Annotated in this window: 53 protein-coding genes and 1 tRNA gene (1 of these 54 running past the window's edge); 23 read left to right on the top strand and 31 right to left on the bottom strand. The window is 68.7% G+C overall.

Annotated elements, in window-relative coordinates:
• The 3 genes from bagB to EV652_RS37065 form a co-directional block, all read left to right on the top strand.
• Positions 1-898 carry the 3' portion of an ArsA family ATPase gene (bagB, locus tag EV652_RS37075; protein ID WP_132214361.1) on the top strand. Its footprint begins 224 nt before the window's first position, so the window shows 898 of its 1,122 coding nt (coding positions 225-1,122); the start codon falls outside the window, past its left edge; its stop codon occupies positions 896-898.
• A gap of 252 nt (positions 899-1,150) precedes the next feature.
• A complete protein-coding gene (gene lon / locus EV652_RS37070; RefSeq protein WP_132214359.1) occupies positions 1,151-3,502 on the top strand; it encodes an endopeptidase La in 2,352 nt (783 codons plus the stop codon).
• Positions 3,503-3,704: 202 nt separating this feature from the next.
• Positions 3,705-6,110, top strand: coding sequence for a penicillin-binding protein (locus EV652_RS37065; RefSeq protein ID WP_132214357.1), 2,406 nt, complete (start codon positions 3,705-3,707; stop codon positions 6,108-6,110).
• A 52-nt stretch (positions 6,111-6,162) separates the two neighbouring features.
• Here EV652_RS37065 and EV652_RS37060 read toward each other — a convergent pair whose 3' ends face one another.
• Positions 6,163-6,630: a GatB/YqeY domain-containing protein gene (locus EV652_RS37060; protein ID WP_132214355.1), complete on the bottom strand. Its 468-nt coding sequence runs from the start codon at positions 6,628-6,630 to the stop codon at positions 6,163-6,165.
• 26 nt (positions 6,631-6,656) lie between these two features.
• Here EV652_RS37060 and EV652_RS37055 point away from each other — a divergent pair, with 26 nt between their 5' ends.
• The 9 genes from EV652_RS37055 (at position 6,657) to EV652_RS37015 (ending at position 13,131) form a co-directional block, all read left to right on the top strand.
• Positions 6,657-7,616 carry a metallophosphoesterase gene (locus tag EV652_RS37055; RefSeq protein ID WP_132214353.1) on the top strand — a complete coding sequence of 320 codons (960 nt, stop codon included), beginning with the start codon at positions 6,657-6,659 and terminating at the stop codon, positions 7,614-7,616.
• A 9-nt stretch (positions 7,617-7,625) separates the two neighbouring features.
• Positions 7,626-7,702, top strand: a tRNA-Pro gene (locus EV652_RS37050).
• 61 nt (positions 7,703-7,763) lie between these two features.
• On the top strand, positions 7,764-8,393 hold the full coding sequence (gene lipB, locus EV652_RS37045; RefSeq protein ID WP_132214351.1) for a lipoyl(octanoyl) transferase LipB: 630 nt from the start codon (positions 7,764-7,766) through the stop codon (positions 8,391-8,393).
• Between the two features lie 18 nt (positions 8,394-8,411).
• Entirely contained in the window at positions 8,412-8,891 is a 480-nt protein-coding gene (locus EV652_RS37040) for a hypothetical protein (protein ID WP_242002228.1), read from the top strand.
• Positions 8,884-9,603 (top strand): carbohydrate-binding family 9-like protein, encoded by a 720-nt coding sequence (locus EV652_RS37035; protein WP_132214349.1) that lies wholly within the window; start codon positions 8,884-8,886, stop codon positions 9,601-9,603. Before EV652_RS37040 ends, EV652_RS37035 begins: the two co-directional genes overlap by 8 nt.
• A 44-nt stretch (positions 9,604-9,647) precedes the next feature.
• Complete coding sequence (locus EV652_RS37030) at positions 9,648-10,589, top strand: hypothetical protein (RefSeq protein WP_132214347.1); 942 nt, start codon at positions 9,648-9,650, stop codon at positions 10,587-10,589.
• Between the two features lie 134 nt (positions 10,590-10,723).
• Entirely contained in the window at positions 10,724-11,512 is a 789-nt protein-coding gene (locus EV652_RS37025; protein WP_132214345.1) for a CoA transferase subunit A, read from the top strand.
• A 1-nt stretch (position 11,513) separates the two neighbouring features.
• Positions 11,514-12,143, top strand: a complete 630-nt coding sequence (locus EV652_RS37020) for a CoA transferase subunit B (protein WP_132214343.1) — start codon at positions 11,514-11,516, stop codon at positions 12,141-12,143.
• Between the two features lie 94 nt (positions 12,144-12,237).
• Positions 12,238-13,131: a carbohydrate kinase family protein gene (locus EV652_RS37015; RefSeq protein ID WP_132214341.1), complete on the top strand. Its 894-nt coding sequence runs from the start codon at positions 12,238-12,240 to the stop codon at positions 13,129-13,131.
• Here the strand turns inward: EV652_RS37015 and EV652_RS37010 are convergent.
• Entirely contained in the window at positions 13,088-13,768 is a 681-nt protein-coding gene (locus EV652_RS37010) for an SDR family NAD(P)-dependent oxidoreductase (protein ID WP_132214339.1), read from the bottom strand. The genes EV652_RS37015 and EV652_RS37010 overlap by 44 nt on opposite strands.
• Before the next feature lie 34 nt (positions 13,769-13,802).
• A complete protein-coding gene (locus EV652_RS37005; protein ID WP_132214337.1) occupies positions 13,803-14,489 on the bottom strand; it encodes an NUDIX hydrolase in 687 nt (228 codons plus the stop codon).
• A gap of 81 nt (positions 14,490-14,570) precedes the next feature.
• Between EV652_RS37005 and EV652_RS37000 the strand changes: the two genes are divergently transcribed.
• A complete protein-coding gene (locus EV652_RS37000) occupies positions 14,571-15,572 on the top strand; it encodes an SPFH domain-containing protein (RefSeq protein WP_132214335.1) in 1,002 nt (333 codons plus the stop codon).
• Positions 15,569-16,444: an NAD(+)/NADH kinase gene (locus EV652_RS36995; protein WP_132214333.1), complete on the top strand. Its 876-nt coding sequence runs from the start codon at positions 15,569-15,571 to the stop codon at positions 16,442-16,444. Before EV652_RS37000 ends, EV652_RS36995 begins: the two co-directional genes overlap by 4 nt.
• A gap of 31 nt (positions 16,445-16,475) precedes the next feature.
• On the opposite strand, the gene map is transcribed toward EV652_RS36995, so the two are convergent.
• Positions 16,476-17,246: a type I methionyl aminopeptidase gene (gene map / locus EV652_RS36990; protein WP_132214331.1), complete on the bottom strand. Its 771-nt coding sequence runs from the start codon at positions 17,244-17,246 to the stop codon at positions 16,476-16,478.
• A 64-nt stretch (positions 17,247-17,310) separates the two neighbouring features.
• Between map and EV652_RS36985 the strand changes: the two genes are divergently transcribed.
• Complete coding sequence (locus EV652_RS36985; protein ID WP_132214329.1) at positions 17,311-17,613, top strand: helix-turn-helix domain-containing protein; 303 nt, start codon at positions 17,311-17,313, stop codon at positions 17,611-17,613.
• Positions 17,614-17,620: 7 nt separating this feature from the next.
• Here EV652_RS36985 and EV652_RS36980 read toward each other — a convergent pair whose 3' ends face one another.
• On the bottom strand, positions 17,621-18,367 hold the full coding sequence (locus tag EV652_RS36980; RefSeq protein ID WP_132214327.1) for an SDR family oxidoreductase: 747 nt from the start codon (positions 18,365-18,367) through the stop codon (positions 17,621-17,623).
• Between the two features lie 97 nt (positions 18,368-18,464).
• On the opposite strand from EV652_RS36980, the gene EV652_RS36975 reads away from it, so the two are divergent.
• Positions 18,465-19,322 carry a helix-turn-helix transcriptional regulator gene (locus EV652_RS36975; protein WP_132214325.1) on the top strand — a complete coding sequence of 286 codons (858 nt, stop codon included), beginning with the start codon at positions 18,465-18,467 and terminating at the stop codon, positions 19,320-19,322.
• Between the two features lie 10 nt (positions 19,323-19,332).
• On the opposite strand, the gene EV652_RS36970 is transcribed toward EV652_RS36975, so the two are convergent.
• A complete protein-coding gene (locus tag EV652_RS36970) occupies positions 19,333-20,124 on the bottom strand; it encodes a hypothetical protein (RefSeq protein ID WP_242002227.1) in 792 nt (263 codons plus the stop codon).
• Between the two features lie 437 nt (positions 20,125-20,561).
• Here EV652_RS36970 and EV652_RS36965 point away from each other — a divergent pair, with 437 nt between their 5' ends.
• Positions 20,562-22,502, top strand: coding sequence for a CocE/NonD family hydrolase (locus EV652_RS36965; protein WP_132214323.1), 1,941 nt, complete (start codon positions 20,562-20,564; stop codon positions 22,500-22,502).
• Between the two features lie 76 nt (positions 22,503-22,578).
• On the opposite strand, the gene EV652_RS36960 is transcribed toward EV652_RS36965, so the two are convergent.
• The 14 genes from EV652_RS36960 to EV652_RS36895 form a co-directional block, all read right to left on the bottom strand.
• Positions 22,579-23,736, bottom strand: a complete 1,158-nt coding sequence (locus EV652_RS36960) for a glycosyltransferase (protein ID WP_132214321.1) — start codon at positions 23,734-23,736, stop codon at positions 22,579-22,581.
• Between the two features lies 1 nt (position 23,737).
• Entirely contained in the window at positions 23,738-26,338 is a 2,601-nt protein-coding gene (locus EV652_RS36955; protein ID WP_132214319.1) for a glycosyltransferase family 4 protein, read from the bottom strand.
• Positions 26,335-27,636, bottom strand: a complete 1,302-nt coding sequence (locus tag EV652_RS36950) for a nucleotide sugar dehydrogenase (protein ID WP_132214317.1) — start codon at positions 27,634-27,636, stop codon at positions 26,335-26,337. Before EV652_RS36950 ends, EV652_RS36955 begins: the two co-directional genes overlap by 4 nt.
• Before the next feature lie 25 nt (positions 27,637-27,661).
• Positions 27,662-28,816, bottom strand: coding sequence for an acyltransferase family protein (locus EV652_RS36945; RefSeq protein ID WP_158441430.1), 1,155 nt, complete (start codon positions 28,814-28,816; stop codon positions 27,662-27,664).
• Between the two features lie 94 nt (positions 28,817-28,910).
• A complete protein-coding gene (gene wecB, locus EV652_RS36940) occupies positions 28,911-29,969 on the bottom strand; it encodes a non-hydrolyzing UDP-N-acetylglucosamine 2-epimerase (RefSeq protein ID WP_132214313.1) in 1,059 nt (352 codons plus the stop codon).
• A complete protein-coding gene (locus tag EV652_RS36935) occupies positions 29,966-30,973 on the bottom strand; it encodes a Gfo/Idh/MocA family protein (RefSeq protein ID WP_132214311.1) in 1,008 nt (335 codons plus the stop codon). The genes wecB and EV652_RS36935 overlap by 4 nt, the downstream gene beginning before the upstream one ends.
• A gap of 1 nt (position 30,974) precedes the next feature.
• Positions 30,975-32,066 carry a DegT/DnrJ/EryC1/StrS family aminotransferase gene (locus EV652_RS36930; RefSeq protein WP_158441448.1) on the bottom strand — a complete coding sequence of 364 codons (1,092 nt, stop codon included), beginning with the start codon at positions 32,064-32,066 and terminating at the stop codon, positions 30,975-30,977.
• A complete protein-coding gene (locus EV652_RS36925; RefSeq protein WP_132214307.1) occupies positions 32,063-32,674 on the bottom strand; it encodes an acyltransferase in 612 nt (203 codons plus the stop codon). Before EV652_RS36925 ends, EV652_RS36930 begins: the two co-directional genes overlap by 4 nt.
• Positions 32,671-33,858 (bottom strand): hypothetical protein, encoded by a 1,188-nt coding sequence (locus tag EV652_RS36920; RefSeq protein ID WP_132214305.1) that lies wholly within the window; start codon positions 33,856-33,858, stop codon positions 32,671-32,673. Before EV652_RS36920 ends, EV652_RS36925 begins: the two co-directional genes overlap by 4 nt.
• A 4-nt stretch (positions 33,859-33,862) precedes the next feature.
• The gene (locus tag EV652_RS36915; RefSeq protein WP_132214303.1) at positions 33,863-34,639 is read right to left on the bottom strand and encodes a hypothetical protein; all 777 of its coding nucleotides are present in this window, start codon (positions 34,637-34,639) and stop codon (positions 33,863-33,865) included.
• Entirely contained in the window at positions 34,636-35,955 is a 1,320-nt protein-coding gene (locus tag EV652_RS36910; protein WP_242002226.1) for a glycosyltransferase, read from the bottom strand. Before EV652_RS36910 ends, EV652_RS36915 begins: the two co-directional genes overlap by 4 nt.
• Positions 35,952-37,058: a glycosyltransferase family 4 protein gene (locus tag EV652_RS36905; protein WP_132214301.1), complete on the bottom strand. Its 1,107-nt coding sequence runs from the start codon at positions 37,056-37,058 to the stop codon at positions 35,952-35,954. The genes EV652_RS36910 and EV652_RS36905 overlap by 4 nt, the downstream gene beginning before the upstream one ends.
• A gap of 2 nt (positions 37,059-37,060) precedes the next feature.
• Positions 37,061-37,849 (bottom strand): ABC transporter ATP-binding protein, encoded by a 789-nt coding sequence (locus tag EV652_RS36900; RefSeq protein WP_242002225.1) that lies wholly within the window; start codon positions 37,847-37,849, stop codon positions 37,061-37,063.
• A 16-nt stretch (positions 37,850-37,865) separates the two neighbouring features.
• A complete protein-coding gene (locus EV652_RS36895; protein WP_132214299.1) occupies positions 37,866-38,732 on the bottom strand; it encodes an ABC transporter permease in 867 nt (288 codons plus the stop codon).
• A 1,285-nt stretch (positions 38,733-40,017) separates the two neighbouring features.
• Between EV652_RS36895 and EV652_RS36890 the strand changes: the two genes are divergently transcribed.
• Positions 40,018-41,007: a helix-turn-helix domain-containing protein gene (locus EV652_RS36890; RefSeq protein WP_132214297.1), complete on the top strand. Its 990-nt coding sequence runs from the start codon at positions 40,018-40,020 to the stop codon at positions 41,005-41,007.
• 57 nt (positions 41,008-41,064) lie between these two features.
• On the opposite strand, the gene EV652_RS36885 is transcribed toward EV652_RS36890, so the two are convergent.
• The gene (locus EV652_RS36885; protein WP_132214295.1) at positions 41,065-42,171 is read right to left on the bottom strand and encodes an aspartate-semialdehyde dehydrogenase; all 1,107 of its coding nucleotides are present in this window, start codon (positions 42,169-42,171) and stop codon (positions 41,065-41,067) included.
• Positions 42,168-43,436 (bottom strand): aspartate kinase, encoded by a 1,269-nt coding sequence (locus EV652_RS36880; RefSeq protein ID WP_132214293.1) that lies wholly within the window; start codon positions 43,434-43,436, stop codon positions 42,168-42,170. Before EV652_RS36880 ends, EV652_RS36885 begins: the two co-directional genes overlap by 4 nt.
• Before the next feature lie 241 nt (positions 43,437-43,677).
• Between EV652_RS36880 and EV652_RS36875 the strand changes: the two genes are divergently transcribed.
• From EV652_RS36875 to EV652_RS36865, 3 genes are all read left to right on the top strand, one after another.
• Positions 43,678-44,010, top strand: a complete 333-nt coding sequence (locus EV652_RS36875; protein ID WP_132214291.1) for an ArsR/SmtB family transcription factor — start codon at positions 43,678-43,680, stop codon at positions 44,008-44,010.
• A 69-nt stretch (positions 44,011-44,079) separates the two neighbouring features.
• Positions 44,080-44,619, top strand: a complete 540-nt coding sequence (locus EV652_RS36870; protein WP_132214289.1) for a dihydrofolate reductase family protein — start codon at positions 44,080-44,082, stop codon at positions 44,617-44,619.
• Between the two features lie 55 nt (positions 44,620-44,674).
• Positions 44,675-45,298: a dihydrofolate reductase family protein gene (locus tag EV652_RS36865; protein WP_132214287.1), complete on the top strand. Its 624-nt coding sequence runs from the start codon at positions 44,675-44,677 to the stop codon at positions 45,296-45,298.
• On the opposite strand, the gene EV652_RS36860 is transcribed toward EV652_RS36865, so the two are convergent.
• Positions 45,184-46,392 carry an MFS transporter gene (locus tag EV652_RS36860; protein ID WP_242002224.1) on the bottom strand — a complete coding sequence of 403 codons (1,209 nt, stop codon included), beginning with the start codon at positions 46,390-46,392 and terminating at the stop codon, positions 45,184-45,186. The two genes, EV652_RS36865 and EV652_RS36860, sit on opposite strands and share 115 nt — an antisense overlap.
• Before the next feature lie 80 nt (positions 46,393-46,472).
• Here EV652_RS36860 and dinB point away from each other — a divergent pair, with 80 nt between their 5' ends.
• On the top strand, positions 46,473-47,675 hold the full coding sequence (dinB, locus tag EV652_RS36855; protein ID WP_132214283.1) for a DNA polymerase IV: 1,203 nt from the start codon (positions 46,473-46,475) through the stop codon (positions 47,673-47,675).
• Here dinB and EV652_RS36850 read toward each other — a convergent pair.
• The 8 genes from EV652_RS36850 to EV652_RS45555 all read right to left on the bottom strand — a co-directional run bounded on the left by EV652_RS36850 (position 47,672) and on the right by EV652_RS45555 (position 56,474).
• Positions 47,672-49,141, bottom strand: coding sequence for a protein kinase domain-containing protein (locus EV652_RS36850; protein ID WP_132214281.1), 1,470 nt, complete (start codon positions 49,139-49,141; stop codon positions 47,672-47,674). The two genes, dinB and EV652_RS36850, sit on opposite strands and share 4 nt — an antisense overlap.
• 22 nt (positions 49,142-49,163) lie before the next feature.
• Positions 49,164-49,817, bottom strand: a complete 654-nt coding sequence (locus tag EV652_RS36845; RefSeq protein WP_132214279.1) for a hypothetical protein — start codon at positions 49,815-49,817, stop codon at positions 49,164-49,166.
• Between the two features lie 18 nt (positions 49,818-49,835).
• Positions 49,836-50,354 (bottom strand): hypothetical protein, encoded by a 519-nt coding sequence (locus EV652_RS36840; RefSeq protein WP_132214277.1) that lies wholly within the window; start codon positions 50,352-50,354, stop codon positions 49,836-49,838.
• Between the two features lie 90 nt (positions 50,355-50,444).
• Complete coding sequence (locus tag EV652_RS36835; RefSeq protein WP_132214275.1) at positions 50,445-51,089, bottom strand: DUF5063 domain-containing protein; 645 nt, start codon at positions 51,087-51,089, stop codon at positions 50,445-50,447.
• Positions 51,082-51,681 (bottom strand): recombination mediator RecR, encoded by a 600-nt coding sequence (gene recR, locus EV652_RS36830; RefSeq protein ID WP_132214273.1) that lies wholly within the window; start codon positions 51,679-51,681, stop codon positions 51,082-51,084. The genes EV652_RS36835 and recR overlap by 8 nt, the downstream gene beginning before the upstream one ends.
• Before the next feature lies 1 nt (position 51,682).
• Positions 51,683-52,249: a YbaB/EbfC family nucleoid-associated protein gene (locus tag EV652_RS36825; RefSeq protein ID WP_132214271.1), complete on the bottom strand. Its 567-nt coding sequence runs from the start codon at positions 52,247-52,249 to the stop codon at positions 51,683-51,685.
• A gap of 298 nt (positions 52,250-52,547) precedes the next feature.
• The gene (locus EV652_RS36820; RefSeq protein WP_132214269.1) at positions 52,548-53,162 is read right to left on the bottom strand and encodes a DUF2461 family protein; all 615 of its coding nucleotides are present in this window, start codon (positions 53,160-53,162) and stop codon (positions 52,548-52,550) included.
• Positions 53,163-53,231: 69 nt separating this feature from the next.
• Positions 53,232-56,474, bottom strand: a complete 3,243-nt coding sequence (locus EV652_RS45555) for a DNA polymerase III subunit gamma and tau (RefSeq protein WP_242002223.1) — start codon at positions 56,472-56,474, stop codon at positions 53,232-53,234.
• Positions 56,475-56,565: 91 nt separating this feature from the next.
• On the opposite strand from EV652_RS45555, the gene EV652_RS45550 reads away from it, so the two are divergent.
• Positions 56,566-57,192, top strand: a complete 627-nt coding sequence (locus EV652_RS45550) for a TetR/AcrR family transcriptional regulator (protein WP_132214267.1) — start codon at positions 56,566-56,568, stop codon at positions 57,190-57,192.
• The last annotated feature ends 119 nt before the right edge of the window (positions 57,193-57,311 follow it).

Here is a 57,311-nt window from a genome sequence, read left to right as displayed (position 1 = left end):
GGTGAGCGCGGCGAACGGCGGCCGACTGGACGCGATGATGCTGGACATGAAGCGGACCTTCGACGAGGTCGTGCTCGCCCATGCGACCCCGGAGAAGGCGGAGCAGATCCTGGCGAACCCGTTCTACATGGCGCTGTCGTCGTCGTTCGCGGGGACGCAGGAGTACATGGCGATGGAGAAGCTCGGCCAGCTGCACAGGCAGGCCGAGAGGACCGGCGACTGGGATCTGATCGTCGTGGACACACCACCGTCGCGGTCGGCGCTGGACTTCCTGGACGCACCGGAGCGGCTGGCGTCATTGCTCGAGGGCCGGTTCCTGCGGTTGCTGCTGGCGCCCGCGCGCGGGCCGTTCCGGTTGATGTCGGCCGGCGTGAACATGGCGATGTCGGTGCTGAACAAGGTGCTCGGCGCACAGGTGCTGACCGATGTACAGACGTTTGTGGCGGCGTTCGACACGTTGTTCGGCGGCTTCCGGCAGCGGGCCGAGCAGACGGTGGCGCTGCTGCGTGAGCCGCACACAGCCTTCCTGGTGGTGGCGGCTCCGCAGAACGACGCGCTGCGGGAGGCGTCGTACTTCGCCGAGCGGTTGCGCGAAGAGAGCATGCCGCTGGCGGGCGTCGTACTGAACCGGGTGACGAACACTTACGCGCCGGATCTGTCGGCCGAGCGCTCACTCGCCGCGGCGGAGCGGCTGCAGGAGGCGGAGAAGTCCCCGCTGGCGGCCGCCGTACTGCGGTTGCACGCGGACAAGATGCAGCAGGTCGTCGGGGACCACAAGCGGGCGGATCGGTTCCGGCGGGGACACCGCTCGATCCCGACGGTCGAGGTACCGGCGCTGGCCGACGACGTGCACGACCTGACCGGTCTACGCCAGATCGGCGACTTGCTGACAGCCTAGGTCGTGTCTGGCAATCCCACGCCGTCGCGAGCAGGTGCTCGGTGCGGTGCATCGGCGCGCTGGAGCGGAGGTCTCGATGCGGAGCATCGTGGCCTTCGCGCCAGTGCGGCGAGGTGCCGTGCCGAGTGCCGCGCAGTAGGCGTGGGATTGCCAGACACGACCTCGGTTTCACCCTCAGCGAACGCCGGGAATGACCACGTCAGACCCATGGTTGAGCCTGTCAGACTCAATCTTTCGTAAGGGTGTGACAGCGTGACCGATACGTTGAATCTTCCTGTTCTGCCGCTGGACGACATCGTCGTCCTGCCGGGAATGGTCGTGCCGGTCCGACTGGCCGACAGCGAGGCCAGGGCGGCCATCGACGCCGCCCAGGCCTCCGGCCAGGACCAGGTACTGCTGGTACCGCGGCTGGACGGGAAATATGCCAAGGCCGGGACGCTCGGTGAGATCGAGCAGATCGGCCGGCTGCCGGGCGGAGCCCAGGCGGCCGTCATCCGCGGTACGGCGCGGGTCCTCATCGGCGCCGGGACCACTGGTCCGGGTGCCGCGCTGTGGGTCGGCGCGACCGTACTGCACGAGATCACCGACGCCCGCTCGGCCGAGCTGGCGCGGGAGTACAAGACGCTGACGACGTCAGTCCTGCAGCGTCGTGGTGCCTATCAAGTGATCGACTCGGTGAAGCAGGTGGACGACCCGGCGGAGCTGTCCGATCTGGCCGGCTACGCGTCGTACCTGACCAGCGAGCAGAAGTCCTGGCTGGTCGAGAACGCGAACGTGTCCGAGCGGCTGGAGAAGCTGATCGGCTGGGTCCGCGACCACCTGGCCGAGCTCGAGGTCTCCGAGACGATCCAGAAGGACGTCCAGGAGGGCATGGAGAAGCAGCAGCGGGAGTTCCTGTTGCGCCAGCAGATGGCCGCGATCCGCAAGGAACTGGCCGAGCTGGATGGCAAGGCCGAGTCCGAGGAAGAGGACTACCGAGCCCGCGTCGAGGCGGCCGACCTGCCCGAGCACGTCCGCAAGGCCGCGCTCGCCGAGGTCGACAAGCTGGAGCGGACCGCAGAGCAGTCCCCTGAGGTCGGCTGGATCCGGACCTGGCTGGACACCGTCCTGGAGATGCCGTGGAACGAGCGGACCGAGGACAGCTACGACATCCGGGAGTCCCGGGCCGTGCTGGACGCGGACCACGCCGGCCTGGACGACGTGAAGGAGCGCATCACCGAGTACCTCGCCGTACGGCGTCGCCGCGCGGACCGTGGTCTCGGTGTGGTCGGTGGACGCCGCAGTGGCGCCGTACTGGCTCTGGTCGGTCCTCCTGGCGTGGGTAAGACCTCGCTGGGCGAGTCCGTGGCCCGTGCGATGGGCCGGAAGTTCGTCCGGGTCGCACTGGGCGGTGTCCGGGACGAGGCCGAGATCCGCGGCCACCGGCGTACGTACGTCGGTGCACTGCCGGGCCGGATCGTCCGGGCCATCACCGAGGCCGGGTCGATGAACCCGGTGGTGCTGCTGGACGAGATCGACAAGGTGGGTGCGGACTACCGGGGTGACCCGACCGCCGCCCTGCTGGAGGTGCTCGACCCGGCGCAGAACCACACCTTCCGGGACCACTACCTGGAGGTCGAGCTGGACCTGTCCGACGTGGTCTTCCTGGCCACGGCGAACGTGCTGGACTCCATCCCGGCGCCGCTGCTGGACCGGATGGAACTGGTGCAGCTGGACGGGTACACCGAGGACGAGAAGGTGATCATCGCCCGTGACCACCTGCTCCCGCGTCAGCTGGAGCGGGCGGGCCTGACGGCGGACGAGGTGACGGTCGACGACTCGGCACTGCGGTTGCTGGCCGGTGAGTACACGCGTGAGGCCGGCGTACGGCAGCTGGAGCGGTCGATAGCCCGCGTCCTGCGGAAGGTGACGGCAAAGCTTGCCCTGGGCGACGACCTGGGCTCGCTGACGATCGGCTCGGGCGACCTGAAGGGGTACCTGGGCTCACCGAAGTTCACACCGGAGTCCGGCGAGCGTACGGCGCTTCCGGGTGTGGCGACCGGGTTGGCGGTGACCGGTGCCGGTGGTGACGTGCTCTTCGTCGAGGCGTCGCTGGCCGACAAGGAGACCGGCCCGACCGGAGTCACGCTGACCGGACAGCTCGGTGACGTGATGAAGGAGTCGGCGCAGATCGCCCTGTCGTACCTGCGCTCGCACGGTGCGGAGCTGGGGCTGCCGGTCGGCGACCTGGCCGAGCGGAACGCGCACATCCACGTTCCGGCCGGTGCGGTCCCGAAGGACGGGCCGTCGGCGGGCGTCACCATGACGACCGCGCTGGCGTCGCTGCTGTCCGGACGGCCGGTCCGCTCGGAGGTCGCGATGACCGGTGAGGTGTCGCTGACCGGACGGGTCCTCCCGATCGGTGGGGTGAAGCAGAAACTGCTCGCCGCACACCGGGCCGGGTTGACCACGATCCTGATCCCGAAGCGGAACGAGCCGGACCTGGAGGACGTGCCGGAGTCCGTGCTGGCGGAGCTGACGGTCCAGCCGGTCAGCGACGTCCGCGAGGTCCTCGAGTTGGCGCTGGAGTCGGCCCAGGTCGACGTACACCAGTACGCCGCCTGACCGTCGGACCGGATGGGCCGGACCACCCCTTGATACGGGGGTGGTCCGGCCCTCCTCCTTTTGGACGAAATCTGCCGCGGCCGATCCCCAGGAAGGCAGCAAAACAAGGCCTCCTGACGCCTTGAATCACGCTCCGGTTGACGTGACGTGTCTCACATTTTCGAATTCGGACTGTCACCGAGATCCCGTACCCTCTATAACCATGCGCGTCAGGGAAAAGGACGACCGGGGAGTCGTCCAATCTGTAGTTCTGTTCCTAGGGGTGAGCGTGCTGTCGGGGGCGTTGGCCGCCGGTCTCGCCATCCCGTTCGCCGGTCTCGCCGGATTCACCACCGAGAAGACGTCAGAGACCCTGCAGGACCTGCCGCAGCAGTTCGACGAGGTGCCGCTCAAACAGAAGAGCACCATCCTGGCCGCCGACGGCAGCGTGATCGCCACCCTGGCCGAGCAGAACCGGGTGCCGGTCAAGCTCAGCCAGGTCGCGCCGATCATGCAGAAGGCGATGGTCGCGATCGAGGACGACCGGTTCTACGAGCACGGCGCGCTGGACCTCAAGGGCACCCTGCGCGCGCTGCTGCGCAACCAGTCCGAGGGCGCGGTGCAGCAGGGTGGTTCGAGCATCACCCAGCAGTACGTGAAGATGAGCCTGGTCGAGAAGGCGAACACACCCGACGAGGTCGCGGCCGCGACGGCCGAGACGTACCAGCGCAAGGTCGCCGAACTGCGGTACGCGATCGCGGTCGAGAAGGAGTTCTCGAAGAACGAGATCCTCGAGAAGTACCTCAACCTGGCCAACTTCGGTGACGGCGCCTGGGGTATCGAGGCCGCCTCCCTGCACTACTTCCAGGTGCACGCGTCCCAGCTGACCCTGCCGCAGGCCGCGCTGCTGGCCGGCCTGGTGAAGAACCCGACCGGCTACGACCCGACCAACGACATGAAGCGCGCCAAGGACCGCCGCGACGTGGTGATCCGCCGGATGCTCGAGCTCAAGGTCATCTCGCTCAGCCAGGCCAACTCCGCGCTCAAGTCCCCGGTGGTCGACCCGGCCAAGATCCGCCCGAACAAGCTCGGCTGCGCCAACTCGAAGTACCCGTTCTACTGCGAGTACGTCGTCGCCCAACTGAAGGAGAACAAGGCCTTCGGCAAGGACCAGACGCAGGCCGGGAACTACCTCAAGACCGCCGGCCTCACCATCCGTACGTCGCTCGACCCGAAGATCCAGGCCGCCGCACAGAAGTCGATCAACGAGCACTCGAGGCCGACCGACCAGGCGATCGCGGCGATCACGATCGTCGAACCGGGCACCGGCCTGGTGAAGGCGATGGTGCAGAACCGGACGTACGGCAACAAGCGGGGCCAGACGTCGTACAACCTGAACGTCGAGAAGTCCTACGCCGGCGGGTACGGCGGTTTCCAGAACGGCTCGACCATGAAGGCGTTCACCATCGCGGCCGCGATCCAGAAGGGCTTCCCGCTCAACTACAAGATCAACTCGCCCAACCAGATCAATCTGAGCGGCAAGAAGTTCAGCACCTGCGACGGGACCACGTCGGCGCCGAGCTACACGCCGGGCAACTCCACCACCAACGTGCCCGTGCCGACCATGATCCAGGCGGCGCAGAGGTCGACCAACACCTACTTCCTGCTGCTTTCCCAGCAGACCGGTCTCTGCCCGATCGCGAAGATCGCCGCGTCCTTGGGCCTGTACGACGCGCAGTCCAGCAGCCCTCTCAATCAGGTCGTGTCCATGACGCTGGGCGTCGGGTACGTGACCCCGGTGCAGATGGCGAGCGCGTACGCCGCTTTCGCCGCCCGCGGCATGTACTGCAAGCCCTGGCTGGTCACCGCGATCAAGGGCCCGAACGGCAAGGCGATCAACGCTCCGGGAGCGGAGTGCAAGCAGGCGCTGGCTCCCGAGGTCGCCGACGGCGTCAATGCCGTACTGCACTCGGTGATGGAGACAGGCGGTACCGGCGCGAAGCTGAAGTTCGGCAAGAGCGACCTGGCCGGCAAGACCGGAACGATCACCAACAACGAGGCCGTCTGGTACGCCGGCTATTCGAGCAAACTGTCCGCCGCCTCGGTCGTCGCCGACGCGTCCTTGCCGTACAACAACCTGATCGGCCAGACGCTCGACGGCAAGAAGATGTACGACGCGTCCGGTTCGGGCACCGCGGGTCCGCTGTGGCAGACGGCGATGGAGGGCGCGCTGCGCTACTACCCGACGACCAAGTTCGTCGCGCCGTCGGACAAGACCGTTCGCGGTGACGTGAAGGACCTGCCGTTCGTGAACGGCCTGAACCCCGAGGATGCCGCCAACAAGATCCGGCAGGCCGGTTTCGAGGTCGCGATCGCGCCCGGCACGGTGAACTCCGAGGAGACCGCCGGCACGGTCGCCTACACCACCCCGCGCCAACGCGAGGGCGCCCCCGAGGGCTCGATGGTCACCATCCACATCTCCAACGGCAGCCAGAAGAACCAGCCGAGCACCTCGACGACGCCACCGCCGGCAACCACCAAACCCCCGGCGAACCCGCCGACCACGATCAACCCCAACTGCCCCCCGTGGAACCCGAAGTACCCGAACTGCGGCGGTGGCGGTAGATAGCCAGCGAAGGGCCTCGTCCATACCAGGACGAGGCCCTTCGTCGTACGAGAGCTCAGGCGCCGAGTTGGCGTTTTACTTCGGCGGAGACGATGGCGCCGTCGGCTTTGCCCTTGGTCTTGGGTTGGAGGGCGCCCATGACCTTGCCGATGCCGCGAGGGCCGAGTTCGGCGGCGCCGGTGGCGGCGATGGTCTCGGTCACCAGGGCAACGATCTCCTCCTCGGTGAGTTGCTCGGGGAGGTACTCGGCCAGGATGTCCGCCTCGGCCTGTTCCTTGTCGGCGAGCTCGGCGCGGCCGGCCTCGCGGTAGGCGATGACGGACTCGCGGCGCTTCTTCGCCTCCGCGCTCAGCACGTCGATCACCTCGGCGTCGCTGAGCTCGCGAGCCTCCTTACCGGCCACCTCCGCCTTGGTCACCGCGGTGAGCGCCATCCGCAGGGTCGACTTGCGGATCTCGTCACGCGCCTTGAGGGCCGCGGTCATGTCGGCGTGCAGCCGCTGCTTCATACCGGAGTTGGACATACCAGAGATTGTGGCAGGCTGGTGAAATGAGTTTGAGCGGGCTTGCCACCACCACCCTCAAAGCCACCGCGGTCGTCGGCGCCGTGGGCGCCGCCTGCGTCGCGTACGCGGCCGGTATCGAGGTGCGCTGGTTCACGCTGCGCAGGGTGACTGTCCCAGTGCTGCCGGAAGGGACCGCGCCGCTGAAGGTGCTGCACCTGTCCGACCTGCACCTGATGCCGACCCAGGAGCGCAAGATCAACTGGGTCAACGACCTGGCCGCGCTCGAGCCCGACCTGATCGTGAACACCGGTGACAACCTCTCCCACGAGCGCGCCGTGCAGCCGTTGCTCCGGGCGTACGGCGACCTGCTCGACGTACCGGGTGTGTTCGTGTTCGGCTCCAACGACTACTGGAAGCCGCACTTCAAGAACCCGGGCAAGTACCTGCTGCCCGCACACAAGCAGCGGCACAAGCCACACGGCCCGGACCTGCCGTACGAGGAGATGCGTCGCGCCTTCACCGACGCCGGCTGGACCGACCTGAACAACGCGAAGGCGACGCTCAAGGTGAACGGCCTGCGGCTGGATTTCGCCGGCACCGACGACCCGCACATCAAGCGGGACCGGTACTACGAGGTCGCCGGCGAGGTGGACCCCGGAGCCGACCTGTCCATCGGCGTGACACATGCGCCGTACCAACGGGTCCTGAACGGTTTCGTCGGCGACGGGTACCCGCTGGTCCTGGCCGGCCACACCCACGGCGGCCAGCTCGCAGTGCCTCTGTACGGCGCCCTGGTGACCAACTGCGACCTGGACACCTCGCGGGTCAAGGGCCTGTCCACCTGGGGCCACGACGGCCGCCAGGCGGCTCTGCACGTGTCCGCCGGCCTGGGCACCTCGCCGTACGCGCCGGTCCGTTTCGCCTGCCGGCCTGAGGCGACACTGCTCACCCTGGTCCCCCGGATAAACCCGATTTCGTCCCAGCCGCAGGCGCATGTAAGCTAACTCCGGCTTCGGGCTGTGGCGCAGCTTGGTAGCGCGCTTCGTTCGGGACGAAGAGGTCGCAGGTTCAAATCCTGTCAGCCCGACCAATCGAGGGCGGTGACTCCGGTCACCGCCCTCGTGCTGTTTCCACCGGCCTACGCTGAACTCATGCAGCGCGTGGATCTGGGTGAGGTCGACTACGAAGTCGCGGCCAAAGAGATGCGGGACTGGGTCGAGGAGCGGGTCGAGGGGACGGCCGCGGATCGGTTGTTCCTGTTGAGTCATCCGCCGGTGATCACGTACGGGCCGCGGACGGTGGTGGAGGATCTCCCCGCGGAGACGGCGGGGATCCCGGCGGTGGCGGTGGATCGGGGTGGGTTCGCGACGTACCACGGGCCGGGACAGGTGGTCGGGTATCTCGTGATCGACCTGAAGCAGCGCGGGCCGGTGGACATCGTGCGCTGGGTGGAGAACGGGCTGATCGAGGCGCTCGGGTCGCTCGGCTTCCCACTGGTACGACGGGACACGCCGAAGGGTGCGAGCAGTCTGGTCGGGGTGTGGACCGAGGACGGCCGCAAGCTGTGCTCGATCGGGATGCGGATCCGGCGCGGCGTGACCAGTCACGGGTTCTCGGTGAACGTGGATCCGGACATGTCGGTGTTTCACACGTTCACGAGTTGCGGGCTCCACGACGTCACGATGGTCTCGCTGGCCGAGCTGGCAGCTGAGCGTGGTCGGCCGGCTCCGGCAGATTCCGACGTACGGGATGCGATCGCACGATCGCTTGGCGCTGCCTGAGTCGGTAGCCTTCGGCAAATGAGCCAGGAGGACGAGAGCGGCCGGATGCCGGAGGATCTTGAGGACCTTCTGGAAGCTGCCGACGAGGAAGAGGCCGACGAGGGGCGGTTCGACGCGCCGCCGTTGCCGCCGGCGCTGATCCTCGCCGTCGTCGGGCTGTTGTGCGGGTTCGCGACCATCGCGCTGGTGTGGCTGAGCGAGCGCGGTTGCGAGCGGGTCCGCGACACCTCGAACTGCGGCGCCCTCGGCCTTCCGCTGCTCGTGCTGATCGTCGTGGTCACCATCGTGCTCGGCGGGCTCGCCCTGAGCCGGCTGGCGATGCCGCACCCCCGCCTGGTGGCGTTCCTCGGCGTCACCTTCATGCTGATCCTCGTGCTCGCCTTCCTCACCGAGAACCTGTCGTCACCGTGGACGCTGGGCGTCGTACCGGTGCTGACCGCGATCACCTTCCTCGTCGCCAACCTCGTCGCCCGACTGCTGGAGCGTGCCGATGCCTGACCTGCCCGTCTACGACTGCCCTCGTACGCCGACCGCCCCGGCCCTGGACGGGACGCTGACCGACCCGGCCTGGGAGATCGCGCCCTGGACCACCGACTTCGTCGACATCAGTGGTGACGGGCCGGCACCGCGGTTCCGGACCCGGGCGAAGCTGATGTACGACGACGAGTTCCTGTACGTCGGTGGTCTGCTCGAGGAACCGCATGTCTGGTCCACGATGAGCGAGAAGAACACCAAGCTGTTCGAGGAGAACAACTTCGAGCTGTTCCTCGACCCGGACGGCGACGGGCTGAACTACTACGAGTTCGAGATCAACCCGCTCGGCACGATCTGGGAGCTGACCCTGCCGAAGCCGTACGTCGACGGCGGCGTACCGGTGGACCCGACCAACCTGCCGGGCCTCCGGACCGCCCTGCACATCGACGGGACGCTCAACGACCCGTCCGACACCGACACCGGCTGGTCGGTGGAGCTCGCCGTACCGTGGGCCGACCTGGCGCCGTACAACGAAAGCGGCACAGCCAACGAGGCCCGGGCGACGCCGCCGAACCCGGGTGACGAGTGGCGGATGAACCTGATGCGCTGTGAGTGGCCGCACGAGGTCGTCGACGGCGCGTACGTGAAGGGGACCGAGCTGAGCTTCTGGGTCTGGTCGCCGCAGTACGTGGTCGACATGCACCGCCCGGACCGCTGGGGAGTACTGCGCTTCTGACCCTGGTGACACGCCGTTAACACGTCCAGGTGACAATGAGGTACGTGGACTTCGAGGGTGACCGGTACGACGTGTCCGCTCTCGAAGGGGACCAGGTCGTGAGCGCGATCGAACGCGCGTGTGAGAGCGACTCTCGTGCTGCATTGCGCCTTGTCGCCGAGTACTCGGCCTACTGGTGGTCCCAAGGCCTTCAGGACGAGGCCGCGGCCGCTGCGGAGCGTGTGCTGAGCATTCTGGGCCGGACGGTGCCCGTCGGCCTGGACGAGGAGTACCTGCTGGCAGTGCTCCATGGAGCCGGGTCAGCTGAGCAGGAGCAGTTGGAGCTGGCCCAGCACATCGTGCTCGCCACAACTGGTCCCTTTCGGTACTCGGTGACCATACTGCTGTGGGGGCTGGTGTTCGGGCCGTTCGAGTCCGCAGCGGTGGTGGAAGAGGTCCTGGCGCGGAACGAGGACGGTGACGCCTGGACCAGGGCGGCGGTCGAGCTGTGCCGTGGCTATCCGGGTCTGACCGCTGCCACCCCAGGTGACGCCGCTCAAGCGCTGCGGACGGCGCTCGGGCGTTTCCGGATGCTCGACGACCGCTGGGGGATGTTCCTGGCGCTGACGGCGCTCCGGAACATCGTCGACGAGCCCGTCGACATCATCAGCGAGGCCCTGGAGCTGGCGGAGAAGCTCCGAGCGGACGACGAGTCCGGCCTGCTCCTGTGCCAGCGCGGCGAGCTCTACCGCCACCAGGGTGACCTGGATGCGGCCGGCGAGGACTTCAGCTGGGCGCTGGCCCTGGCCGAGCACGCCGACCTGGCGGAAACCGCTGCCGCCGCCCACATCGGCCTGGCCCGGGTCGCCCGCGGCAGTGGCGATCTCCTGACGGCCAGGGAGCACCTGGCCATCGTTCTGTCCCGCGACGCAGAGGAACTCGAAGACGCCCGCTACGAGGCCCTGCACGAGCTGAACCTGCTGATCAACTCCCAAGCCTCCGCATAGGCCCTCGGCACACCTCGTTGTAGGACCCTGGCACACCTGTGGCAGTGGCCACAGGAGGTGGCTCTCGCGGGAGCCACACATGGCTGGTTAGAGTCGAGAGCGACCCAGCCCTGACACTGCAACGGAGCAGCCGGATGGACAAGACGTACGACTCACCGCAGGCCGCGGTCGACGACATCGGCGACGGCGCGAGCCTCGCGGTCGGCGGCTTCGGGCTGTGCGGTAACCCGATGGAACTGATCAGCGCCCTCCACGACAAGGGGGTGACCGGCCTGAGCGTGGTGTCGAACAACTGCGGTGTCGACGACTGGGGTCTGGGCATCCTGCTCGCGGACAAGCGGATCGCCAAGATGACGTCGTCGTACGTCGGGGAGAACAAGGAGTTCGCCCGGCAGTTCCTGTCCGGTGAGCTCGAGGTCGAACTGACGCCGCAGGGCACGCTGGCCGAGAAGCTGCGGGCCGGCGGCTGCGGGATCGCCGCGTTCTTCACCCTGGCCGGTGTCGGCACTCAGGTGGCCGAGGGCGGGCTGCCGCAGAAGTACAACCCGGACGGCTCGGTGGCCAAGGCGTCGGAGCCAAAGGAGACCCGGGAGATCGACGGTACGACGTACGTGCTGGAGGACTCGATCACCACCGACTTCGGCCTGGTGCACGCGCTCAAGGGCGACACCCACGGCAACCTGGTGTTCGACCGGAGCGCACGCAACTTCAACCCGCTGGCCGCGATGGCCGGCCGGGTCACCATCGCGCAGGTCGAGGAGCTGGTCCAGCCTGGTGAGCTGGACCCGGACGAGATCCACCTGCCCGGCGTCTACGTCCAGCGCGTTGTTGCTGTCGGCAAGGACATCGAGAAGCGGATCGAGAAGCGCACGGTGCAACCCCGCGAAGCCTATGAGGCCGCGCGCGAGAAGCTGGAGGCCTGAGATGCCACTCACCCGTGAGCAGATGGCCGCCCGCGCCGCCGCCGAGCTGGAGGACGGCTCGTACGTGAACCTCGGCATCGGCCTGCCGACCCTGGTGCCGAACTACATCCCGGACGGCGTCACCGTCGTCCTGCAGAGCGAGAACGGCATCCTCGGCGTCGGCCCGTACCCGGTCGAGGGTGACGAGGACCCGGACCTGATCAACGCCGGCAAGGAGACCGTCACGACGTTGCCGGGGGCATCGTTCTTCGACTCGGCGCTGTCGTTCGGGATGATCCGCGGCGGCGCGATCGACGCCGCCATCCTGGGCGCCATGCAGGTGTCGGCCACCGGCGATCTGTCGAACTGGATGATCCCGGGCAAGATGGTCAAGGGGATGGGCGGCGCGATGGACCTGGTGCACGGCGCCAAGACGGTGATCGTGCTGATGGAACACGTGGCCAAGGACGGCTCGCACAAGATCCTCACCGAATGCGACCTGCCCTACACCGGCCGCGGCGTGGTCAACCGGATCATCACCGACCTGGCCGTGCTGGACGTCACCGAGGACGGCCTGAAGCTGGTCGAGCTCGCCGACGGTGTCACCTTCGACGAGCTCCAGTCCAAGACGGGCGCACCCATCAAGCAATGAACCGTACGTCGGGATGCCGGGCCGATCCGACGCGGTGTCCACATGCGCGAAAGACACCTGTCACCCCTGCCGAAAGTCGGGTATGACGGGACGCATGGAATTGGACGTGTTCGTGATTGGCGGCGTCGGGATCGACACGATCGTGCGGGTGCCGGACTTGCCCCTGCCCGCGGTGGAGACGATCCACGTCGATCCGGTCGAGTCGTACGTCGGCCACACCGGGCACGGCGTCACCCTCGGCTGTCACCTGCTCGGCCTGCGCGCCGGTCTCGCGGACGTGATCGGTGACGACGACGAGGGCGACCGCATCCGGCACCTGTACGACGGCCTCCGGATGCCACTGCACGTCGCACTCCACCCCAGCGGCACGCGGCGGTCGGTCAACCTGGTCGCACCGGACGGGCGACGCCTCGCCTTGTACGACGCCAGGCACCCGGCCGGACTGCGGGTCGACCCGGACCTCTGGCGGACGAACGTCGTACGCGCGAGGCACGTGCACGTCTCGATCATGGACTTCGCCCGGGACGCACTGTCCGACGCGCTCGCCGCGGACTGCACCGTATCCACCGACCTGCACGACTGGGACGGCCGGAACGACTATCACAAGGACTTCGCGACCTCGGCCGACATCGTGTTCGTATCCACTAGCGCCCTGCCGGACGATGCCGTCGACTGGATCTTCGCCAACGGCCGAGCCGAGGTCGTGGTCGCGATGTCCGGCGCCGATGGCAGCTACCTGCACATCAGAGACCAAGCCACACACCACATTCCTGCGGTCCAGCTTCCCGACCGACCAGTGGTCGACAGCAACGGCGCCGGAGATGCCTACGTCGCGGCGTTCCTGGCCCGTCAGCTCGACGGCGTCAGCTGGTACGACGCCGCCCTGGCCGGATCCATCGCGGGCGCCTGGGCGTGCGGCTCCCCCGGCACCCACACCGATCTGATCACGGCCGAGGAACTGGCTGTTCGAAGCAAAACGATCGGATGAAGCAGTCGCGCGGCTGACCGACGGCGAACAGGACGCAGTCGACGACGGACTGCGCGGTGAGGTCGGCGCCGGTCTCCCGCGGGCCGTCCTGGACGAAGTCCGGTGGGAACAAGGAGATCACTCGGATCCCGTCCGGACGCAGTCGCTCCGACAGGATCTCGGCGTACCCGGCCTGAGCGTGCTTGGCCGCGTAGAACGCCGGGTGTGCCGGTGAGCGGTGATGTCCGACCTCGCCGGCGGCCGAGATCAGGTTGACGATTTCGGGGCGGTTGGATGCCCTGAGCAACGGCAGGAGCCGTTCGGTGAGCAGGATCGTGCCGGTCGCACCGCCCGCGATCGTGTCAACGATGTCCGCCGGTGACGGGGCGCCGGCCAGGTAGCGCGCGCCGCTGTTCACGAGGACGTCGAGCCGATCGACGGCCAGTCGCTCGATCGACGCGGGGTCGGCGAGGTCGAGGACGGCGGGTGTCGCGTTGCCGCCGGCGGCCTCGATCAGGGCGACGGTCTCCTCGGCGGCGGACTGGGTCCGGGCGGTGGCGAGAACCTGGGCTCCACGAGCGGCGAAGGCGAGTGCGAGCTTGCGGCCGGTGTCGCGACCGGCTCCGGTGACGAGGACGTGTGCTCCGGTCAGAGTCATGGGCCGGATCGAAGCACTTCAAGTCGGGTCGAAGTCAACCGCCGCGGGTCATCGGCGGGTAGAGCGTGGTCGCCGTACCGCGGCGGAAGAGTTGGGCGGGGCGGCCGCCGTCGCGGGTGGTGGTGGCGCCGGCCGACTCGACGAAATCCGGGGTCTTGGTGACCTTGCGATGGAAGTTGCGCGGGTCGAGCGGCGTACCCCAGACCGCTTCGTACACACCGCGCAGCTCCGAGATGGTGAACTCGGGCGGGCAGAACGCGGCGGCGAGCGGCGAGTACTCGAGCTTGGCCCGTGCGCGCTCGACCCCGTCGGACAGGATCCGGTGGTGGTCGAATGCGAGCCGCCCCGGATCGGCCAGCACCTCCCCGACGGCGACCCAACTCGCCGAAGCGGCATCCGTCCCGGCGACCGGTGCGGGCAGGTCCGGCACCAGCGCCAGGTAGGCGACGCTGACGACCCGACCACGGGGGTCGCGGGCGGGAGCGCCGTACGTCGCGACCTGCTCGAGGTGGATCCGGTCCGAGGACAGGCCGGTCTCCTCCGCGAGCTCGCGGCGGGCGGTCTGCTCGAGGTCCTCGTCCGGCCGCACGAATCCGCCCGGCAGCGCCCAGCGGCCCTGGTACGGCGTGATCCCCCGGCGGATCAGCAGCACCTGCAGGGCGCCGTCGCGGACGGTCAGGATGACCAGGTCGGCGGCCAGGCCGAGCGGTACGAAGTCCATGGCAAGCACTCTAATCGTCACCTTGACGAAAAGCGATCTTACCCCTTATCGTCAGATCGACGACAAAGAGGAGAACGACCGATGGCAGACATCACCCGGTTCCGCTTCATCAGCCACCTGCGGGCCAACCCGACCACCCACGTGCGGCATCTGCGCAACGGCAAGCTGGTACACGACGGGGCCGGCCAGGCGTTCTGGTTCCGCGCGATGAACTCGTCGCTGAGCGAGATCCCGATCGACGACCGCGAGCAGCCGCTGCTGTTCCACGGCCGGACGCAGGACTTCCAGGACGTCGCCGTCCAGGCCACCGTCGCCTACCGGATGACCGACCCCGGGCTGGCCGCGGTCCGACTCGACTTCGGCATCGACCCCGACACCGGGCTGTGGCGGGCCACGCCGCTGGAGCAGATCGGTGGTCTGCTGACCGAGCTGGCGCAGCAGACGGCACTCGACCTGCTGGCCCGGATGAGCCTGACCGAGGCGCTGTCCGAGGGCATGACTGCGCTCCGTCAGGCGGTCGGCACCGGGCTGCGCGCGGATCAGCGACTCACCGGTCTGGGCATCGGCGTCGAGGACGTCCGCGTGGTCGCCGTACGGGCTGAGCGGGATGTGGAGAAGGCGCTGCAGACTCCCACCCGGGAGATGGTGCAGCAGGCAGCGGACAAGGCGACGTACGAGCGGCGGGCGATGGCGGTCGAGCGGGAGCGGTCGATCGCGGAGAACGAGCTGCAGAACCAGATCGAGCTGGCCCGGCGCGAGGAGCAGTTGGTCAACCAGCGCGGTCAGAACGAGCGTCTCCGGGCGACCGAGGTGGCCGCGGCCGGGCAGATCGAGACTGCCGCCGCCGCGGGTCGCAAGCGGGCGCTGAGTGAGGCAGAGGCAGATGCCAAGCGGGTGATCGGCGCCGCCGAAGCCGCCGCGGAGAAGGCGATGCTGGACGCGTACGCCGAGCTTGACCAGGGGACGATCCTCGCGATGGCGATCAAACAGGGCGCCCTGCCGGAGATCGGGACGCTCAATCTGACTCCGGACCTGCTCACCCCGCTGCTGAGCAAGCTGACCAATGGCCAGGCGGCACGATGAGCCTGCCACCCCGGGCGGTGCTGGTGCACCGGGCGACCGAGCTGACCGAGTTGGTCGCCCGGCACGGGACGCGGCAGCAGGCCGGCTTCTTCCTGGCCGGCCGCGGCCGCGATCTGGCCGAGCTCGACGCCCGGCACCAAGCCCAGCAGGATGCGCTGGCGATGGTGTCGGCCGCGATCCCACTGGACTGGCGGCGTGCTGTTGCTGAGCGCAATGACCTGGACCGGTTCGGGTTCGGGCCGGAGGACGTGGTGATCGCGGTCGGCCAGGACGGTCTGGTCGCGAACGTGGCGAAGTACCTCGACGGCCAGCCGGTGATCGGGATCAATCCCGAGCCGGCCCGGAATCCCGGCGTGCTCGTGCCGCACGAACCGGCCGCGATCGCCGAACTGCTGCACGAGCGGCACGTCGTGGAGCGCACGATGGTTGCCGCCAGCACCGATGACGGACAGCAGCTGATCGCACTGAACGAGGTCTACATCGGACACCACACACACCAGTCCGCGCGCTACCGGCTGAGCTCGCCGGACAGCCTGGCGGAGAGGCAGTCCTCGTCGGGAATCCTGGTCGGCACCGGTACGGGTTCGACGGGCTGGTGCCGGTCGGCCTGGCAGGAACGGCGGAGCCCGCTGGCCCTCCCGTCGCCGACCGATCCGGCGCTGTGCTGGTTCGTCCGCGAGGCGTGGCCGTCACCGGCGACCGGGACCGACAACACCGAAGGCCTGGTGAAGGCTCCCGACACGTTGACGATCACGGCCGAGTCCGACCTCGTGGTCTTCGGCGACGGGATGGAGTCCGACACCCTGGCGGTCGGCTGGGGTCAGCGCGTCGAGGTCGGCGTCGCCCAGGTCAAGCTGCACCTCGTTGCCTAGAGTCAGGGTCGCTCCGAGCTCACAGCCGCACCTACTTCGGCAGGGTGAGGATTTCGGCTCCGTCGTTGGTGATGGCGATCGTGTGCTCGCTGTGTGCTGTCCGGCAGCCGGTCGCACTTCGGAGCGTCCATCCGTCGGCATCGGTGACGAGTTCAGCGGTGTCCGCCATCACCCACGGCTCCAGTGCGAGCAACAGCCCAGGGCGCAGTGTGTATCCACGGCCGGGTCGCCCGGTGTTCGAAACGTGCGGGTCCTGGTGCATCGTCGATCCGATGCCATGACCTCCGAACTCGGTGTTGATCGGGTACTCAGCCTCACTGAGGACGGAGCCGATGGCATGGGAGATGTCACCGATGCGAGCTCCGGGGCCGGCCGCGGCGATCCCGGCGGACAGCGCGCGTTCGGTCGCGTCGATCATCGCGACGCTCTCCGGCGGCTTCGATTCGCCCACGATGAAGCTGATCGCCGAGTCTGCAGCGACTCCGCCTTGGGAGACGGCGAGGTCGAGTGTCAGCAGGTCGCCGTCGGCAAGCGTGTAGTCGTAGGGCATTCCGTGGAGCACGGCGTCGTTGACGGCCGTGCAGATGTAGTGGCCGAACGGCCCGCGGCCGAAGGACGCCTCGTAGTCGACGTAGCAGGACTGCGCTCCGGCCTCGGCGATCATGGTCTCGGCCCACCGGTCGATGTCCAGGAGGTTCGTGCCGACCGCGCTACGGCGCTTCAGTGTCTGCAAGATGCCGGCGACCAGCGCACCCGTGTCCTTTGCTCGGGCCAGTTCGGCGGGGTTCAGGATCTCGATCATGCGGCACCCTTCTCGCAACCAATAACTATACCGGCCATACTATCCCGGTGCTAGAATCGGTCCCATGGTCAGATTGCCGCTCACTCCCGCAGAGGTCGAGCGCGGACAGCGCCTCGGCGCCCTCCTGCGTCGCGCCCGGGGAGAGCGCTCGATGCTCGAGACCGCGCTCGACGCACGCGTCTCACCGGAGACCCTCCGGAAGATCGAGACGGGCCGGGTCGCGACCCCTGCCTTCCCGACCATCGCTGCGATCGCCGATGTCCTCGGCCTCTCCCTCGATGCAGTGTGGGCTGAGATCAACCCGCCCGAACCCGGTGCCGAACCGACCACCCCTGGTCACAACACACGAGAGCAGTTGGCCTCGTAAGTCTCACCTAGATCTCCTTCGACGGCTGGATGATCAGGTCTGGCAGGTTCACCTCGCGTGGGCGACCGACGACGTACGCGATCAGCTCGGCGACCTCCGACGGCGGTACGGCGGGCAGGCTGGTGCGGAGCTCGTCGACCATCGTCCGCAGTTCCTCGGGAAACTGGTCCGCGAGTTCGGTGCCGTCGATCATCCCGGGCTCGACGTTGGTCACCCGGATTCCCTCACTGGCGAGCTCCTGTCTCAGCGCCCGGGTCAGGTAGCTCACGCCCGCCTTCGAGGCGCCGTATGCCGCCATCCCTGGCATGAAGCGGTCGGCGGCGAGCGACGACACGTTGATCAGGTCGGTGGTCCTGGTCGTGGCCGACCGTTTCAGCGCCGGGAGGAACACGTGCGTGACGGTCAGGACGCCGGCCAGGTTCACGTCGACGGTACGACGCCAGTCCGCGGCGGACCCGTCGCCGAACGGGACGACCTTCATCATCCCGGCGTTGTTGACCAGCAGATCGAGGTCGCCGAAGCGGTCCTGCACGAGGTCCGCCGCCTGGGCGACCTCTTCGGGGTCGGTCACATCGGCTGGTACGACGAGCGCCGTACCGCCGGACTCCGAGATCTGGGCGGCGAGCTTCTCCAGGCGGTCGCGGCGGCGAGCCAGCAAGGCGACCGAAGCGCCGTCGGCGGCGAGCCGGGTGGCGATGGCGGCGCCGATCCCGCTGGCGGCGCCGGTGACGAGGGCGATACGTGAGGTTGTCATGCGCCCACCCTCCGGCGGGCGGGGACGCCTCAGAAGGGTCGCTTCTTCCTAGGTTTGGCAGTACCACCCAGGTCCTTGTCCGGCCAGGAATACTTGAGTGGTGCGTCCCCAGCTCGGCGAGTTCCTGCAGACCCGGCGGGCCCGCGTCCGCCCCCAGGACGTCGGCCTGCCACCCGGCCGCGACCGCCGTGTCGCCGGCCTGCGTCGCGAAGAGGTCGCCGTGCTGGCCAACGTCAGCGTCGACTACTACGTCCGGCTGGAGCAGGGTCGCGCCGACAACGCGTCGGACGCCGTCCTGACGGCTGTTGCCGACGCGCTCAGACTGACTGCGGCCGAGCGGGAGCATCTGCGCTCGCTGGCCGGTCCGGCTCCACGCCCGCGGGCGCCGCTTGCCGTCGTACGTCCGCAATTGGAAGCGCTGCTCAGCGCGCTCCGCGATGTCCCGGCGATCGTGGTCGACCGGCTCGGCAACGTGCTGGCCTGGAACCCGGGTGCCGCTGCCGTCGTCACCGACTTCGCCGCCCTCGAACCGGCCGAGCGCAACCTGGTCCGGCTGTACTTCCTCGATCCGGCAGCACGGACGTTCTACGAGGACTGGGAAGCAGTGGCCTGGGCCGCGGTCGCCCATCTCCGGCGCGCGTCGGCGGATTACACCACCGACCCGGAGCTGGCGGCGTTGGTCGACGACCTCACCGCCGCCAGCCCGGAGTTCGCCCGGTTCTGGACCTCCCACGACGTCGCCGCCCCGGCCCACTGCCCCAAGGTCCTGCACCACCCGACCGCCGGCCGCCTCACCTTCTCCCTCGAGTCCCTCCAACTCCCCGGCGACGACGGCCAATACGTCATGACGTACACCCCAGCCGACCCACCCACCCAAGCCGCCCTGGAAACCCTCCTCGCGACTCAATCACCCTCGGGCAGGTCGGACTGGAGCTTGGGAGCCCGGCGGAAGTAGCGGAGTCGGGCTACTCCCCGTTCAGGTTGTCGGCGAAGCTGGGTGGGGACCAGCGGAAGTCCACCGGGTCGGGGAAGGTGGTGGAGACCTGGCCGAGGCCCTTGATCACCGTGGACGTGCCGTTCGCGCGGCCGACGGCGTACAGGAAGCCTGTCTTGGTGTCCTTGTCGATGCCCAGGAGAAGCGTGCCGTACTGGCCGCACTTGGACGCGGTCAGGGTTTCGAAGCCCTGCCAGGTCCGGGTTCGGACCGACTTCACCACGGGCTTCATCGGAGACGTCACCGGGATCCGGATGGTGTAGAGCGCGCCGCCCTTGGTGTTCGCCAGGAAGGTGTCGTACGTCGGCTGCTTGCTGATCAGCGTCATCGTCTTGACCGCGCCGAAGCCAGGGTACGAGCCGGTACTGCGCCACCCGTTGTCCTGCTGGTGCCAGCGGACCAGCACGCCGTCCTTGCGGAGCCCGTACAGCTCCGTCCGCGGCCCGACGGCGCCGGCGTCGTAGGCCGACCACTCGACCAGGCTGAAGTTGGACCAGCCACCGCCGATCCGCTGCAGGCTGGGCCCCGGCGGCTCGACGTTGTCGGTGCCGTCGACGGCGTACGCCGAGTGGTACAGCGCGTCTCCGATCACCACGTAACCGGCTCGCACACTCCCGGCACCGGACTTGGGGTAGTCCTCGAAGTGACTCGCGATCCGCACCTGCCCGGGCGCATACACACCCGCACTCGTGGTCGAGCGCGTGAGCGACGGCGGAGCAGTCGCGCTGACCGCCTTGAAGGTCTGCGCGCCCGCAGACGTCACAGACCCGACCCACGTCGTACAAGGCGCTGTCACCGCGGCTTCCGCGGCCGGTGCCATCACCGCCCCCAGCGAAAGGACAGCACCACACCCCACGCCCGTCATCCGTCGCCACATATCTGGTCCTCCCCTTGTCAGCCGGTCTCGCTCACCTCGATGCAGCGCGTGCCCGAGAAGTTGCGGGCAGAGCCACTCCGAACCCCGCCACCGTCAGCCGTCGCCACGCGTGCCCCACGCTCCCTCTGGTTACGTGCCCTACGCAGCTAGATGCGGAGATCACTCGCGAAGTTTTTCCCGTGTTGTGTACAGGAAGTGATCGCGCGGGTGAGATCTGTGCAGACAAGGAGTCCGGTTCTGCGTAAGGTGCGGTCCACCACAACGGCCCTGTCGAGGGAGGGCTGAGGTGTGTCCCACCCACCGCCCACAGGGGAGAGACACGTATGCGCAGAACACGGTTCCGGACCGGGATCACCCTTCTGGTCGTCGCCGCGCTGGCCCCACTGGCCTCGCTGACCGCGACCGCCGGACCAACCGCCGTACCGGCCAAACCGTTCGTCCAGGGCACGACCACGGTCGCGGCCTACGACTACGACAACGCGATCCACGAGCGGATCGAGGTCGACGTACCCAAGCTCGACGGGGACGCCAACGGGATCACCGACCGGATCACCGTCGATGTGATCCGGCCCGGCGAAGCGGCTCAGGCCGGCGTCGACGTCCCGGTGATCATCCAGGCGTCGCCGTACTACGCCCAGGACAACAAGGCCTACTTCGACGGCAACGGCGTGCGCCAGGTGTTCGGCAGCTGGCTGGACAACTACTTCGTGCCACGCGGGTACGCCGTTGCGTTCGTCGACATGCCCGGCACATTCCGCTCGACCGGCTGCAGTGACGTCGGCGCGGACCTGGAGGTACGCGGCACCAAGGCCGTGATCGACTGGCTGAACAACCGGGTGCCCGGCTACAACGCCGACGGCAGCAGCGCCAGGGCCGACTGGTCCACCGGGAAGGCCGGCATGATCGGTGTCTCCTGGAACGGCACCATCGCCAACTCGGTCGCCAGCACCGGCGTCCGCGGCCTGGAGACCATCGTCCCGATCGCCGCGATCTCCAGCTGGTACGACTACACCCGCAGCTTCGGAGTGCCCTTCTACGACGAGTACATGGGCTTCCTGCACGACTACGTCAGCAACGACGCGTCACCGCGCTGCGTAGAGCTGACCAACGAGATCGAGCAGGACTCCGACACTCGCACCGGCAGCTACAGCAACTGGTGGGATCCGCGGAACTACAACCTGGACGCGCGCAACGTGCACTCCAGTGTGTACGTCGTGCACGGCCTCGGCGACGAGAACGTGAAGACCCGGCACTTCGGTGAGTGGTGGGACCAGCTGGCCCGCTACAACGTGCCGCGGAAGATCTTCCTGCACCAGGGCGTCCACCTGGACGGCTTCAGCTTCCGCGACGAGTGGGTGAACAAGCTGCACCCATGGTTCGACTACTGGCTGCAGGGCCTGCAGAACGGCGTCATGCAGACTCCGCAGGCGACCGTCCAGCGTGAGGACGGCACCTTCTACGACGAGCCGCGCTGGCCCGCCGTCGGGGCGCGGCAGACCACGTTGAAGCTCAGCAACGCGTCCGGCGCCAACACCGGTGGACTCTCGATCGCCACGGCGTCCACTGACCCGGTCAGCTTCACCGGGACCGACGATCCGTCCCAGGACAGCGTCGTACTCGATCCGACCACCGCTCGGCCGGATCGCGCGGTGTTCCTGAGCGACGAACTGGAGAAGGCGGTCCGGATCACCGGCACAGGCAAGGTGTCCGTGCGGGCCAAGGTCAACAAAGTTGCCGCAGGCATCAAGGCGCGGTTGGTCGACTACGGTACGGCGAACCGCTACACGAACGTCACCAACGTCCCGGACACCAGTGTGTGCTGGGGTGACGGGAACCAGGCCGACACCGGCTGCTACGCCGACACGCAGATCAACACGGCGGTGTCGGACACATCGGTGGTGGTGCGAACGCTGGCGGATGTCGGGCACTACAAGTCCTTGTATTCCAAGGAATCACTGCAGTCCGGCACGTGGTACGACCTGAGTTTCGAGCTAAACGCGGACGACGTGGTGTTCGCGGCCGGCCACCGGCTCGGTCTCGTCCTCACGGTCGAACCGGACAACCCGTCCATCCCGTTCACCGGCGCGACCGTCACACTGGACCCGGCGCGGTCCTCGCTGACCCTGCCGCTGACCGGCTACACCGCGGCACTGCAGACCGCTGAGGTCCCGCAGTCCCGCATCCCCTCCACCCAACTAGCCCAGCCCGAGCCGGAGAAGGATCCGGTCGAGCTGATGCGCCAGATGGTCGAGGCTTCTCGCTAACTACTACGAAAGAGCCCGCCCGCCCCGGCTTTCGGCCGGGGCGGGCGGGTCAGTAAGAGGAGTCGGCTGGGTTGAGTCAGCGCGCAAGCTCTGAATAGGCGGCTACTAGAGTGGCCGAGTCGGCTTCCCAGTTGAGGTCTGCGGCGGCTGAGCGGATGCCGTCGGTGTACGTGGTGTAGTTGTCGATCAGCTCGCGGACGGCTGCGGTCAGCGACGCCGAATCGCCTGATGTGTAAAGGGTTCCGAGCTTGTACTGCGTAACGACTGCACGCATCTCCGGCAGGTCTGCCGCGACGACCGGGACCCCGGCGCGGACCGCGTGGAAGAGCTTGTTCGGTAGCGCCAATCGGTGGTTCTCGCAGGTGTTCGTCAACGTGACGAGCGAGATGCCGTACGAGCGGAGCGTGTCGTCCACCTCGTCGATGGACCGCTCCGCCACCGTCTCCACCGGCCCGAGATCCAGTCGGTAGTTCGGATCCACCGACCCCATCAGCACGGTCCGGAACGGCGCCAACTGACGCGCCGCGGCCACCACCGTCGGCAGATCACGCCCAGCCCCGACGCGACCGGCGTACAGCAGACCCTCCGGCCGGTCCGGCGCCGGCGGTACGTCGTCAGCCCGCGGGAAGGTGTTGCGTACGACGCGAACGTCAGCCAACCCACGTTCGTGCAGCCGGCGCGCGATGCCGTCGGACACCGTGATGACGAAGCGCGCCTTACTGGCAAGGGAAACCTCGAACCGCCGCCCACGGGCCCGCCACAACGGCGTCGGCCGACCAGGCAAAGCGCGGTCGAACCACAGCTCATGTGTGTCGTAGACCAACGCCGCCGACCACTCTTCGGCATAAGCAGCCGCAAGCTCGAGGGTGTTGAAGTCGTGCGCGTGGACTACATCGAACGGGCCGGCGGCGGCCACGACAGGAGCCGCCGCGGTCCGCCACTGCTTCTCGGTCCGGTTGCGGTGCTCCGGCAGCAGCAGCCACCGGCCGAACCGCTGGATCAGCACCTTGGGCCCGTTCCGGCCGTGGCCGACCGCGGGACCACCGTTAGTGCCCCGCAGTCCGGCCGAGCGGGAGACGGACTCGACCGTGACCCCCGGACCGACTTCGAAGCCGTCCGGGACATCACGGCCGATCACATGAACCTCGTGACCGGCCGCGACCAGAGCCGTGGCCTCCCGCAGGATCCGCGAGTCCCCGGCGATCGGGGACTGCGCGATCATCAGAACCCGCATGTCACCTGCCGTCGAGGAACGGTAATAGCACCTCAACGGACTTGTGTCCGTCGTGCAGTTCGCGGACGTACTCCGGACCGGCGTCGGCGATCTTGCGGGCCGAGTCGCGCTCGGCGACCAGCCGCTCGATCACCTCGGACAGGTCGTCCGGGGTCGCCTCCGCGATCGGCAGGTCGGTCGGCAGCAGGTCGCGGACCGGGTCCGCGATGTGCCCGACCGTGACCCGGCCGGCCGCCATCGCCTCGCAGGCGAAGACGCCGTACGAGCCGAGCAGCAGCTGGTCGACCACGATGTCGGCGTTGCGCACCATCTCGGCGAGCTCGGAGTGCGGGACGCCCCGGACCCGCTGGTACTTGATCAGGCCCCGCGCATCCAGGTCCGTGAGCACCGGGTCGACGTACGCCGACCCCTTCAACGCACTGGCCGACGGCGCGTGCAGCACCACCGGCACCTCGCGCTCCAGCACCGGCGCGGAGGAGTTGAACTCCTCGGTGTCGACGGTCAGCGGCAGCCAGATGCCGTTGTCGACGAACTCCAGCAGGTCCGGCGTGGTGACGAACACCGTCCCCTCGTAGTCCTCCAGGTGCGTGCGCATCAGGTCGTTCGCAGCTTGCAGACGAACGGTCAGCTCGTCGTCGGCGTTCCGGAACGGCGACCACTTGTACTGGGCCCGGTGCTGCGCCGGGTCGCGGATCTCCGACCCGTGGAAGACCAGGCCGTGCTTGATCCCCGCCTGGTCCAGCATCGGTACGTCGTTCGTCCACATCTGACCGCGCTGCTGCCCGAACATCGGCCGGCCGGCCTCGAACAGCACGTGGGTGACCTCGCGCAACGTGTACGCCGTCAGCTCCAGCTGCCAGCGCAGGTCGGACCGGTACTGGCGGTACGTCCCCGTGCGGTGCACCCGGAAGTCGAACGCGCCGCTGCCCGTGGTCAGCGACTCGGCCTTGATATCGGGCACCTCACGCTCGAGCGCGGTCGCCCACAGCCAGGCCTGGCCGGCACTGTTGACCGGACCGAGCAGCAACCGGCGCTGCGCCTTGACCGGCCGGCCACCGGGCTGGATGACCTCCAGTTGACGGCCGACCAGCTCGCCGTACAGACCGCGCAGCTTCTCCGCCTGTCCGGACCAGGAGACCTCCTGCTGGTAGCCAGGGTCGGCCACCCGCTCGCGATAGGTGTCCAGGTCACCGAGGACCGTGCGCACCTTCGAGGCGAGATCGTGCGCGTCGGCCGCGACGAACACCTCGCCGATCCGGGTCCGGTCGACGAACTCCTTCATGCTCGGCATGTCGCTGACCACCACCGGCAGACCGGCGAAGGCGTACTCGAACAGCTTGTTCGGCAGCGACATCTCGTGACTCGGGTAGCGCAGGATCGGGATCAGCCCGACATCCGCCGTCCGCAGGAACGCGACCACCTCGTCCGGCTTCACCGGGTCGAGGCAGTGCAACCGGTCCTGTACCTCGAGTGCCGCAGCCTGAGCCTGCAGCGCCCGTACTGCGTCCGTCGCGACACCGGGCACACACACGACGGCCAGGTGCGCGTCCGGCAGATCCACCAGCGCCTGGACGGCGGTGTGGATACCGCGGGCACGGGTGACACCACCGCTGTAGACCAGCAGCGGCACCTCGGCGCGCAGGCCGATCCGGCTGCGGATGTCGGACACCTCGACCGACACGTCCGCCGGGTTCGGCGTGTTCATGATCACCGTGGGCTCGTGGCCGAGCTTGTGCTCCTGCTGCAGCGTCCGCGCGATCGCCGGGCTGACCGTGATCACCCGGTCCGCCTGGCCGATGTACTCGCGCTCGTGGTTGGCCCACGCCGCGATCGACCGGCGGGTGCGAGCGCCGTACCGGGACAGGCCGGCGACGTACTCGTGCGCGTCGTAGACGACCTTCAGGTGCTTGCCGCGCAGCTTGGCCCGGCCGGCGGCGCGGGTGGCGACACCGATCACGTGCATGTCGTGCGCGTGCACCACGTCCGGCTCGAGGCGATCGATCAGGTCACCGAAGGCGATCTCGAGGTCCAGCGCCTCGGGGTGCAGCTTGCGCCACGGCGCCGGCCAGGGCAGCCGGTGGATCACCCCGTCGTACGCGCGCCAGCTGAACTTGAAGGGCGCGTCGGCCTTGTTGCCGACACCCTTGCGCACCCAGGTCGCCTTCTTCGCGGCCTGCCAGCGGGACTTGCGCAGCAACCGGGTGGCCACGCCGGCCTTGAACTTGAGCGGATTGCCCTGGCCCGACTTGGCCGCCACGACGGCATGACCAGAGTCGGCCTTCAGCTCCTTCAGCTCGGCCTGGATCCGCTGGCTGCGGGCGACGTACGTCGACCTGTGCTTGTATCCCACCAAGGGCGGCCGCCAGTCCCGGCGAGCCTTACGGCTCCGCTTCCGCTCCTCCCGCAGGCTGAACGGAACCGCCACCCGGACGATCAGCGCGCCGTCGAGCATCTCCCTCGACGGCAGACCGCTCGCCGAGACTCCGAGCACAGTCACTTCTGCTCCGGTCTCGGCCAGTGCCGCGGCCTCCTTGCGGACCCGACTGTCGTTGGTGACGTCGTTTGCGACCATCATCACGACCCGCAGGTCGGCAGTCGTCACTGTCGAACCGACCTTCCGATCACAATCCGGCGCACGCCCGCCCAACGAGCCGGGTCAGTGCGGTCACGGCCGTCCACGAGCACCTTCACGCCCGGCAGCTCGGCCGGGGTCAGCTGCGCGTACTCCGCGTGGTCAGCCTGCAGCACAGCCGCGTCCACCGGCGCACCCAGCGCGTACGGCGTGAAGCCGAGCTGCTGGAGTTCCTCGTCGGTGTAGAGCGGGTCGTGCACGGACACCTCCGCACCACGGGCCTTCAGGGCCTCCACGGCCGGGAAGACCCCGGAGAACGCGGTCTCCTTGACACCACCACGGTACGCCGCGCCGAGCACGACCACCTTGGCTCCGGCCAGGTCGCCGTACGCGCCCTCGAGCAGGCCGACGGTGTAGTCGGGCATGCCGAGGTTCGCCTCGCGGGCGGCCCGGACAACGCTTGCCTCCGGGTCGGTCCACAGGTACAGCCGCGGGTAGACCGGGATGCAGTGGCCGCCGACCGCGATACCGGGCCGGTGGATGTGGCTGTAGGGCTGCGAGTTCGACGCCTCGATCACCTGGTGCACGTCGATGCCGTTCTCACCGGCGAACCGGGCGAACTGGTTCGCCAGGCCGATGTTGACGTCGCGGTAGGTGGTCTCGGCCAGCTTCGCCAGCTCGGCCGCCTCGGCCGACCCCAGGTCCCAGACGCCGTTGCCGCGCTCCAGGTCCGGGCGGTCGTCGAAGTCCAGCACGGCCTCGTAGAACGCGATGGCGCGCTTGGCGCCCTCCTCGGACAGACCGCCGACGAGCTTCGGGTACTTGCGCAGGTCCGCGAAGACGCGGCCGGTGAGCACCCGCTCCGGCGAGAACACCAGGTGGAAGTCCTCGCCCTCCTTCAGGCCCGAGACCTCCTCCAGCAGCGGCTTCCACCGGTTCCGGGTGGTGCCGACCGGCAGGGTGGTCTCGTAGCTGACCAGGGTGCCCGGGCTCAGGTGCTCGGCCAGCGAGCGAGTCGCGCCCTCCATCCAGCCGAACTCCGGCTCACCGGTCTTCTCGTCGACGAACAGCGGCACCACCAGCACGACCGCGTCGCTGCCAGGGATGGCGTCCGCGTAGTCCGTGGTCGCCCGCAGGCGGCCGTCGGCCACGGTCTCGGCGAGCAGCTCGGCCAGGTGTGCCTCACCCGGGAAGGGCTCCTGCCCGGCGTTCACCTGCTCGACCGTCTTCGGGTTGATGTCGACGCCGACGACCTGATGACCCTTGGCCGCGAACTGGACCGCCAACGGCAGCCCGATCTTGCCTAAGGCAACAACACTGACACGCACAGGAACTCCACTAGGTAGTGATTCTTCATCGGGGGCCTCGGAGCTTCCGTTCCAGCGGGTGCTCGACGAACTTGTAGAGCAGCCACGAGGCGAGGATCGAGATGGCGCAGACACCGGCGTACCAGGTCAGGTTGGACCAGCCGATCGGCCCGGCGACACCGTGGTACTCCTTGATCGCGTACAGGATGGTGGCGTGCACCAGGTAGAAGGCGTACGACCACTGGCCGAGCGCGACCAGCGGCTTGCTGCGCAGCCAGGAGCGGCCGCCCCGGATGTCGCGGGAGGCGACGGCGAAGATCAGGAAGCCGTACAGCAGCGTGAGGACTTCCTTCTGGCACAGGCCCATGGTGATCGCGAACGGCACCTTGGCCGGGTGCAAACCGGAGTAGTACAGGGTGTACAGCCCGCCGGCGGTGACCAGGAACGCGAACCAGACCGGGATCCGCGGCTTCCAGCCGGACCGCAGCGTGATCGCGAGGCCGATCCCGAACAGGAACGCGACCGAGTGCAGGACCGGCTGCGGCAGCACGGGTACGACGTCGGGCCAATGGAACAGCGCCAACCGGTAGGCCCCGCCGAGGACGATCACCGAGGCACACAGGATCAGGCCGCCGGCCACCTTGAGCTTCTCCGTGGCCCGCCAGAAGAACGGGAAGTACGCGTAGAAGAACGCCTCGACCGACAGCGTCCAGCCGGCCGGGTTGCCGCCGTACAGGATGGTCGGGTTGTTCGACCAGCCCTGCAGCAGGAACCCTGACAGCACCAGCACGGTGACCGAGACCGGCTTGATCCACGACATCCCGGTCGGCGGCTCGAACCGGTAGAACACGAAGATCGCCGCGACCAGGGTGAGGAAGTACAGCGGGAAGATCCGGGCGAACCGGCGCCGATAGAAGGTGCGGATCTTCGTTCCCGGCTGGGCCGACCAGGTCAGCACGAAACCGGACAGCACGAAGAAGAACGTCACCCCGGACGTCCCGTACTTCAGGAACTTCCAGACCGGCAGCGGCGCCAGGTTGGTCATGTGGTGGGCGAAAACGAAGAACGCCGCCCACCAGCGCAAACCGGTGAGCGACTCCACCCGCGGCAGCCACTTGCGCGGCTCGGCCGGCGGCGCCCCGGACTCACCCGGGAACGCACTGACCGGAGCGCCCGGCGGCGGACCACTGTCGGTCGCCACAGCGGAGTTGTCGGACGTAACAGCCGAAGCCGCCGGCCCCGGAGAGCCCGGGGTGGGCGGCTGGCTCTGTTCTTCGGCGGCTTTGGTCACGTAGTTACTCCGCTAGGGCGGCGACGACTCGGCCGGCGGCCTGGCCATCTCCGTAGGGCATGGGGCGGTTGGCTGCCGGTACCGGCCGGGCGGCCAGTTCGGGCAGCTTGCTCACGTCGGAGGTGAGGACGTTCCAGCCGTCCTCGAGGGTCTCGACCCATTCGGTCTCGGTGCGCAGCGTGGTGCAGACCCGGCCGAGCAGGAACGCTTCCTTCTGCAGGCCGCCGGAGTCGGTGACCACACCGGCCGAGCCGAGCACGGCCGCGACCATCTCCGGGTAGGCCAGCGGCTCCCGGACGTGCAGCGAACCGTCCGGACGCTCGAGCTTGATCCCGTGCTCGGCGCACTTGGCGACCAGCCGCGGGTGGGCCAGCAGCAGCACCGGCGCACCGGCCGCCGCCAGACCGTCGACGATCGCGGCCAGCCGGGCCGGGTCGTCGGTGTTCTCGGCCCGGTGGATGGTCGAGACGACATACTCACCGCGCTTCAGACCCTCGGGCAGGGTGAACGAGTCGTCCGTCACCGCGTCGCGGACCCGGAAGCACACATCCGTCATCACGTCGCCGACCAGGCGCGCCCGGTCGGACAGGCCCTCGTTCGCCAGGTGGTCCATCGCCACCTGGGTCGGAGCCAGCAGGATGTCGGCCGCGTGGTCGGTCAGGACCCGATTGTGCTCCTCCGGCATCCGCCGGTTGAACGACCGCAGCCCGGCCTCCAGGTGCGCCACCGGCAGGTGCATCTTCACCGCCGACAGCGTCCCGGCCAGCGTCGAGTTGGTGTCGCCGTACACGAGCACCCAGTCGGGCTTGTGCTCGTCCAGTACGGCGTCCATCGCGGACAGCATCGAGCCGGTCTGGACCCCGTGGCTGCCGGACCCGACGCCCAGGTGGACGTCCGGGGCCGGGATCCGCAGGTCGGCGAAGAACACGTCGGACATGTTCTTGTCGTAGTGCTGGCCGGTGTGCACGATCACGTGCTGGTGCTCGGTGGCGGCGAACGCCTCCGCCACCGGTGCCAGCTTGACGAACTGTGGTCGTGCCCCGACGACGCTCAGGACCTTCATGACTCGGCGGACTCCCCGGCGACCTTGATGGTGCGGTCCTCAGCAGCGGACTGGATGACGGCCTCGGCCACCCGGACGGTGCTCAGACCCTGCTGCAGGGTGACGATATCGGCTTCCTTGCCCAGCACCGCGTCGCGGAACGCCTCGTGCTCGGTGCGCAGCGGCTCAGGCTTGCTGATCGCGTAGCGGATCATGTCGCCCTCGCTGACACCGCGGAAGTGCGCGACGTCGTCCCACGCGGTGGCGACCGTGCCGTTGGCGTGGAAGGACAGGTCGGCCAGCAGCGTGTCGGCGATGAAGGCGCCCTTCTCACCGGTGACGACGGTGAGCCGCTCCTTCATCGGGGACAGCCAGTTGACCAGGTGGCTGGTCACGGTGCCGTCCTCGAGCCGGCCGGTCACCGCGATCAGGTCCTCGTACTGCCGGCCGCTCTTGTGCGCGCTCTGCGCGGACACCGCGGCGAAGTGCGACTGGGTCACCCAGGCGGTCAGGTCGATGTCGTGAGTGGCCAGGTCGAGCACCACGCCGACGTCGGCGATCCGGGACGGGAACGGGCCCTGGCGGCGGGTGGTGATCTGGTAGATGTCGCCCAGGTCGCCGTTCTCCAGCCGCACCCGGAGCGCCTGCAGCGCCGGGTTGTACCGCTCGATGTGACCGACCGCGCCGACCACGCCGGCCGCCTCGAACGCCTTGGCGATCTCGGTCGCCTCGGCCGAGGACCCGGCCAGCGGCTTCTCGATCATCGCGTGCACACCGGCCTCGGCCAGCGCCCTCGCGATCTCGGCGTGGTACTGGGTCGGGACCGCGACCATGCAGTAGTCGATCCCGGCCGCGATCAGTTGCTCGATGTTCTCGTACACCGGGCGACCGCCGGCCACGCCGAACTGGTCACCACCCGGGTCGGCGACGGCGACCAGGTCGACGCCCTCGAGGGAGGCCAGCACGCGTGCGTGGTGCCGCCCCATCATGCCCAGGCCGATCAGTCCGGCTTTCAGGTTCGCCATCTCACGCACCAGCCTTCGCCACGGTGTTCACCGCGGCCACGATCCGGTTCAGGTCTTCCTCGGACAGCGAGGGGTGAACCGGCAGCGACAGCACCTCGGCCGCGGCCTTCTCGGTCTCCGGCAGGTCCAGCTCACGCTTGAACGAGGGCAGCCGGTGGTTCGGGATCGGGTAGTAGACACCACAGCCGACGCCGTACTCGTTGCGCAGCGCGTCGGCGAAGGCGTCGCGGCCCTCGGTCACCCGGATCGTGTACTGGTGGTACACGTGGGTCGCCTCGGCGGCCACTGCCGGTACGGCGACACCCTGCAGGTTCGCGTCCAGGAAGGCCGCGTTCTCCTGCCGCTGCTTGGTCCAGCCGGCCAGCTTGCCAAGCTGCACCCGGCCGATCGCCGCGTGCAGGTCGGTCATCCGGTTGTTCAGGCCGACGAGCTCGTTCTCGTACTGCTTGAGCATGCCCTGGTTGCGCAGCAGCCGCATCCGGCGCTCGATCTCGGGGTTCGCGACCGAGTCCATACCGCCCTCACCGGACGTCATGTTCTTGGTCGGGTAGAGGCTGAACATGGCGAACTCGCCGAAGGTGCCGACCGGGGCGCCGTTCCAGGTCGCGCCGTGCGCCTGCGCGGCGTCCTCGTAGATCTGGATGCCGTGCTTGTCGGCGATCGCCTGCAGCGCGGTCATGTTGGCCGGGTGACCGAACAGGTGCACCGGCATGACGGCCTTGGTCTTCTCGGTGATCGCTGCCTCGACCGCGACCGGGTCCAGGCAGAAGTACGTCGGCTCGATGTCGACGAACACCGGGGTGGCGCCGGTCAGCGCAACGCTGTTCGCGGTCGCGGCGAAGGTGAAGGACGGGACGATGACCTCGTCACCGGGGCCGACGCCGGCGGCCAGCAGGCCGAGGTGGAGACCCGACGTGCCCGAGTTGGTCGCGACGCACGCCCGGCCGGAGACCAGCGCTGCGCCGAACTCCTGCTCGAACGCCGCCACCTCGGGGCCCTGGGCCAGCATCCCGGACTGCATCACACGGTCGACGGCTTCGCGCTCCTCCTTCCCGATGATCGGCTTCGCGGCCGGAATCGGCTGCACCATCAGTTCTCCTCCATGTCTTCACCGGCCGGCCGCAGCCGTCCGTCGGTTTCGATGTACATCTCGCCCGTGTTCGGGCACTTCCACTCGCCGTCCCCGACAGCGAGCAGCGGAACGCCGGCCTTGCCGACCCACTTGATCCGGCGGGCCGGTACCCCGGCGACCAGCGCGAAGTCTGGCACGTCCTTGGTCACCACCGCACCGGCGGCGACGGTGGCCCAGCGGCCGATGGTGACCGGCGCCACGCAGACGCTGCGCGCACCGAGCGAGCAGCCCTGCTTCATGGTCACACCGACCGGCTCCCAGTCGTGCCCGCTCTTGGGCGAACCGTCCGGGTTGACCGCGCGCGGGAAGTAGTCGTTGGTGAGCACCACGGCCGGGCCGATGAACACGCCGTCCTCGAGCGAGGCCGGCTCGTAGACCAGCGCGTAGTTCTGGATCTTGCAGTTGTCGCCCATCCGGACCCCGGTCCCGACATAGGCACCGCGGCCGACGATGCAGTTCTCTCCCAGGACCGCGTTCTCGCGGATCTGGGCCAGGTGCCAGACCGACGAACCGTCGCCGATCTGGGCGCTGTCGTCGACGTCAGCGGATGGCGCGATGCGGGACGTCACAAAGTCTCCTTCGAAGTGAGCCAGCTGGTGAGTGCTTCGGCCGAGCGGCTTCCGTCGTGCAGCTCCGTCACGTAGCCGGGGCCGGCGGCCGCCCGCTCGGCGGCGGCGTCACAATCAGCGATCAGGCCGGTGAGGACATCACCCAGGGTGTCGGGGTCTACCTCCACGATCGGCACCTCTCGCCCAGTCAGAGTACGCACCCGTTGGCGCACGGCGTCACCGACGTACGAGACGACGATCCGCCCGGCGGCCAGGGCTTCGGCCGCCGCCACGCCGTACAGGCCGATTCTCAGTTGGTCTACAACGATGTCAGCGTCGCCGATGACGGCCGGCATCCCGTTGTGCGGTACGCCGGTGATGCGCCGGTACTCCAGTACGCCGCTGTCGTGCAGCTCGGTCAGGACGGCGTCGATCCGGTCGGTGCCCTTGAGCTGCGCGTTCGACGGAACGTGTACGACGACCGGACGCTCACCGGTGAACAACGGACGAGCCGCCTGCTGCCACGGACCCGGGTCGATTGCGACCGGCAACCACTGTGCGTCGGGTACGTCGTCCAAGAGATCGACCGTGGACACGAAGACCGGCAGGCCGAGGCTCTCGACCAGCTCGGCGTGCCGGCGGGCCTGCGACTCCAGCCGCTCGGTCAGGTCGTCACCCGGGATGAACGGCGACCAGCGCTCGCGCTTCGCGTGCCGGCTCGGCAGTCGGATGTCGGAGCCATGGAAGAGCAGACCGACGTTGACACCGGCTGCGCGCAGCGCGGCGATGTCGGCGGAGGCGTCCGGGAAGCCGCGCGCACCGAAGATCGGGCGCAGCGACTCCACCAGGACGTGGGTGTAGGAACCGACGACGTGCTGCTCCTGCGCGCGCTGCCAGCGAGGCTGGCCGAACCACGCGAGCGGGACGCCGTAGTCGGTCCTGAACTGGAACTGCCCCTTGCGGTGCAGGGCGAACGAGACGGCGCTGACCCCGGGCACGGTCCGGGCAGCCTGTGCCCAGGCGTGGCCCTGACCGGCGGAGTTGGTCGGTCCGACCAGCATCCGCACCGGGGTCGTCGCCACCGGCGGGAACGCCGGCAGCTGTGCGTACGAGTACCGCAAGCCGCGCAGGCGCCGCCGGACCGCTCCCGCGGTCCGGGCGAGTGGCGCCGGCAGGTGCTCGCGGATCGAACGCGACACCGTCATCGAATCACCCATTACCTGCCGGTGCCTTCAGCTGGTCCAGCTCGCGGCGGGCGGCCGGGATCCCGAGCACCACCGGGGTGCCGGCCCGGCGTTGACCGAGGTTCCAGCCGGCCCAGATCGCACCGGCGTCCAGGGCGACGACGACGTCGGCCTGCTCGATCGTGGTCAGCACGTCGCGACGGGTCAGGATCCGGCCCCAGTAGGTCTTGCCGAGATCCTTGCTGGCCCGGTTCCCGCGCAGGAACTTCACCGGCGCCGACGTCTTAATTGCCTTGGGCAACATCCGCCCGGCGACCTTCCGGGCCCTGCGGTACCGCCACTGCACAGCTTTGACAACCCGCTTCGCCCCAGTAGGCCGCGGCTTCGCCGCAGGCGGCGTGGTGGAAGTACCGGCCTGGCTGGAAACGTCTTCCGCTGCGGCAGCGACGGAAGCGGAAGCGGCCTCATCCGCCGCATCAGCAGGAACCTCAGCCGCGGCCGGAGCAACTTCGGCTTCACCGACAACGGCTTCCGGCTCGGCGACCGCCTCGGGGGCGATCACGGCGTCCGGAGCTTCCTCGGTCGGGTCGGTCTCGGCCACCGGCTCGGGCGGCGGAGCAACCGGCATCCGGCCCGGTCCGATCAACGTGAAGCTGTGGACCTTGTCCGCGACCGGCCCGGCCGGGGCGACCCAGCCGACCACGTCGAGCGTCAGGTCCGGGTCTCCACCCAGATCCGCACGGACGGTGTCGAAGTACGCCGGGGGAAGCCGGCGCGTGCTCAGCAGTACGACGTTCTTCACGCCTTGACCCCCTTCACCGAAGCGGCCAGCGACTCGATCCGCGGATCCAGTTGCAGGTCCCGCCGGTACGACGCACCGAACTCCCGCGCCTTGGCCCGGATCCCCTCGTCGGCCGTCCGGGCCGCGTGCGCCGCCTCGACCAGCGCGGCCGCGATCGCCTCCGCCGTCACCTCGGTCACCGGGAACCACAACGGGTGCCCACGCAGTACGTCGGACGCCGCGTTCTCCGGGTCGTGCACCGACACGACCGGCAATCCGGTCGCGAGGTACTCGAACACCTTGCCGCTGGTCACGTAGCGACCCTTGCCGAGCATCAGCAGCTGGACGTCGAACTCGTCGTACGCCTTGGCGATCTCCGCCTTGCCGACCGGGCCCTCGTAGGTGACCCCGTCGTCGTTGGCGTTGTTGATCGTCGCCAGCATGTCTGCCCGCGGCTGGGCGTAGTACCCGAGGTAGCCGTGGATCTTGGCCTTCGCGCCGGCCATCTCGTCCGAGGACGAGCGGGCGATCTGCCAGCCCTGGACGAACTCGGCCAGCGGCACCTTCGGCGAGACCGTGCCGACGTACCCGAACACCAGCGGGCGGTCGGTGACCGGGCCGCGGTCCTGCGTATCCGGGACCAGATCCGGATCGAAGCCGTTGGCAACGGTGTGCATCCGGTCGGCGTGGGCCGGGTAGAGCTTCTCGTGCCAGTCCTTGATCGGGTCGTTCACGAACCACACTTCGCGGGCCGACTCGACCAGCTTCTTCTCCCACTTGGCCGCCCGGCTGTTCGGCTCGTGCAGCCGGTCACCGGTGAAGACGTCCAGCAGCCAGGCGTCGCGGTAGTCCATCACGTACGGCACGCTGTGCTTCTTGTGCAGGTGGTAAGCCGCGGTGAACGCGACGTGCGGGTTCGCGGTGGCGACGGTCAGGTCGACCTTGTTCGCCTGGTGGATCCGCTCGGCGGCCTTCTCGATGATCGAGCGCCACGGCCCGTACCCGGTCTCCGGGAACGGGATCTGATCCTGCTTGGTCCGCCACTTGCTCCACAGCTTCGGGTTCGAAGCGCGGGCCTTGGACCACTTGCGCAGGTCGGCCTCGAGGATCGGCCACTCGAACGGCACCCGGACGACCTCGACCGACGGGTCGACCCGCTCCTCCAGGGTGAGGTCGGCACCGGTGAACCGGTGGAAGGTCTCGCGTTCGGCCGTCAGCACGGTCACCTTCCAGCCGAGCGCGGCGAACCGGTTGGCCGTGGCCAGGGCCCGGTAGACACCGCCGCCTCGGCAGGGCGGGAAACCCCAGGCGACGTACAACATATGTGGGCGGGTCATTCACTTCCTCTTAGCAAGTCGAGAATCGCGTCGGCCAGTTCGTCGTACGGCGTGGTCGCGGGCAGATGGTCGGCCGCCCACTGAAGCGCGTGGTCGCGCAGTTTCTCCAGCTCACCAGGATCCGCGGACCAGCGCCGCAGCGTCTCGGCCGCCTCGGTCACCGAGTCCACCAGGACTCCGCCACCGGACTCCTCGATCACCCTCGTCTGCCGGGGCAGCCGGGTCGAGAGGACGGGAAGACCGCTGGCGAGGTACTCGTAGATCTTCGACGGCATTGCCTCGACGAACGCCGGCGTCGGTTGGAGCATGGCCAGCCCGGCCCAGGCACCCTGGGTGATCCGCCAGGCGTCGGCCGGTGGCTGGCGCCCGTGCAGCCGGACCCGGCCGGCCAGATCGGGTTTCTCGATCCGGACCTCGAGCTCGTCCCGGTCCGAGGGTGCGACCGGGCCGATCAGGTCGAGTGACCAGTCGGTCGCCGCGGCAACGGTCTCGACCATGTCGAACAGACCACGGCTGGCCCGCAGGTCCCCGACGTACACGGCCCGCGGCGTACCCGACGGTGGCGTCGGGGCCAGGAACGATACGTGGGGGAAGTTCTGGACGACGAGTCGCCGCTTCGCCTCGTGCGGGGCGAGGTGCGAGTCGGCGACCACGGTCAGGTCGGCGCCGGCGGCCAGCCTGGAGCCGGCCCGGACGATCAGCCGGGCCGGGAGACCGGCCGGCCCCTTCGCCCAGGCCCGGTCGGCGAGCAGCCGGTCGTAGTCCTCGTGCACGTCGGCGACCATCTTGCGGCGGCGCAGGGTGGTGACGAGGCGGGTGACCGGGATCATGTCCGGGTCGACCGTCATCACCACCTTGGCCTTGGTCCGCCACGGCAGCACAGCGGTGCGCGCCAGCCGCTGGACCAGGTTGCCCCGAGGGCCTGCGTGGATCTCGGCGCCGGCCGGACCACCGGCCGCCTCGCCCAGGCCCCAGAGCTCGACGCTCAGGCCCCGGTGCTGCAGGGCCGCGGTGATCTTGTGCAAGCGCGCATCGGCGACGTCGTGACCGGTCGTGATGATCCCCACGTCCGGTGCCGTACTGCGTGACCCGGAATTGGGCATGGTCAAAGGTCCTCGAGAGAGACGGATTCCTTTTCACCGACCTGGAGGAACTTGGTGTAGGCCGCGATCACCTCGTCGGGCTCACCGCGCATCATCACCTTGCCCTTGTGCAGCCAGATGCAGTCGTTGCACAGGTCCCGGACGCTGCTCATCGCGTGGCTGACCAGGAACATCGTCCGGCTGTTGGTGACCAGGTCCTTCATCTTGGTCGCGGCCTTGGTCTTGAACGACGCGTCACCGGCGGACAGCGCTTCGTCGATCAGCAGGATGTCCGGGTCCATGTGGACGGCGACCGAGAAGGCCAGGCGGCTGAACATGCCGGACGAGTACGTCCGCATCGGCATCTCCATGAAGTCACCGAGCTCGGCGAACTCGGCGATCTCCTCGTACCGGGCCTGGATCTCCTTGCGGCTCAGCCCCGCGGCCAGGCCACCCAGGACGACGTTCTCCCGGCCGGACAGCGCCGCGTTGAAGCCGACACCGAGGGACAGCAGCGTGGAGACCCGGCCGTGCACCTCGATCCGGCCCGAGGTCGGCGGCAGGATGCCGGCGATCGCGCGCATCAGCGTCGACTTGCCGGCGCCGTTCGCGCCGATGATGCCGATGGTGGTGCCGTGGTCGACGTCGAAGGAGACGTTCTGGACGGCGTTGACCTCGCGGACCGCACGCTCGCCGCGGCCGAACCGCACCAGCGCGCTCTTGAAGGTGGGCACCCGCTCGAACGTGGTCCGGTAGGTGATGGACACGTCCTGCACCTTGACGGCAGGCATACCCGACGGGGTCTTCTGCACGCGCTTCTTCTCTGCCTCAGAGACGGACAACGAACTCACGCTCCCTCGACATGAAGAACAACGAGCCGACGACGAAGGCCAGGAGCGCCCAGAACGCCCCACCGACCCACATCTGCCACGCCGGGATGTCACCGCGGACGAGCAGGTCGGTCCAGCCGCCGAGCAGTGCGTACAGCGGGTTGTACTGGATGAATCCCTTGAACTTGTCCGGTGCGTCCTCGGCGAACCAGAGCACCGGAGACAGGTAGAGCCAGATCCGGACGAAGTAGGGCAGGAAGCTCGTGGTGTCCCGGAAGTACACCTGCAGGGCGGCGAAGATCATGCCCATCCCGGCCGCGAAGATCGTCAGGTAGACCAGGAAGACCGGAGCGAGCAGCATCTCCCAGTGCAGCGACTGACGCATCAGCAGGTGGATGGCGAAGTACACGACCAGCGTCGGCAGGAAGCGGAAGAACGCCGTCCGCACCGCGGACAGCGGCAGCAGCATCCGCGGGAACGACTGGTTCATCAGCAGCTTGCCGCCGCCGACCACGCTGGCCGCTCCGGCCGTCATCGCACCGGAGAAGTAGTAGAAGGCGAACAGCCCGCCACACATGTGGGCGAACCGCTCCGCACCGTCGGTCTTGCTGGAACCGCCCGCGATGATGTCCACCAGCAGGTAGTACACAGCCGCCAGCAGCAGCGGGTTCAGGACCAGCCACACCTGTCCGAAGAAGGTGTTGGTGTTGGCCGCCCGGATGTTCGTCCGGGACATCTCGGCCGCGAACTCCCGCCGTTGCCACAGCGCCTTGAAGTAGGGACGCAGCGCCGGCAGGCCGACCTTGTGCGGTTCGTACACATGCACCGACGGGTTGAACTCCTCGTCGACGCTAGTCGCGTTCATTCAGGCGACGCCTCTCTTTGCCCGGTATCCGACTGGGGCTCGGCGGCTGCCGCCCGGTACGACGGCGGGCCACGCAGACCGGGAAGCAGAGTAGCGGATCGGCGTCAATACCGACGACACAGTGGTCCTCCATAGTGAGCAACGACGTACAGACGGCTACGAAACGTCGTGCCGCTCTCCGACGTGCCGACTTTCGGCTGCGCGGTGGGTCGCCCTTCGCCGATCGTTATCCGGAATATACATTTGACAGCCTTCGACGGCCAAAACGCCTGCCACAGCACGAAAACACGAACGGCTTCATGCTCGCGGGGACGCCACGCGAACAACAGCGATCAACTTAAAATCGCGGTCAATTCAGTGGTACGACGCCTGGCGCCGGGTGGAAGTTGCCCCCGGGCGGGGTGACAGATCCCACCGTGGCTGTGAAGCCGGTGGGCCTAGCGACTGGTGTTACCGGTGGGGCCCCAGGGGTGCTTCCTGGCCGGGGCGAGCCGGGCGGGGGACATCAGGTCCCCGCTCCCCATGGACAGCCTCACCATCCACGGAGCTCCGCTCAGCACCTCCCGGGGCCTAGGCCGCGTCCGGGAAGACACGGCCATCACCGACGATCCGGGGACCCGTCCGCCATGGGCGGAAGCGAACCGGGCGCACACCGGATCGGCCGGCACGATGACCAGGGCGGCGGTCATCGCGCCATGGGCCTGTCCCCACATCCCCTGCAGTCGCGAGCAGGTGCCACCGAGTGCCGCGCAGCACGCAGGGGATGTGGGGTCAGGCCCAAGGCCGGTGAAGGAAGGCAGTTGCTCCGGCGGAAAGTGCCGCGCCGGAACACTGGGGACGGCAGCGCCGAAGCGAGCGGCGGCGTGCTGCGGAACCGGTCGCATCGGACTCTCCTCCTCATCGGCCTCACGATGGAGATGCACAGTTTGTACACCCTCCAGCACAGCCGGTGATGGCACGGGAGTGCGAGGGCACCGATGCGCCGGGATCGAGACCCAACCGAAACGGGCTCCGCTGACGTAGCAGCGAACTCGGGCGAGAATTGGAACAGCAGCCTGGCGGCGCTCAGGTGGTCCGTCGCCAGGCTGCTGGACCTCAATTCTCGCTCACAACTGCGCGGAAATGGTGGCCAGATGGTGACACGGCACAAAAATGCTGACAGGACAACAAATATCGCTAGGCGCATTCACGACGATACGGACAGTGCATACTGCGCTGGAACGCCCGCCTTACCCTGGAGGGGCGGTAGCGGACAGTGACCGCGCTCGGAAGGGAGGCGAGGGTTGTGAGCACAACCGACACGGAGCGTGCCGACCACCTACGTGTGCTCGGGCTCAACGACGACGAGATCAAGGTCTACCAGCACCTGCTGCGGACCGGCCCGTCGTCGATCACCGAACTGGACGAGGCGGTCCCGGACCGGGCCGAGAGTATCGACGCGACCCTCAAAGGGCTGGTGCAGGCCGGCCTGGCCCGGCGGTCCGGCTCGGACCACTCCCGGTACCTGCCGGTGCCTCCGGACGCCGGTCTGGAGGCGATGACGCTGCGCCGCGAGTCCGAGCTGAAACAGGCCCGGATCGAGGTCCTGAACGCGTACGACGAGTTCCGCCGGACCGTGCACAACGAGTCGACCACGCACCTGATCGAGGTGGTCACGGGGAACGCGATCGTCGAGCGGATCCGGCAGATCAAGGGCGGTGCGCAGCGGGAGATCCTCGCCATCGACTCCCCGCCGTACTACATCGGCGGCCCGAACCAGGAGGAGATCGAGCACCTCAAGCGCGGCGTCTCCTACCGGGTGGTGTACTCGCCGGAGTCGGTCGAGGTGCCGGGCTACCTGACCGAGAACATCCTGCCGTGTGTGGAGGCCGGTGAGCAGGCCCGGGTGCTGCCCGACGTACCGGCGAAGCTGACCATCATCGACGGGTCGATCGCGTTCGTGTCGATGTCGGTGCGCGACACCGATGTGAACCGGTCGCTGCTGATCATCCGGCCGAGCAGCCTGCTGACCGCGCTGATCGGCATGTTCGAGCTGTGCTGGCGCAACGCGCTGCCGCTGCACGCCTCGGTCGGCGCCGAGGACGATCGGCTCGAGCCGATCGAGCGCCGACTGCTGGCCCTGCTCGCGACCGGTGCCGCGGACGACACCATCGCGCGCACGCTCGGCATCAGCCGCCGTACCTTCTTCCGCTACCTCGAACGCCTGATGAACCGCACCGGCGCCAGCACCCGCTTCCAGCTCGCCCTGCACGCCGCACGGGAGAACTGGCTGTAGTTGCCGTATACAACAAAGGGCTCCCGGCACGCGCCGGGAGCCCTTTGTTTCAAGGCTTTACGAGGCAGCGGCGGTGAACTCCTTCGCCACGACCTCGGCGATCTGAGCGGTGTTGAGGGCGGCACCCTTGCGCAGGTTGTCGCCGCAGACGAACAGCTCGAGCGCGTGCGGGTCGTCCAGCGACTTGCGCAGCCGGCCGACCCACGTCGGGTCGGTGCCGACCACGTCGGCCGGGGTCGGGAACTCACCCTCGGCCGGGTTGTCGAACAGCAGGACACCGGGCGCGTCCCGCAGGACCTCGCGGGCCCCGTCGGCGTCGACCTCCTGGGCGAACCGGGCGTGCACCGACAGCGAGTGGGTGGTGATCACCGGCACCCGGACGCAGGTCGCGGACACCTTCAGGTCGGGCAGACCGAGGATCTTGCGCGACTCGTTGCGGACCTTCAGCTCCTCCGAGGACCAGCCGTCCTCCTTCAGCGAGCCGGCCCACGGTACGACGTTCATCGCCAGCGGCGCCGGGAACGGTCCGAGGTCGTTGCCGATCACCCGCCGTACGTCGCCCGGCGTAGTGCCCAGGTCGCGATTGCCGGCCACCTTCATCAGCTGGTCGTAGAGCGCGTCGATCCCGTCCTGCCCGGCCCCGGAGGCGGCCTGGTACGACGCCACCACCAACTGCTCCAGCTCGTACCGGTGGTGCAGCGCACCCATCGCCACGATCATCGACAGCGTCGTGCAGTTCGGGTTGGAGATGATGCCCTTGGGCCGGTTCCGGGCCGCCTCGGCGTTCACCTCGGGCACCACCAGCGGGACGTCCGGGTCCATCCGGAAGGCGCCGGAGTTGTCCACCACGACGGCACCCCGGGCGGCCGCGATCGGGGCCCACTGCGCCGACACCGCGTCCGGTACGTCGAACATCGCCACGTCGATGCCGTCGAAGGCCTGCTCGCTGATCGCGACGACCTCGACCTCCTCGCCGCGGACCTTGAGTTTCTTGCCCGCGGAGCGCTCGGACGCGATCAGCCGGATCTCTCCCCACACGTTCTCGCGGGTCGAGAGCAGGGCCAGCATCACCGTCCCGACGGCGCCGGTCGCACCGACCACCGCCAGCGAGGGCAGGCCCGTCCGGTCCTCGGTCTCGTTGTCCAAAGCGCTCACAGGGGTCACCGTCCAGTTCCTCCGTACACGACAGCTTGGGTGTGCTCGTCGTCCAGGTCGAATGCAGTGTGCGCCGCTGTGACGGCTGCGTCTACAAGGTTCTCGTCGATAACCACCGAGATCCTGATCTCCGAGGTCGAGATCATCTCGATGTTCACGCCGGCGTCGGCGAGCGCGGAGAAGAATTTCGCCGACACGCCCGGGTGCGAGCGCATGCCGACGCCGATCACCGACACCTTGCCGATCTGGTCGTCGTACAGCAACTGCTCGTAGCCGACCTCGTCCTTCATCCTTGCCAGCGCGGACATCGCCCGGGCGCCGTCGGCGCGGGGCAGCGTGAAGGAGATGTCGGTCCGGTTGGTGGCCACCGCCGAGACGTTCTGCACGATCATGTCGATGTTGGTCTCGGCGCCGGCGACCGTCTCGAAGATCCGGGCGGCCTCACCGGGCTTGTCGGGGACGCCGACCACAGTGATCTTGGCCTCCTTCGTGTCCTGCGCCACACCGGTGATGATCGCCTGTTCCATCTGATCCAGTTCCTTCGCATCGACGACCCAGGTGCCTTCCTTCTGCGAGAAGGAGGAACGCACGTGGACAGGGACGTTGTAGCGCCGCGCGTACTCCACGCAGCGCAGGTGCAGCACCTTGGCGCCGCAGGCGGCCATCTCGAGCATCTCCTCGTAGGAGATCTTCGGGATCTGCTTCGCGGCCGGCACGATCCGCGGGTCCGCGGTGAAGATGCCGTCCACGTCGGTGTAGATCTCGCAGTAGTCCGCCTCCAGCGCGGCGGCCAGTGCGACCGCGGTGGTGTCGGAGGCGCCACGGCCCATCGTGGTGATGTCCTTGGTGTCCTGGGCGACGCCCTGGAAACCGGCCACGATCGCGATGTGGCCCTCGCCCAACGCCTCCTCGATCCGGCCCGGCGTGATGTCGATGATGCGCGCGTTCCCGTGCGCCGACGTGGTGATCACCCCGGCCTGCGAGCCGGTGAACGAGCGTGCCTCGTAGCCCAGGTTCGCGATCGCCATCGCAAGCAGTGCGGCGGAGATCCGCTCACCCGAGGTGAGCAGCATGTCCAGCTCGCGCGGCGGGGGCAGCGGGGAGACCTGCTGAGCCAGGTCCATCAGTTCGTCGGTGGTGTCGCCCATGGCGGAGATGACCACCACCACGTCGTTCCCGGCCTTCTTTGTCGCGACGATCCGTTGGGCCACGCGCTTGATGCCATCGGCGTCGGCGACCGAAGAACCGCCGTACTTGTGCACGACGCGTCCCACAGGTGTGTCTCCTCAAACCACTGGTTGCGGTACGCCGTGCGGCGTTGCACCAGGCGTAGTCTCGGGCCTCATTCTAGCCGTGACTCGTTCGTTGCCTACCCGCTGACCAGCACCCGGGCCGCCTGTCCGGCCGATCCGGACCACGCCGGAAGGTTCCACGGCCCGGGTCGACGGCAGCCGGAAACCGTCCGGCCGGTGCGGCCCCTTGTTCATATAAGTCATCACTGAAATACTTCGATCCGTGCACGCGTTCGACATTCTCGGCGATCCGGTCCGGCGCCGGATCCTGGAACTGCTGGCCGACGGCGAGTTGCCGGCCGGCAGTATCGCCGCGGCGATCGGCGCCGAGTTCGGCATCAGCCAGCCCGCCGTCTCCCAGCACCTCAAGGTGCTGCGCGACAACGGTTTCGCCACCGTCACCGTCGACGGCACCCGGCGGCTGTACGCCGTCGACCCCGGGCCGCTGCGGGAGATCGACAGCTGGCTGGACCGCTACCGCAAGTTCTGGACCAACCGGCTCGACGCCCTCGAGACCGAGATCCGCCGCGGCCGCCGAAAGATTTCCGCGGACTAAGTGTCGATCCGGACGGGTGCGGGTCGACGCGTGGGTGAAAGCAACCGCTGACACCGAGGAGTCACCACCATGAAGAAGATCATCGCCGGCCTGTTCATCTCGCTCGACGGCATCGGGGAGGCCCCCGCGACCTGGCACTTCCCGTACTGGAACGACGAGATGGGCGCCGCCGTGGGCGCGATCTGGTCCCGCTCGGACACCATGCTGCTGGGCCGGAAGACCTGGCAGGAGTTGGCCTCCTACTGGCCGCACAACCCCGAGGCCGAGGGCGCCGACGTGATGAACGGCACGCCCAAGCTGGTCGTCTCCAGCACGCTCGACAACGTCGACGCCTGGCCGAACTCCACTCTGCTGGAGGGCGACCTGGTCGAGGCCGTGGCCGAACTCAAGGCCGGCCCGGGCAAGGACATCAGCATCAGCGGCAGCCTCACGCTGACCCGCGCCCTGCTGCGGGCCAAGCTGGTCGACGAGCTGCACCTGCTGGTCCACCCGATCGCGCTCGGCTCCGGTACTCGCCTCTTCGACGGCGGCGAGCACATCCCTCTGCAACTCCTGTCCAGCACAACCTTCACCACCGGCGTCCTGCACACCGTCTACGCCCCGGCCTAACCTTTCGCCCGGTTGCTGCATCTGGGTTGGTAAAGGAGACCCAGAGGAGCAATGAATGCGCAACATCGTCGCCAGGCTGTGCATGTCGGAGGACGGGATCGTGGACCGGCCGGAGTACTGGCTGCCCGAGTCCGGCCTGACCGGTGTGCTCGACCGGTTGGTGACCGGGGCGGAGACGGTGCTGCTCGGACGCAGCACGTTCGAGCAGTACGCCGCCTCCGTGGCCCGCTACCACGATGCCGTCGTGCCGCTTGATCGGGCTCGCAAGCTCGTGATCACGTCCAGGCCGGTGATCGCGCGGCCGCGCACCGAGGTACTGCAAGGAGATCCGCACCGGGTGTTGCGGGCGTTGAAGCACGTGCCGGGTGCCGACATCCACGTCGTCGGCAGCGTCAAGCTGGTCCGTTCGCTGCTCCGGTGGCGGCTGATCGACGAGGTGTCGCTGCTCATCCATCCGGTCCAGGCAGGCTTCGGCACTCCCCTGTTCGGGGACCGGCGTGCGCTGCGGCTGATCTCGATGTGCGCGGGCGGCTCCGGCGTACTGGAGGCGAGCTACCTGGTGGATTACGCCGCGACCGCGACCTCTTCCAGGTCGGCGTCGGCCGGCCGGTGGGGCGGGACGTGGAGCACGGCCAGCGTCGCCACCACTGCGAGCACCGCCATCAGCACCCACGCGTAGCGGACGCCGAAGGTCTCGACCACTGTGCCGGCGACGGCGGACCCGACGGCGGAGCCGATCATCCCGCCGCTGAGCATCCAGCCGAAGATCTCGGTCCGGGCCGAGGCCGGCGTCAGCACACCCAGCCGCTCGTAGATCGCGCCGATCGTCGGCGCGATCAGGCAGCCGGCCGCGAACAGCATCACCGCCAGGGCGACCACGGACGAGGTGGCGAACACGCAGCCGGTGACGAGGACCGCCATCGCCAGCATCCGCCGCCAGACGTAGGAGTCGCGCCGGCCGGGCAGTGCGCCACCGACCAGACCGCCGATCAGGCTGCCGATTGCGGCCACCATCTCGAGCAGACCGGCGATCAACCGGTTGCCGTGCTCGTCGGCGAACGCGACGATGCCGAGCGACATCGACGCGAAGCCGGTGACCATACAAGCGAAGGCGATCAGCAGCCCCAGCCGGTGCCGATGGAACACCAACTGCCGCGCGGTCGGCCGGGGCTCGTCAGTCTCTTCCTGCGTCGTGCCCGGCCGCTGCTTGAGGCCGAACCACCAGATGGCCACGGCGGCCGTCGCAGCACACGCGAGCAGACCGGCTCGCGGACTCGCGAAGCTGACCACCACCGCACCGAGCATCGGCCCGACGACGAACAAAAGCTCCTGCGCGGTCGCGTCCAGCGCATAGATCGCGCGCAGTCGCGCACCCTGCACCAGCCGAGGCCAACTGGCCCGCAAGGCCGAGGTAACCGGTGCGACGAACATCCCGGCCGCCGCGGCGGCGATCGGCAGCACCCGGTACCAGCTGTACGGCAGCAGCGCGACCACGGCCATCAGGACACCCCACGCCATCCCGGTCCCGATCAGGACCCAGCGCGCGCCCTTCCGGTCCGCCCGACGCGACCACACGACGCTGGCGATCGCCATCCCGACGGAGTAGGCACCCGCCACCACGCCGGCCCAGCCGAAGTTGCCGGCGGCATCCTTGGCCAGGAACGCCAGCGGCACCATCGTCGCCATCACCGGCATCCGCGCGACCAGGGCCGACGCCAGCAGCGCCATCACACAATGGGTCTTCCAGAGATCGCGGTACGACGTCAGGTCCATGAGCTGCATTCTGTCCTGACAAACCGGTTCGCCGCCTCCGGAATTCTCCCTATCCGGACGGTGCGTGAGTATGCGAACATATGTTCGTGTCGGACCAGCGTGCGGCAACCATCCTGCATGCCGACCTGGACGCGTTCTACGCGTCGGTCGAGCAGCGGGACGACCCGCGCCTGCGCGGCCGGCCGGTGATCGTCGGCGCCGGCGTGGTGCTCGCCTGCAGCTACGAGGCCAAGGCGTACGGCGTCCGGACCGCGATGAACGGTGGACAGGCGCTCCGCCGGTGCCCCGGCGCGATCGTGGTCGACCCGAGGATGTCGGCGTACTCCGAAGCCAGCAAAGCGGTGTTCAAGGTGTTCGAGAACACCACACCGTTGGTGGAGGGGTTGTCGATCGACGAGGCGTTCCTCGACGTCGGCGGACTGCGGCGGATCGCCGGGACGCCGCTCGAGATCGCCCAGCGGTTGCGGGCCGACGTACTGTCGCAGGTCGGGTTGCCGATCACGGTCGGGATCGCCCGGACGAAGTTCCTGGCCAAGGTGGCCAGCGGGGTCGCGAAACCGGACGGCCTGCTGGAGGTGGCCCCGGACCGGGAGCTGGACTTCCTGCATCCGCTCAATGTCGAGCGGCTCTGGGGGGTGGGTGAGGTGACCGCGGAGAAGTTGCGCAACCGCGGGCTGACCAAGGTCGGCGATGTCGCCATGCTGCCCGAGGCCGCGTTGGTGGCGATGCTCGGGCGGGCCTCGGGGCGGCATCTGCACGCACTGGCGCACAACCGCGACCCCCGGCCGATCGAGGTGGGCCGGCGGCGGCGGTCGATCGGTTCGCAACGGGCGCTCGGCAGGTCGCCCAAGTCGCCGGCGACGCTGGACGCGGTCCTGGCCGGGCTCGTCGATCGGGTCACGCGGCGGATGCGGACCGCGGGGCGGGCCGGGCGGACGGTGACGTTGCGGCTGCGGTTCGACGACTTCAGCCGGGCGACCCGGTCGCATACGTTGCCCCAGGCAACGGATCAGACGCGGGCGATCCTGATCACCGCACGGGCTCTGCTGTCGACGGCGCGGCCGTTGATCACGGCACAGGGGATCACCATGATCGGCATCTCGGTGGGCAATCTGGAGAACGAGGCGGCACTGCAGTTGGCGTTGCCGTTCGACAAGGCGTCGAACGACGAGCTCGACTCGGCGATGGATTCAGTGAAAGACAAGTTCGGCACGAACGCGATCACCCGCGGGATCCTGCTCGGTCGCGATCAGGGTCTGACGGTGCCGATGCTGCCGGACTAGTAGTGGTTGTCGTGCAGATGGCCGGCGTACCAGTTGAGCGCGGCCCGGAGTTCGTTGACCTGGTGGGTGCGGCGCTTGCCGGAACGCTCGTGCGCGACAGGGTAGAGCTTTCGACCACCGTGATGGAGGCGGGTTGGCGTCGGCAGGATGGCTTCATGGTTGAGCCAGGCGACCAGCCAGGGTCTGTGGACGTCGCCGACGATGCGGACGCGTGTCACCGACGACCACGGGATGGCTGCCTGCTGGTATCCCCTGGTGACGGCCAGGCCCTCCGGTGACAGGTGGAGTACGACGCGGCGCCGGAGGACTAGGCGCCAGTTGCGGATCGCGAAGTACAGGCTGACCGCGGTCGCGATGCTGCCGATCACGACGCCGGACGGGTCCGGTGTAGGTGTCTCACGCGGCATGCAGATGGCGGCGAGCAGCGTGGTGATCACGGCGATGATCGCCGGTCTCGTCCTGGTGGTGGTGAAGATGGCGCCAGTCTGCTGCGGAGGCGTCGGCTGCAGAGTTCCTAGGTGCTGCACGGGCGCCGGGTGCTGAACGGGCGGCTCGTGCTGCACGGGTGGCTGGTGCTGCACAGGTGGCTGGTGCTGCATGGGCGGCTCGGGGAGGCGTTTGGTGGGTGCGGCGATCGTCGCGGCCGGTGGAGTGATGACCGCGGTGTTCGCCGGCGAGCCCACGAGCTGCAGCATCTCGGCGGGGGTCGGGCGATGGGCGGGATCTCTTGCCAGGCAACGGCGTACGAGCTCCTGCAAGGGATCGGGCAGTGGCGGAATGTGGGGCTGCTCGTGGACGATCCGATGCAGCAGCGATGCCGGGTTGCCGGTCGCGAACGGGCCGCGGCCGGACGCCGCGAACACCAGCACCGCGCCCAGCGCGAACATGTCGCTCGGCGGGCCGATCGTCGTACCCGTGATCTGCTCGGGTGACAGGTAGCCCGGCGTACCGATGACCACGCCGGTCGCCGTCAGGCTCGCGTCCTCGAGGGCGCGCGCGATGCCGAAGTCGATCACCCGCGGGCCGTTGTCGGTGAGCACGATGTTCGACGGTTTGAGATCGCGATGGACCAGACCGCTGCGGTGGATCGCGCTGAGCGCCTCGGCCAGTCCGCCGGCGAGCGATCGCACACCACCAGGCATCAGCGGGCCGGACGTGTCGATCGCCTTCTGCAGCGTCGGTCCGGGCAGGTATTCGGTGGCCAGCCACGGATGATCGGCGTCCGGATCGGCATCGACGACCGCAGCCGTGAACGCGCCGCTGACCTTCCGCGCTGCCTCAATCTCGCGCGCGAACCGGGCCCGGAATCCTTCGTCACCGGCCAGGTCGTCGCGGACCACCTTCACCGCGACCAGGCGACCGCCGGGCGACCGCGCCAGGTACACCGCACCCATCGCACCGCGACCGAGCCGGGCCTGGATCGCGAACGACCCGATCGTCGCCGGATCCCCTGGGTGCGTTGTCATCGGGGAGTCAGGCTAACGCGGTTCAGGACCGCGGGTAACCGATCTCGGCGAGGCCTTCGGACAGATCTGACAGGCGGCGCTGACGATTGAGCGACGTGACGACGTACTCGGTCAGTGGCATCAGGGCGTAGACGTGCCGGACCGGCTCGAGATCGAGGGCCAGCTCGTAGTAGTCCTCGGCGAAGGTCAGGTACGCCTCGGGGCGACCGTCCGCGAGCACCTCGAAGAGTTGATCCGCGCCGTCCTTGTCCACACCTTCGACCGGACCACATCGCCAGTGCGTGTCGGCCGTCGTACGCCAGAAGGCGACCGTCGCGCGGGGCGTGCCCAGCGGATCCCAGAACGCCTTGTCGTCCCGCGCGTGCTGGAACACCTCCGGTACGCCGTCGATCAGGCCCGGCCAGGGCCGCAGGCCATTCACATACGGCGACATCGGCGACTCGTGGTCGAAGCCGTACCCGAACGCGCCCTCGGCCGAGAACACGATCGAGTACTCGTTCCCCGACCCGTCCCGCATGAGCGCCGTCTCTTCGGTCTCCGACCACCGCGCGTCGAACGAGAAGTAGTTCGCGTCCCCGTCGTCGTTCAGCACCAGATCAAGCACCGCCAACGCCCGGCTGACCCTCCTGGCGCTCGCCAGATCGGGCAGCCGCTGAATCACCTCGAAAACAGACACCGCCCCATTCAACCGGCCCTAGAAGGGTGCGTCGAGATAGCGACGGCCGTATCCCGTGATCGCCGCGCGGACGTCCTTCAGCTCCTTCCAGCGGTGCTTCACCGATCGCCCGTGGGCAATCGGGAAGAGCTTGTAGGCGCCGTCGTTGCGACGGGAAGCGGGTACGTCGGCCGGACTCTGAGCGGGATCGAGCCACGCCACCACCCACGGCCAGCGGGCATCGCCATCGATGCGGATCTGCCCGACCGTGTCCCACGGCACGGTCAACTCCTGGTCGCCGCGCCGCAGAGTCAGCGTCGTCGGCGTCATCCGCAACTCGGCCGGTCGCCTGAAGACGACGCGCCAACTGCGGACGGCGACGACCAAGCAGACCAGGCACAGGATCTGCAGGACCACTTCGATGGCAAACGTCTCCCGGGTGTAGGAGAACTCATGCGGCACCAGGGCGAGGCCGACCAACGTCGTCAACACCGCGACGACAGTCGGGCGCGTCCGCGTGGTGGTGAAGGACGCGCCCACATCCATTTGCTCTTGCACACAAGCCTCCTGACCGGAACCGAGCTCTCACCGTAGTGGCTGAGCAACCCCTTGTGGCCGGTCAGTTGAGCGCCTGTGGATAACTCCGATTCAGCGCCGCTGGACGACTTCTTCGGCGACCTCGACCAACTCACGGTCGGTCGCCTCGGTCTCGGCGTCGTGGGCCGGCTCCAGCCGGTCGTGGGCGATCAGCGACTGGATGGCACGCAGTACGGCGCTCGCCGCGGCACCCCACGTGGACACGTAGGAGAACTGCCACCACCACAGCGCCTCGATGATCCGGCCCTCTTCGTAGTGCGCCAGGCCGTGCACGAGGTCGGTCGCGATCGCGGTGAGGTCGTCGGACAGCCGGTTCACGGTGATCTCGGGCGGAGCGGCGTACGGGTCGAAGACCTCGGCATACTCGTCCAGACCCTCGAACAGCACCGCCAGCCGGTCCCGCATCGCGTCCAGATCCGGGTCGGGCCCGGCGTCGCTCTCGAACCGCTCCTCCGGAACGAAGTCCTCGAACGCACCCAGCCGGCCGCCGGCGAGCAGCAACTGGCTCACCTCGAGCAGCAGGTACGGCAACGAGGCGAGACCCTCGTCGACCCCGTCCTCGTCCGGCTGTGCCGCGATGTCGCGCACCGAGATCAGGAAGCTCTGCACCTGGTCGGCGATCTGCTCGGCGAACTCGGCGAGATCCTCGGAGTCCGTGCCCAGTGCCCGTTCTGCAATATCTGTCGGTTCAGTCATCGATCGATCGTCGCCCTTCAAATGCCCGTCCCAGGGTGACCTCATCGGCATACTCGAGGTCACCGCCTACTGGAAGTCCACTAGCCAAACGGGTGACGCGCAACCCCATGGGCCGGAGCAACCGGCTCAGGTACGTGGCAGTCGCCTCACCCTCGAGGTTCGGGTCGGTGGCCAGAATGATCTCGGTCACCTCACCGCTGGCCAGCCGCTGCATCAGTTCCTTGATCCGCAGCTCGTCCGGACCGATCCCCTCGATCGGCGAGATCGCCCCGCCGAGCACGTGGTACCGGCCGCGGAATTCCCGGGTCCGCTCGATCGCGACCACGTCCTTGGCCTCTTCGACCACGCAGATCAGGCTCAGGTCGCGGCGCGGGTCACGGCAGATCCGGCACTGCGCCTCCTCCGCGACATTGCCGCAGATCTCGCAGAACTTGACCCGCTCCTTCACCTGCACGAGCACATGCGCCAGCCGGCGTACGTCGGTCTCGTCGGCGGACAGCAGGTGGAACGCGATCCGCTGTGCGGACTTCGGACCGACGCCGGGTAACCGGCCGAGCTCGTCGATGAGGTCCTGGACGGCCCCCTCGTACACGTCAGCCCGGGTTCTGACCGGGCGACCCGGCCCCGCTACCCGGGTTCACGAACCCGGTCCCGCCGGAGCTCGGGCTGCTCGGGCCGCTCGGGCCGCTCGGGCCTGAGCCGGTATCGCCCTCGTCCGGGGTCTCACCGCTGCTCGGCGTACCCGCGGTGCTTCCGCCGGGCGCTCCCGTAGCCCCGGGCAGGGTGAAGCCGGCCGGCGCGGACGAACCGCCGCCGAACCCAGGCCCCTCGGAGCCGAATCCCGGAATGCCACCGGCCAGCGGGCCCATCGCGCGGGCCGCGACCTCCTTGGCGTTCTCCGAGGCGTCACGCACGGCGGCGACGACCAGATCGGCGAGCGTCTCGGTGTCGTCCGGGTCGACGGCTTCCTGCTTGATCGTCAGGCTGAGCAGCTCACCGGTCCCCGACACCAGGGCGGTCACCAGCCCACCACCGGCCGAGCCCTCGATCTCCTGGCTCTCCAGGTTGGCCTGGGCTTCCATCAGCTGGTTCTGCATCGCCTGCGCCTGCGCGAGCAAGTCAGACATGTCGAAGCCGCCAGCACCGCCACCGTCGAACACCGCGATCTCCTCGTCGAGCCGCTACCTGTCACTGAGCCTCAACCCTAGCCGGTCGCCCCGACAACCCCACCCGCCGCCGCCCACCAACCAGAAACCGACCAGTCTCCCCAAACTGTCCACAGCCTTGTGGACACCCTTATCCACAGCCTGTGAATCCTGTGGAAATCCCGCGCGCCCAGTCTCACCGCTACCCACACCCCCGTGTGGACGTCCCCAGCAGGCCTACCGCACCGAGCCGGTCCAGGGTCGTCGTTCCGCGCTCGTCGTACCCGCGCCACGCTGTGCACAACTCTCTCGGCTATGGCTTCTCCCAGCCGGTTGTCACGACGTAGTCGGTGTACCAGGTAGCGAGCTCGACGAGGGGCCGCAGCGCCTTCGTGATCAGGCCGATGTCGTCGGTGTCGATCGGCTTCTCCGCGTAGACGGACCGCAGCCTGAGAAGGTCGGCGCGGGGATGGTCAGGCGAGTACTGACCGGGCACGCGAAGCCTGCTCGGCCCGGTGAGTTCGAAACCGTTGCGGCGCAGCCGTTCGACGAGCCCGGCCAACTCGGCGCCGCTTGCCTCGGCGTCGACCATGGCGCGGAACAGTTCCACCTGATCGCCCGCCGGACTCGCCGAACCGCCGCCGAGCGTGAGCCCGTCGAGGTCGAATGTGAACGTGATCCGGATCCGGCGTGCGATCCACCAGGTCGCGCGCTGGCTCTGCCACGCGGCCGGCCGCTCGGACAGCCCGCTCAGCCAGAACGTCCCGAACTCGTCCTTCTCATTGAGCGCATCGCAGAGTTCCTGCAGCGGTCCGCGGACGGAGCGCTCCAGGTCGTCGCGGTGCGTCTCCAGCTGAGCAGGGCTCGGATCGCCCTCGAGATCGACCAGTACGTCGAACGCCGCGTCGGTCCAGCCTTGGAAACCCATACGCGCAATCTGCCACCGCCCACCGACAACTCGCCGCCGGCGATGGTCGCCGACGGGGAGTTCAGGCCGTCAGTTGGGTTCTTCGGTGATGATCTGGGCGCCCAGGGTCTCGCGGAGGAGGTCGGTGTGGGAGCGGGAGTCCTCCTCCAGCACCATGTCGTCCTCGCCGATCGCGTCCGCCTCTTCCTCGTGCGTCAGCGGCACCTCCGGGGCAGCGGGAGCCGCCGCAGCCTTGCGAGCCTGCTCCGCGGCGACGGTGGCCTCCGCGGCACGACGCTTACTCGCCGCCTGCTCCCGACGATCTACCTCCGCTGCCCCACCTGAAGTCCCAGGTCCGGCTGAGGTCCCGGGCCCACCTGAATCCCCAGGTCCAGCTGACGTACCAGGCCCAGCTGACGTCCCCGGCCGGGCTGAAGTTGCCGGTCCGGCTGACTGGCGCGCTCCTGGCGCCGGGCGCGCGACGGGACCGTCGTCCCACGGGTCAGGCTCTGGCGGTATGTCGTCGTACTCCGAGTCCGGCGGATCCTGTACGGCGATCGCCGCGCCCTGCCCATCGGACCGCTGCCCGGCACTCCCCGAGCCACCGCCCGGCCCGCCGAACCCGCTCGCACCGTCGCCCGGCTCGGATCCACCCCGACCATCACCAGCGGACCCACCGGCTGGACCTCCCGCAGCCGAGCTGCTAGATGACCCTGGGTGCTCGTAGTTCCCTGCCCCGCCTGCTCCTGCTCCGCCAGCACCAGGCCCGCTAGCACCAGCCCCACCACCACTTGCTCCGCCGGCACCAGGTCCGCCGACACCCACTCCGCCAGCACCTGGTCCACCGGCACTTGGTCCACCGGCACCTGCTCCACCGGCACCTGCTCCACCGGCACCTGCTCCGCTCGCACCCGATCCACCAGCGCCAGATCCGCCGGCGCCGGGTCCGCTCACGCCGGACCCACCGGGGCCTGCTGCGGACGGGCTCGTGCCAGGCGCACCGGCGCCTGTGGAACCTCCACCCGCTCCTGCGCCACCGGACGCTGCTCCACCGGGATTCGCGCCCCAGCTACCGCTGTCCGTCGCGGCACCCGCACCGCCGCCTGATCCGCCACCAGAACCGCCGCCTGATCCCGCACCGGCACCGCCGCCTTGCGGTCCGCCGGAACGTGGGCCGCCTGCGTGCTGTCCACCGCCACCACCCGCACCCGGGTCGGTGGACGGGTCGACGACTGCCTCGACGCGGCGGTTCAGACCGATCGTGTCGATCATCGCCTGCCGGAGAATCTCGTCGCTCCCGGAACGGGCGAAGCTCTCCCGAGCACCGGCGTTCACCAAGCCAAGCGTCAGCGTCTGGTCGTCGATGGCGATGACCTGCGCGTTCTGGCTCAGCATGATCCACGCGAACCGGCGCTTCGCCTTCACCGCCTCGAGCACCTCGGGCCACAACCGCCGTACATCAGCCAGCCCCACGGACCCAGCCGACGGAGCAGCCGGGGGCGCGGCGGCAGCGGACTGCGGCGCCGGAGCAGGAGGGGTTACTGAGGCCGCCGGAGCAGCAGATGTTGCCGAAGCACCAGACTCATCCGCCCAGGCACCGCTCCGCCCGCTCGCACCCGCGCCAGCCGCGACACCACCAGCATCACCAGAACCGGCCGCACCCCGAGCCGCACCACCCGATCCGACACCACCAGCCGCCGCACCACCCGAGCCGGAACCACCAGCCGCCGCGCCGGCACCAGCGCTACCGGCCGGCACGTCAGCTCCCGCAGCAGCGCGTCCCGCGGCACTACCGCCCGCGGTCCCGACGCCACCTCCGTGCGAACCACTGCCTGCCTCGCCACCACCAGCCGCCGAACCTGCGGCTGCCTCACCGCCCCCGGGTGCACCACCAGCTGCAGCCCCCGCGGGCGCCGTACCACTCGCGGCTCCGGCAGGCGCCGTACCACCAGCGGTGCCAGATGCCGTAGCGCCCGCGTCAGTGCCGGCGGACGACGTACCGCCTGCGTTGCCTGCCGCCGCGGCGGCGCGTGCTGCGGCGCGGCTTGCAGCTGCGTCCTGCCCCGATCCGCCCGCGGGAGCGCCCGCGTACTCGGTCGACTGCCCCGCGTCCGGCGCGGCAGCAGCGGGCACTCCGATGGCTAGGCGGCGTTCCATCCTGTCGAGGCGGGCCTGGATGCCGTTGGTCGAGTCATCGGCCCCCGGCAGCAGGACCTTGGCGCAGATGAGCTCCAGCTGCAGCCGCGGCGCCGTAGCCCCGCGCATCTCCAGCAGACCGGCCGCGACGATGTCCGCCGCCCGGGTGAGCTCGGCGGCCCCGATCCCGGCGGCCTGAGTCTGCAGCCGCTCACCTTGGTCCTCAGCGGCTTCGATCAGGCCGGAGATGATCGCGTTCGGTACGGCGGACAGCACGACCAGATCGCGCAGGCGCCGGAGCAGGTCCTCGGCGAATCGCTTCGGGTCCTGACCGGTCTCGATCACCTTCTCGATCGTCTCGAACACGGCCTTGCTGTCATGCGCGGCGAACCCGTCGACACACGCGTCGAGCAGCGAGTCGGGCGTGAACCCGAGCAGCGCGACGGCCAGCTCGTACGTGACCCCGTCCGGCCCCGCACCACCGATCAACTGGTCCAGCACGCTCAGCGAGTCACGGACCGAACCAGCACCGGCGCGCACGACCAGCGGCAACGCGGCCTGCTCGATCGCGACGCCCTCGGACTGGCACAGCGTTGCCATGTAGTCGCCGAGCACCTTCGGCGGAACCAGGCGGAACGGGTAGTGGTGGGTCCGGGACCGGATCGTCCCGATCACCTTGTCCGGCTCGGTGGTGGCGAAGATGAACTTCAGGTGCGGTGGCGGCTCCTCGACCAGCTTCAGCAGGGCGTTGAAGCCCTGCGTCGTGACCATGTGCGCCTCGTCGATGATGTAGATCTTGTAGCGGCTCTCCACCGGCGCGAAGAACGCCCGCTCGCGCAGATCGCGAGCGTCGTCGACACCACCGTGCGAGGCGGCGTCGATCTCGATCACGTCGATACTGCCGGGACCGCCGCGGGCCAGGTCGGTGCAGGACTTGCACACCCCGCACGGCTCGGCGATCGGGCCCTTCTCGCAGTTGATCGCGCGGGCCAGGATCCGGGCGCTGGTGGTCTTACCGCACCCGCGCGGGCCAGAGAACAGATAGGCGTGGTTGACCCGGTTGTTGCTCAACGCGTTCCGCAGCGGCGCCGTGACATGGTCCTGCCCGATCACCTCGGCGAACGTCTCCGGGCGATACCGGCGGTACAACGCAAGGGGTGCTTCCACGTCCGCAACCCTAGCGCCGCCCGGCGACATTCCGGGGCCGGAGGACCGGTACGCCGGTATTGCGGTGAGGAATCGACGAGGTGTCGTGCAGGATGGACGGAGTGTCGGGGAGAATCGACACATGTCGAACGGGACGCCGGGGGTACGGCGACGCAAGCAGAGCAAGGGTGATCTGACGTCGCAGGCGATCCTGGAGACCGCCGAGAAGCTGCTGGCCGAGCGGGACATCACCGAGATCACCATCGACGATCTGACCACCGGCGCCGGGATCTCGCGGTCGGCCTTCTACTTCCATTTCGAGTCCCGCGAGGCCGTGCTGTACGTGCTCGCGGAGAAGGTCGTCGCCGAGCTGTACGCCACTGCCAGCGCTTGGACCGAGTCACCCGCCTCGCCGGCCGCGGAGGCGCTGCGGGAGGCCACCGCCGGGTCGGTCGCGATCTGGCGCCGTAGCGGCCCCGTCCTCCGCGCCGCGACCCGGGCCCGGGAGACCAGCGCGCCGATGACGCAGTTCTGGAGCGACATGGCGCGGAAGTTCATCACCGCGGTCGCGGACCGGATCGAGACCGAACGCGCGGCCGGCCACGCCCTGCCCGGACCGCCCGCAGCCAAGTCGCTGGCACTGGCCCTGATCTCGATGAACGACGAGGTCTTCTACCACCACTCCAGATCCCGCAAGTCGGCCACCGCGGACCGCGAGATCGTCGACACCCTCACCACGATCTGGCTGCGGAGCATCTACGGCGTCTAGGGTGCGTCTCTCAATTCCCTGCAATAGTCTCCGATCCTCCCTGTCGGGGCGGCCCGTTCCGGGCTGAAAATGGGGGTGGTTGCCCGCTGACGCCGTCTCTCTGTGGTTCGGGCGAGGCC

It is taken from the genome of Kribbella steppae (genome assembly GCF_004342025.1).
In the GTDB taxonomy this organism is placed as follows: Bacteria; Actinomycetota; Actinomycetes; order Propionibacteriales; family Kribbellaceae; genus Kribbella; species Kribbella steppae.
Note: the sequence above shows the minus strand (reverse complement) of the source record. Positions and strands in the feature narration are given on the sequence as shown.

Excerpts from the sequence above, each read along its gene's own strand:
- EV652_RS37065 (WP_132214357.1), top strand. The coding sequence starts at position 3,705 with ATGCGCGTCAGGGAAAAGGACGACCGGGGAGTCGTCCAATCTGTAGTT.
- EV652_RS37060 (WP_132214355.1), bottom strand. The coding sequence starts at position 6,630 with ATGTCCAACTCCGGTATGAAGCAGCGGCTGCACGCCGACATGACCGCG.
- EV652_RS37055 (WP_132214353.1), top strand. The coding sequence starts at position 6,657 with ATGAGTTTGAGCGGGCTTGCCACCACCACCCTCAAAGCCACCGCGGTC.
- lipB (WP_132214351.1), top strand. The coding sequence starts at position 7,764 with ATGCAGCGCGTGGATCTGGGTGAGGTCGACTACGAAGTCGCGGCCAAA.
- EV652_RS37040 (WP_242002228.1), top strand. The coding sequence starts at position 8,412 with ATGAGCCAGGAGGACGAGAGCGGCCGGATGCCGGAGGATCTTGAGGAC.
- EV652_RS37035 (WP_132214349.1), top strand. The coding sequence starts at position 8,884 with ATGCCTGACCTGCCCGTCTACGACTGCCCTCGTACGCCGACCGCCCCG.
- EV652_RS37025 (WP_132214345.1), top strand. The coding sequence starts at position 10,724 with ATGGACAAGACGTACGACTCACCGCAGGCCGCGGTCGACGACATCGGC.
- EV652_RS37020 (WP_132214343.1), top strand. The coding sequence starts at position 11,514 with ATGCCACTCACCCGTGAGCAGATGGCCGCCCGCGCCGCCGCCGAGCTG.
- EV652_RS37015 (WP_132214341.1), top strand. The coding sequence starts at position 12,238 with ATGGAATTGGACGTGTTCGTGATTGGCGGCGTCGGGATCGACACGATC.
- EV652_RS37010 (WP_132214339.1), bottom strand. The coding sequence starts at position 13,768 with ATGACTCTGACCGGAGCACACGTCCTCGTCACCGGAGCCGGTCGCGAC.
- EV652_RS37005 (WP_132214337.1), bottom strand. The coding sequence starts at position 14,489 with ATGGACTTCGTACCGCTCGGCCTGGCCGCCGACCTGGTCATCCTGACC.
- EV652_RS37000 (WP_132214335.1), top strand. The coding sequence starts at position 14,571 with ATGGCAGACATCACCCGGTTCCGCTTCATCAGCCACCTGCGGGCCAAC.
- EV652_RS36995 (WP_132214333.1), top strand. The coding sequence starts at position 15,569 with ATGAGCCTGCCACCCCGGGCGGTGCTGGTGCACCGGGCGACCGAGCTG.
- map (WP_132214331.1), bottom strand. The coding sequence starts at position 17,246 with ATGATCGAGATCCTGAACCCCGCCGAACTGGCCCGAGCAAAGGACACG.
- EV652_RS36985 (WP_132214329.1), top strand. The coding sequence starts at position 17,311 with ATGGTCAGATTGCCGCTCACTCCCGCAGAGGTCGAGCGCGGACAGCGC.
- EV652_RS36980 (WP_132214327.1), bottom strand. The coding sequence starts at position 18,367 with ATGACAACCTCACGTATCGCCCTCGTCACCGGCGCCGCCAGCGGGATC.
- EV652_RS36965 (WP_132214323.1), top strand. The coding sequence starts at position 20,562 with ATGCGCAGAACACGGTTCCGGACCGGGATCACCCTTCTGGTCGTCGCC.
- EV652_RS36960 (WP_132214321.1), bottom strand. The coding sequence starts at position 23,736 with ATGCGGGTTCTGATGATCGCGCAGTCCCCGATCGCCGGGGACTCGCGG.
- wecB (WP_132214313.1), bottom strand. The coding sequence starts at position 29,969 with ATGAAGGTCCTGAGCGTCGTCGGGGCACGACCACAGTTCGTCAAGCTG.
- EV652_RS36935 (WP_132214311.1), bottom strand. The coding sequence starts at position 30,973 with ATGGCGAACCTGAAAGCCGGACTGATCGGCCTGGGCATGATGGGGCGG.
- EV652_RS36920 (WP_132214305.1), bottom strand. The coding sequence starts at position 33,858 with ATGACGGTGTCGCGTTCGATCCGCGAGCACCTGCCGGCGCCACTCGCC.
- EV652_RS36910 (WP_242002226.1), bottom strand. The coding sequence starts at position 35,955 with ATGACCCGCCCACATATGTTGTACGTCGCCTGGGGTTTCCCGCCCTGC.
- EV652_RS36905 (WP_132214301.1), bottom strand. The coding sequence starts at position 37,058 with ATGCCCAATTCCGGGTCACGCAGTACGGCACCGGACGTGGGGATCATC.
- EV652_RS36895 (WP_132214299.1), bottom strand. The coding sequence starts at position 38,732 with ATGAACGCGACTAGCGTCGACGAGGAGTTCAACCCGTCGGTGCATGTG.
- EV652_RS36870 (WP_132214289.1), top strand. The coding sequence starts at position 44,080 with ATGAAGAAGATCATCGCCGGCCTGTTCATCTCGCTCGACGGCATCGGG.
- EV652_RS36865 (WP_132214287.1), top strand. The coding sequence starts at position 44,675 with ATGCGCAACATCGTCGCCAGGCTGTGCATGTCGGAGGACGGGATCGTG.
- EV652_RS36860 (WP_242002224.1), bottom strand. The coding sequence starts at position 46,392 with ATGGACCTGACGTCGTACCGCGATCTCTGGAAGACCCATTGTGTGATG.
- dinB (WP_132214283.1), top strand. The coding sequence starts at position 46,473 with ATGTTCGTGTCGGACCAGCGTGCGGCAACCATCCTGCATGCCGACCTG.
- EV652_RS36850 (WP_132214281.1), bottom strand. The coding sequence starts at position 49,141 with ATGACAACGCACCCAGGGGATCCGGCGACGATCGGGTCGTTCGCGATC.
- EV652_RS36835 (WP_132214275.1), bottom strand. The coding sequence starts at position 51,089 with ATGACTGAACCGACAGATATTGCAGAACGGGCACTGGGCACGGACTCC.
- EV652_RS36820 (WP_132214269.1), bottom strand. The coding sequence starts at position 53,162 with ATGGGTTTCCAAGGCTGGACCGACGCGGCGTTCGACGTACTGGTCGAT.
- EV652_RS45555 (WP_242002223.1), bottom strand. The coding sequence starts at position 56,474 with ATGTCGCCGGGCGGCGCTAGGGTTGCGGACGTGGAAGCACCCCTTGCG.
- EV652_RS45550 (WP_132214267.1), top strand. The coding sequence starts at position 56,566 with ATGTCGAACGGGACGCCGGGGGTACGGCGACGCAAGCAGAGCAAGGGT.